The organism is Streptomyces sp. NPDC093591, assembly GCF_044764885.1.
Classification (GTDB): Bacteria; Actinomycetota; Actinomycetes; order Streptomycetales; family Streptomycetaceae; genus Streptomyces.
Genome location: NZ_JBIWIY010000001.1, coordinates 657404 through 712635, shown reverse-complemented (window position 1 = coordinate 712635; position 55232 = coordinate 657404). Strand labels below are relative to the sequence as shown.

Annotated in this window: 54 protein-coding genes and 2 pseudogenes (1 of these 56 cut by a window edge); 28 read left to right on the top strand and 28 right to left on the bottom strand. The window is 70.4% G+C overall.

Annotated elements, in window-relative coordinates:
* Positions 1 to 129: 129 nt before the first annotated feature.
* Positions 130 to 1134: a hypothetical protein gene (locus ACIREI_RS03080; protein ID WP_403326733.1), complete on the top strand. Its 1005-nt coding sequence runs from the start codon at positions 130 to 132 to the stop codon at positions 1132 to 1134.
* Between the two features lie 91 nt (positions 1135 to 1225).
* Positions 1226 to 2095 carry an alpha/beta fold hydrolase gene (locus ACIREI_RS03075; RefSeq protein WP_403326731.1) on the top strand — a complete coding sequence of 290 codons (870 nt, stop codon included), beginning with the start codon at positions 1226 to 1228 and terminating at the stop codon, positions 2093 to 2095.
* Between the two features lie 142 nt (positions 2096 to 2237).
* On the opposite strand, the gene ACIREI_RS03070 is transcribed toward ACIREI_RS03075, so the two are convergent.
* Positions 2238 to 3020, bottom strand: a complete 783-nt coding sequence (locus ACIREI_RS03070; RefSeq protein ID WP_403326729.1) for a phosphotransferase enzyme family protein — start codon at positions 3018 to 3020, stop codon at positions 2238 to 2240.
* A gap of 39 nt (positions 3021 to 3059) precedes the next feature.
* Positions 3060 to 3374, bottom strand: a pseudogene (locus ACIREI_RS03065) (hypothetical protein); the annotation flags it as partial.
* On the opposite strand from ACIREI_RS03065, the gene ACIREI_RS03060 reads away from it, so the two are divergent.
* Entirely contained in the window at positions 3289 to 3990 is a 702-nt protein-coding gene (locus tag ACIREI_RS03060; RefSeq protein ID WP_403326728.1) for a hypothetical protein, read from the top strand. The pseudogene ACIREI_RS03065 and the gene ACIREI_RS03060 overlap by 86 nt on opposite strands.
* 355 nt (positions 3991 to 4345) lie before the next feature.
* Here ACIREI_RS03060 and ACIREI_RS03055 read toward each other — a convergent pair whose 3' ends face one another.
* A complete protein-coding gene (locus ACIREI_RS03055; protein ID WP_403326726.1) occupies positions 4346 to 4945 on the bottom strand; it encodes an SMI1/KNR4 family protein in 600 nt (199 codons plus the stop codon).
* A 63-nt stretch (positions 4946 to 5008) separates the two neighbouring features.
* Positions 5009 to 5805, bottom strand: a protein-coding gene (locus ACIREI_RS03050) for an IS5 family transposase (RefSeq protein ID WP_403326891.1) whose coding sequence is annotated in 2 segments (ribosomal slippage) — positions 5009 to 5467 and positions 5470 to 5805 — 795 coding nt in all. Because the reading frame shifts where the segments join, the coding sequence is not laid out codon by codon here.
* Between the two features lie 240 nt (positions 5806 to 6045).
* Between ACIREI_RS03050 and ACIREI_RS03045 the strand changes: the two genes are divergently transcribed.
* Together ACIREI_RS03045 and ACIREI_RS03040 are read left to right on the top strand one after the other, a co-directional pair.
* Positions 6046 to 7791, top strand: coding sequence for a hypothetical protein (locus tag ACIREI_RS03045; RefSeq protein ID WP_403326724.1), 1746 nt, complete (start codon positions 6046 to 6048; stop codon positions 7789 to 7791).
* A 110-nt stretch (positions 7792 to 7901) separates the two neighbouring features.
* Positions 7902 to 8171: a substrate-binding domain-containing protein gene (locus tag ACIREI_RS03040; protein WP_403326889.1), complete on the top strand. Its 270-nt coding sequence runs from the start codon at positions 7902 to 7904 to the stop codon at positions 8169 to 8171.
* Between the two features lie 561 nt (positions 8172 to 8732).
* Here ACIREI_RS03040 and ACIREI_RS03035 read toward each other — a convergent pair.
* On the bottom strand, positions 8733 to 9437 hold the full coding sequence (locus tag ACIREI_RS03035; protein WP_403326723.1) for a DUF2637 domain-containing protein: 705 nt from the start codon (positions 9435 to 9437) through the stop codon (positions 8733 to 8735).
* A gap of 245 nt (positions 9438 to 9682) precedes the next feature.
* On the opposite strand from ACIREI_RS03035, the gene dhaK reads away from it, so the two are divergent.
* Genes dhaK through ACIREI_RS03020 form a run of 3 tightly spaced genes read left to right on the top strand, consistent with a single transcriptional unit; the run spans position 9683 to position 11793 of the window.
* A complete protein-coding gene (dhaK, locus tag ACIREI_RS03030; protein WP_403326721.1) occupies positions 9683 to 10675 on the top strand; it encodes a dihydroxyacetone kinase subunit DhaK in 993 nt (330 codons plus the stop codon).
* Between the two features lie 46 nt (positions 10676 to 10721).
* Positions 10722 to 11321 (top strand): dihydroxyacetone kinase subunit DhaL, encoded by a 600-nt coding sequence (gene dhaL, locus ACIREI_RS03025; protein ID WP_403326719.1) that lies wholly within the window; start codon positions 10722 to 10724, stop codon positions 11319 to 11321.
* Positions 11322 to 11373: 52 nt separating this feature from the next.
* Complete coding sequence (locus ACIREI_RS03020) at positions 11374 to 11793, top strand: PTS-dependent dihydroxyacetone kinase phosphotransferase subunit DhaM (protein ID WP_403326887.1); 420 nt, start codon at positions 11374 to 11376, stop codon at positions 11791 to 11793.
* Between the two features lie 117 nt (positions 11794 to 11910).
* Here ACIREI_RS03020 and ACIREI_RS03015 read toward each other — a convergent pair whose 3' ends face one another.
* Positions 11911 to 12561, bottom strand: coding sequence for a TetR/AcrR family transcriptional regulator (locus ACIREI_RS03015; RefSeq protein ID WP_403326717.1), 651 nt, complete (start codon positions 12559 to 12561; stop codon positions 11911 to 11913).
* 166 nt (positions 12562 to 12727) lie between these two features.
* On the opposite strand from ACIREI_RS03015, the gene ACIREI_RS03010 reads away from it, so the two are divergent.
* Entirely contained in the window at positions 12728 to 13489 is a 762-nt protein-coding gene (locus tag ACIREI_RS03010) for an SDR family NAD(P)-dependent oxidoreductase (protein WP_403326715.1), read from the top strand.
* Positions 13490 to 13549: 60 nt separating this feature from the next.
* On the opposite strand, the gene ACIREI_RS03005 is transcribed toward ACIREI_RS03010, so the two are convergent.
* Positions 13550 to 14263: a glycoside hydrolase family 75 protein gene (locus ACIREI_RS03005; RefSeq protein WP_403326713.1), complete on the bottom strand. Its 714-nt coding sequence runs from the start codon at positions 14261 to 14263 to the stop codon at positions 13550 to 13552.
* 407 nt (positions 14264 to 14670) lie between these two features.
* On the opposite strand from ACIREI_RS03005, the gene ACIREI_RS03000 reads away from it, so the two are divergent.
* Entirely contained in the window at positions 14671 to 15657 is a 987-nt protein-coding gene (locus ACIREI_RS03000) for a fibronectin type III domain-containing protein (RefSeq protein WP_403326711.1), read from the top strand.
* 167 nt (positions 15658 to 15824) lie between these two features.
* On the top strand, positions 15825 to 16355 hold the full coding sequence (locus ACIREI_RS02995) for a hypothetical protein (RefSeq protein WP_403326709.1): 531 nt from the start codon (positions 15825 to 15827) through the stop codon (positions 16353 to 16355).
* A 30-nt stretch (positions 16356 to 16385) separates the two neighbouring features.
* Here the strand turns inward: ACIREI_RS02995 and ACIREI_RS02990 are convergent, their stop codons facing one another.
* Both ACIREI_RS02990 and ACIREI_RS02985 read right to left on the bottom strand, forming a co-directional pair.
* Entirely contained in the window at positions 16386 to 16937 is a 552-nt protein-coding gene (locus ACIREI_RS02990) for a PadR family transcriptional regulator (RefSeq protein WP_403326707.1), read from the bottom strand.
* Positions 16938 to 16968: 31 nt separating this feature from the next.
* Positions 16969 to 18984, bottom strand: coding sequence for an FAD-dependent oxidoreductase (locus tag ACIREI_RS02985; RefSeq protein WP_403326706.1), 2016 nt, complete (start codon positions 18982 to 18984; stop codon positions 16969 to 16971).
* Positions 18985 to 19102: 118 nt separating this feature from the next.
* Between ACIREI_RS02985 and ACIREI_RS02980 the strand changes: the two genes are divergently transcribed.
* Both ACIREI_RS02980 and ACIREI_RS02975 read left to right on the top strand, forming a co-directional pair.
* Positions 19103 to 19597, top strand: coding sequence for a hypothetical protein (locus ACIREI_RS02980; RefSeq protein ID WP_403326704.1), 495 nt, complete (start codon positions 19103 to 19105; stop codon positions 19595 to 19597).
* The gene (locus tag ACIREI_RS02975; RefSeq protein WP_403326885.1) at positions 19489 to 20262 is read left to right on the top strand and encodes a M20/M25/M40 family metallo-hydrolase; all 774 of its coding nucleotides are present in this window, start codon (positions 19489 to 19491) and stop codon (positions 20260 to 20262) included. The genes ACIREI_RS02980 and ACIREI_RS02975 overlap by 109 nt, the downstream gene beginning before the upstream one ends.
* 24 nt (positions 20263 to 20286) lie before the next feature.
* Here the strand turns inward: ACIREI_RS02975 and ACIREI_RS02970 are convergent, their stop codons facing one another.
* Positions 20287 to 20661 (bottom strand): hypothetical protein, encoded by a 375-nt coding sequence (locus ACIREI_RS02970; protein WP_403326702.1) that lies wholly within the window; start codon positions 20659 to 20661, stop codon positions 20287 to 20289.
* A gap of 134 nt (positions 20662 to 20795) precedes the next feature.
* The gene (locus ACIREI_RS02965; RefSeq protein ID WP_403326700.1) at positions 20796 to 21668 is read right to left on the bottom strand and encodes a hypothetical protein; all 873 of its coding nucleotides are present in this window, start codon (positions 21666 to 21668) and stop codon (positions 20796 to 20798) included.
* A 270-nt stretch (positions 21669 to 21938) separates the two neighbouring features.
* Between ACIREI_RS02965 and ACIREI_RS02960 the strand changes: the two genes are divergently transcribed.
* Positions 21939 to 24017: a SpoIIE family protein phosphatase gene (locus ACIREI_RS02960; protein WP_403326698.1), complete on the top strand. Its 2079-nt coding sequence runs from the start codon at positions 21939 to 21941 to the stop codon at positions 24015 to 24017.
* Between the two features lie 164 nt (positions 24018 to 24181).
* On the opposite strand, the gene ACIREI_RS02955 is transcribed toward ACIREI_RS02960, so the two are convergent.
* The gene (locus ACIREI_RS02955) at positions 24182 to 24988 is read right to left on the bottom strand and encodes a putative protein N(5)-glutamine methyltransferase (RefSeq protein WP_403326696.1); all 807 of its coding nucleotides are present in this window, start codon (positions 24986 to 24988) and stop codon (positions 24182 to 24184) included.
* Between the two features lie 296 nt (positions 24989 to 25284).
* Here ACIREI_RS02955 and ACIREI_RS02950 point away from each other — a divergent pair, with 296 nt between their 5' ends.
* The 7 genes from ACIREI_RS02950 to ACIREI_RS02920 all read left to right on the top strand — a co-directional run bounded on the left by ACIREI_RS02950 (position 25285) and on the right by ACIREI_RS02920 (position 31251).
* Positions 25285 to 25890 carry a sulfite oxidase-like oxidoreductase gene (locus tag ACIREI_RS02950; protein ID WP_403326695.1) on the top strand — a complete coding sequence of 202 codons (606 nt, stop codon included), beginning with the start codon at positions 25285 to 25287 and terminating at the stop codon, positions 25888 to 25890.
* Positions 25891 to 25897: 7 nt separating this feature from the next.
* A complete protein-coding gene (locus ACIREI_RS02945; protein ID WP_403326883.1) occupies positions 25898 to 26653 on the top strand; it encodes a ferredoxin reductase in 756 nt (251 codons plus the stop codon).
* Between the two features lie 76 nt (positions 26654 to 26729).
* Positions 26730 to 27314, top strand: coding sequence for a hypothetical protein (locus ACIREI_RS02940; RefSeq protein ID WP_403326693.1), 585 nt, complete (start codon positions 26730 to 26732; stop codon positions 27312 to 27314).
* 405 nt (positions 27315 to 27719) lie between these two features.
* Entirely contained in the window at positions 27720 to 28688 is a 969-nt protein-coding gene (locus ACIREI_RS02935) for an acetylxylan esterase (RefSeq protein WP_403326691.1), read from the top strand.
* A gap of 10 nt (positions 28689 to 28698) precedes the next feature.
* Positions 28699 to 29103, top strand: coding sequence for a nuclear transport factor 2 family protein (locus ACIREI_RS02930; RefSeq protein ID WP_403326690.1), 405 nt, complete (start codon positions 28699 to 28701; stop codon positions 29101 to 29103).
* 107 nt (positions 29104 to 29210) lie between these two features.
* Positions 29211 to 30377, top strand: a complete 1167-nt coding sequence (locus ACIREI_RS02925) for a serine hydrolase domain-containing protein (protein ID WP_403326689.1) — start codon at positions 29211 to 29213, stop codon at positions 30375 to 30377.
* A gap of 130 nt (positions 30378 to 30507) precedes the next feature.
* The gene (locus ACIREI_RS02920; RefSeq protein WP_403326688.1) at positions 30508 to 31251 is read left to right on the top strand and encodes a GntR family transcriptional regulator; all 744 of its coding nucleotides are present in this window, start codon (positions 30508 to 30510) and stop codon (positions 31249 to 31251) included.
* Here ACIREI_RS02920 and ACIREI_RS02915 read toward each other — a convergent pair.
* Positions 31229 to 31972, bottom strand: a complete 744-nt coding sequence (locus ACIREI_RS02915; protein WP_403326687.1) for a methyltransferase domain-containing protein — start codon at positions 31970 to 31972, stop codon at positions 31229 to 31231. The two genes, ACIREI_RS02920 and ACIREI_RS02915, sit on opposite strands and share 23 nt — an antisense overlap.
* Before the next feature lie 5 nt (positions 31973 to 31977).
* The gene (locus ACIREI_RS02910) at positions 31978 to 32535 is read right to left on the bottom strand and encodes a PadR family transcriptional regulator (RefSeq protein WP_403326685.1); all 558 of its coding nucleotides are present in this window, start codon (positions 32533 to 32535) and stop codon (positions 31978 to 31980) included.
* 70 nt (positions 32536 to 32605) lie between these two features.
* On the opposite strand from ACIREI_RS02910, the gene ACIREI_RS02905 reads away from it, so the two are divergent.
* From ACIREI_RS02905 to ACIREI_RS02890, 4 genes and pseudogenes are all read left to right on the top strand, one after another.
* Positions 32606 to 33004 (top strand): nuclear transport factor 2 family protein, encoded by a 399-nt coding sequence (locus ACIREI_RS02905; protein ID WP_403326683.1) that lies wholly within the window; start codon positions 32606 to 32608, stop codon positions 33002 to 33004.
* Positions 33005 to 33145: 141 nt separating this feature from the next.
* Positions 33146 to 33973 carry a class I SAM-dependent methyltransferase gene (locus tag ACIREI_RS02900; protein ID WP_403326681.1) on the top strand — a complete coding sequence of 276 codons (828 nt, stop codon included), beginning with the start codon at positions 33146 to 33148 and terminating at the stop codon, positions 33971 to 33973.
* Positions 33974 to 34217: 244 nt separating this feature from the next.
* Positions 34218 to 35354 carry a transcription termination factor Rho gene (gene rho, locus ACIREI_RS02895; protein WP_403326679.1) on the top strand — a complete coding sequence of 379 codons (1137 nt, stop codon included), beginning with the start codon at positions 34218 to 34220 and terminating at the stop codon, positions 35352 to 35354.
* Between the two features lie 93 nt (positions 35355 to 35447).
* Positions 35448 to 36332 (top strand): annotated as a pseudogene (locus ACIREI_RS02890) (D-alanyl-D-alanine carboxypeptidase family protein); the annotation flags it as partial.
* Between the two features lie 32 nt (positions 36333 to 36364).
* Here the strand turns inward: ACIREI_RS02890 and ACIREI_RS02885 are convergent.
* From ACIREI_RS02885 to ACIREI_RS02830, 12 genes are all read right to left on the bottom strand, one after another.
* Positions 36365 to 37729, bottom strand: a complete 1365-nt coding sequence (locus tag ACIREI_RS02885; RefSeq protein ID WP_403326677.1) for a glycosyltransferase family 87 protein — start codon at positions 37727 to 37729, stop codon at positions 36365 to 36367.
* A complete protein-coding gene (gene mptB, locus ACIREI_RS02880) occupies positions 37726 to 39120 on the bottom strand; it encodes a polyprenol phosphomannose-dependent alpha 1,6 mannosyltransferase MptB (RefSeq protein WP_403326675.1) in 1395 nt (464 codons plus the stop codon). Before mptB ends, ACIREI_RS02885 begins: the two co-directional genes overlap by 4 nt.
* Positions 39121 to 39371: 251 nt before the next feature.
* Positions 39372 to 40313 carry a glutaminase gene (locus ACIREI_RS02875; protein WP_403326673.1) on the bottom strand — a complete coding sequence of 314 codons (942 nt, stop codon included), beginning with the start codon at positions 40311 to 40313 and terminating at the stop codon, positions 39372 to 39374.
* 46 nt (positions 40314 to 40359) lie between these two features.
* Positions 40360 to 41769 (bottom strand): aspartate ammonia-lyase, encoded by a 1410-nt coding sequence (gene aspA / locus ACIREI_RS02870; RefSeq protein ID WP_403326671.1) that lies wholly within the window; start codon positions 41767 to 41769, stop codon positions 40360 to 40362.
* A gap of 142 nt (positions 41770 to 41911) precedes the next feature.
* On the bottom strand, positions 41912 to 42928 hold the full coding sequence (locus ACIREI_RS02865) for an asparaginase (protein WP_403326881.1): 1017 nt from the start codon (positions 42926 to 42928) through the stop codon (positions 41912 to 41914).
* A gap of 50 nt (positions 42929 to 42978) precedes the next feature.
* Positions 42979 to 44418 (bottom strand): amino acid permease, encoded by a 1440-nt coding sequence (locus tag ACIREI_RS02860; protein WP_403326670.1) that lies wholly within the window; start codon positions 44416 to 44418, stop codon positions 42979 to 42981.
* Positions 44415 to 45092 (bottom strand): FadR/GntR family transcriptional regulator, encoded by a 678-nt coding sequence (locus ACIREI_RS02855; RefSeq protein WP_362379672.1) that lies wholly within the window; start codon positions 45090 to 45092, stop codon positions 44415 to 44417. The genes ACIREI_RS02860 and ACIREI_RS02855 overlap by 4 nt, the downstream gene beginning before the upstream one ends.
* A gap of 155 nt (positions 45093 to 45247) precedes the next feature.
* Positions 45248 to 46087 (bottom strand): undecaprenyl-diphosphate phosphatase, encoded by an 840-nt coding sequence (locus ACIREI_RS02850; RefSeq protein WP_403326668.1) that lies wholly within the window; start codon positions 46085 to 46087, stop codon positions 45248 to 45250.
* Between the two features lie 113 nt (positions 46088 to 46200).
* The gene (crcB, locus tag ACIREI_RS02845) at positions 46201 to 46575 is read right to left on the bottom strand and encodes a fluoride efflux transporter CrcB (protein ID WP_403326666.1); all 375 of its coding nucleotides are present in this window, start codon (positions 46573 to 46575) and stop codon (positions 46201 to 46203) included.
* A complete protein-coding gene (locus ACIREI_RS02840) occupies positions 46572 to 46952 on the bottom strand; it encodes a DUF190 domain-containing protein (protein WP_403326664.1) in 381 nt (126 codons plus the stop codon). The genes crcB (ACIREI_RS02845) and ACIREI_RS02840 overlap by 4 nt, the downstream gene beginning before the upstream one ends.
* A complete protein-coding gene (gene crcB / locus ACIREI_RS02835) occupies positions 46949 to 47410 on the bottom strand; it encodes a fluoride efflux transporter CrcB (RefSeq protein ID WP_403326662.1) in 462 nt (153 codons plus the stop codon). Before crcB (ACIREI_RS02835) ends, ACIREI_RS02840 begins: the two co-directional genes overlap by 4 nt.
* A 77-nt stretch (positions 47411 to 47487) precedes the next feature.
* Positions 47488 to 48450 (bottom strand): SMP-30/gluconolactonase/LRE family protein, encoded by a 963-nt coding sequence (locus tag ACIREI_RS02830; RefSeq protein WP_403326660.1) that lies wholly within the window; start codon positions 48448 to 48450, stop codon positions 47488 to 47490.
* Positions 48451 to 48821: 371 nt separating this feature from the next.
* Here ACIREI_RS02830 and ACIREI_RS02825 point away from each other — a divergent pair, with 371 nt between their 5' ends.
* Positions 48822 to 49598 (top strand): ribonuclease BN, encoded by a 777-nt coding sequence (locus ACIREI_RS02825; RefSeq protein WP_403326879.1) that lies wholly within the window; start codon positions 48822 to 48824, stop codon positions 49596 to 49598.
* 133 nt (positions 49599 to 49731) lie between these two features.
* Here ACIREI_RS02825 and ACIREI_RS02820 read toward each other — a convergent pair whose 3' ends face one another.
* Entirely contained in the window at positions 49732 to 51300 is a 1569-nt protein-coding gene (locus ACIREI_RS02820) for an arabinogalactan endo-beta-1,4-galactanase (RefSeq protein ID WP_403326658.1), read from the bottom strand.
* A 111-nt stretch (positions 51301 to 51411) separates the two neighbouring features.
* Complete coding sequence (locus ACIREI_RS02815; RefSeq protein WP_403326656.1) at positions 51412 to 53433, bottom strand: beta-galactosidase; 2022 nt, start codon at positions 53431 to 53433, stop codon at positions 51412 to 51414.
* A gap of 184 nt (positions 53434 to 53617) precedes the next feature.
* Between ACIREI_RS02815 and ACIREI_RS02810 the strand changes: the two genes are divergently transcribed.
* Positions 53618 to 54949, top strand: a complete 1332-nt coding sequence (locus ACIREI_RS02810; protein WP_403326654.1) for an ABC transporter substrate-binding protein — start codon at positions 53618 to 53620, stop codon at positions 54947 to 54949.
* A protein-coding gene (locus tag ACIREI_RS02805) for a carbohydrate ABC transporter permease (RefSeq protein WP_403326652.1) crosses the window boundary here: on the top strand, positions 54946 to 55232 show its 5' portion. The gene runs 637 nt beyond the window's last position; the window shows 287 of its 924 coding nt (coding positions 1-287); it begins with the start codon at positions 54946 to 54948; the stop codon falls past the right edge of the window. The genes ACIREI_RS02810 and ACIREI_RS02805 overlap by 4 nt, the downstream gene beginning before the upstream one ends.

Below are 55232 nucleotides of genomic sequence, written 5' to 3'. Positions count from 1 at the left end.
CGGAGAACCACCATCGCCATCCGCCAGATCGACCTCCTCGCGCAGGTCGACCACCTTCGCCACCTCGGGGCCGACTTCGGCACCCTGCGCACCAGCGTCACCGAGCTGAAGGCCGAGCCGGGCAGCGACATGCTTGCGCAGCTCGCCCCGAAGATCGTCCAGATTCACGAACTGATCGGCCGCACTCTGCAACAGCTGGCTACGCTCGACGGCAGCCAGTACACCCTCGTGCCCGGCAGCCGCTCATCCCTGGAAACGCTCAGCTCCGCCGTCGCCACGGCTTCTGTGGCAGCCACAGACCTGGCCAGTGCGGTGGCCGACAACCCGTTGGAAGGCGCCGTGTTCGCCGACGGGCCGCCTCTCGACGAGGATGCGGTGCGCAAGGCCCGGCACGCCGAGGCCGCGCCTCGGCTGGCTGAGGCCCTGGCCGACGCCGCCCACGATCTCGACCTGTGCGCGACGTGCTGCCTGTACACCGCCTCCGGCATCCTCCGCGACCTCAAGGAGCACCCGGAGCACCTGCCTCCGCTCCCACAGCTGACCTCCGCGCAGTACACGGCCCTGGAAATGGTCGCCCAGGGCGGCGCCAGCCTCATCCGTTCGCTACGCGGCGAACTCGTGAACAGCGGCCTGCCGATCCACATCGGCGCGGCTCTGCTCGGGCACCTGAATGTCCAAACCACTCGCGGCTACGTCGCGGTGTTCGACGAAGACGTCATCCGCCACTACCAGGAGCACCTGGAACACCGGCGCCAGATCCGTCCCACCGACGAATACCGGGACACCACCTCGAACGAGTGGGCCGAGTTCGAGGAGCACTTCGACCGCCGCAAGGTCGAGCTCGGCTCTTGCGGCCGGCCCTACGGCACCCCCTGCCAGCACGAACACGCCTGCATCCGCTGCCCAATGCTCCACGTCAATCCCAAGATGCTCGCCCGGCTCTCCGAGCTCGAAGCCGACCTCCTGCAACGCAGGACGCAGGCCGAGGCCGAAGGCTGGATCGGTGAGATCGAGGGCATCGACCTCCCCCTCACCTTCCTCCGCGCGAAGCGCGACGAGACCCAACGCCGAGCCCAGCGACCAGCTGTTCACCTCGGCATCCCCGCACGCCGCCGTCCGCAGGAGTCCGAATGACGCTTTCCAGAGCGATGCCTCGAAGCAACGAGCTGTCAGCTTGTTCTTTAACCTTTGGCGGAGCCTCAGTGACATCGGTAGGTTCTCGGCGATGACCTTGAGAGAGACGCAGGGACTCGCGTCAATGACGGACGGGGCGCAGTTACGTTGGATGGCGCTGGGGGACACGACTCGGCAGCCGCCCGTGGTCATGCTCCATGGCGGTCCGGGACTGCCGGATTACCTGGGCGATGTCGCCCCCATGATCGCGGACCTCGCACCCGTGTACCGGTACGACCAGCGTGGCACCGGCCAATCCCCGTGGTGGGGCCGCCATTCCCGCGCCCGGCATGTTGACGACCTCGCCCAGCTGCTCGACGCATGGGACGTGCCCAAGGCCGTACTGATTGGACACTCCTACGGCACCGACCTGGCGAGCCGGTTCTGCCTGGCGCACTCTGACCGGGTTGCCGCGATGCTGCTGATGTGCGGGCCGTTCGTCGGTGATTGGCGCACCGGGGACCGGGCGGAGCGCGAACGTCGCATGTCCGCAGCGCAGCAGGAGCGGCTCCGCGAATTGGAGGAGACACCGCGCCGCACCGAGGAGCAGGAAGTCGAGTTGCCCACGCTGGCCTGGTTCACTGACCATGCCGATCCCGAACGTGGGTGGCGCTGGGCCGCGCGGGGTGCCCGGCAGCGGCGCCCCGTCAACTGGGCTATGAACAGCGAACTCGGCAAGGAAGGACGCGCGGACCCGCTTGATGAGCACCTTGTCGACCTGCGCGCGCACCTACCCGCGCGAGCGGAACTCCTCGGTGGGGTCGACGATCCCCGCCCTCTGTCGGCCCTCGAATCACTCGCGTTCCGGCTCGATCTTCCGCTGACGCGGTTCGAGGACGCTGGGCATGAGCCATGGTTGGAGCAGCCCGACGCCGTGCGTGCGCACCTTCGGAGATTCGTGCAAGGCGCGGTGGGCACATAGGGCTTCGCCCGGTTCGCCGGTCGGCATCATCCCGGATGCCGGCAGCGCGGGAGGTCCGTGTCGAAATGTTCCTCGAACTAGGCCGAGTGATCCAGTTCGAGATGTCGTTCGATGCCAGGAGCCAGGCACGGGCACTGATGCATCAGCCAGCGAGCAGGGCCTGCATCCACTGGTCTTCGCGTTGCTCGATGTATTCGGCGTCGTTTCGCCAGGCGTCGCCGTGGCCTTCAGCCCACAGCCTTGCCCAGGGCTGGGCTCCTTGGGCTGCCTGGTCGCGCAGGAAGTCGTGCATGGAACGCGTACGGCGCCCCAGTAGAGGGACCAACCGACGGCGTTCGGACTCAGCCAGACCGTAGGCGTCGGCGAAGACTCGCAGTCGGTCCGCCGCGTCCGGGCTCTGCCAGTCCGGATGCGCGGACAGCGGGATGAACCCGTGAATGGCGTATGCGACATCCCACAGGCGCGAGCCGGGACCTGCACCGTCCCAGTCGATGAAGGCCCACCGCGCCTCGTCTGCCACCACGAGGTTCCAGGGGGCCAGGTCGTTATGGGCAATGATGTCACTGCCCTCAGCAGGGATCAGCGTCTGCCACCGCGCATCGGGGGGCGGCGTGAAGTCCTGCACGGCGTCGTGGAAGTCCCGGATCAGCCGTGCAACGCGAGCCAGTTGTCGAGCAGGTTCCATCAGCGAGAACCGGTCGGGCCAGACCACATCTCCCGGCATGAAGGTCAGGACCTCACGCCCCTGATCGTCAATGCCGAGCGGACGAGGCGCCGCGCCGAATCCCACCTCGTGCAGGTGGGCAAGCAGTGCATGCACAGCGGGAGTCCATGGTCCGGCCGGACGGCGAACGGTGTCCCCGACGCGAACGACACCATCACTGACGTTGCCACCGGACAAAGGCTGTTCATCATCGTGCCGCATCGAACCAGTGTGTCGGATCAGCTCGTCATGATCACCCCATTAAGGGGGAGCGTCAGAGTAGGGACGGAGGTTAAAGAACAAGAGTCGGTTTCGTTCGGTGATGCTCTCGGGTCGTTTCGCGGTCTTGCCCACGTCGTACCGGGTGGCGGGCCGCCGGTTATTCGAGCCAAGTGGTCTTCCAGGACCGGGAGTTGATGGTTTCGGTGCACGGGCCGGACAGTGCAGGCGCGGGCGGAGGTTCCGAAACCCCCGGCGGACCCGGGCCGGCGTGAGCCTGCCGGGCTCGGCGGGCTTCTCCCACGGCCGCCGCAAGTCGGCGGCGGCCTCGCGCAGGAGGCGGATCTGGGTGTGCGCGGGTCAGACCCAGAGTCAGCGGCTTCGCACCGAAGCAGAAGCGTCACGGCACGCCGCTGGCTGTCCGTATGAGCAGCCCAATCTTGTGCGGACCGTCCGCATGCAAGTGTTTGTTGAAGAAGGGGTTGATGTCTCCGACGCACAGCGGCGCCTGTGCTCAGATGTGGCCATGGAGCCGATATGGACGAGTGTTGTGGCAGTGGTGGGCACGCTGTTGGGTGCCGTTGCGACCTATCCCTTTCAGCGACTCGCGGCGAAGCAACAGACGTTGCGCGATGAGCGGATCGCCGCATACACCGCCTTCGCGGCCGCGGTCGAGGACTTCCGGTATGGCCAGGCCGAACGCTTTTTCCACAAAGAGCGGGATCCCGACGGCGAGGAGTACAAGAGGGCGTACCACGAGGGCCACCGTCTGCGGATGACCGCGCGCCAAGCGTTCTACCGCGTCAAGCTGGTCACCGACGACGACTCCCTGGTGACCCTCGCCCGGGCGGCTCTGGACCGTACGCGGGACACACACAATGCCCAGAATGCGGAAGCACGGGATGAACTGAACGGGAAAGCCAAGGAGGCCATCGAGGCCTTCGTCGACTACGCATCGAAGAGCGTCCAATGACCGTGGTCTGCGACGTTCCCTGCAGCAAGAGCGGTGCGGGTGCCGTTGAGGAAGACGACGAGGAGTTCAACGGCCTACGCGACCATATCTGAGAATGCCTCTATGGAGTCTGAGGTCGAAATGGACCTCGAACTTGCCCGCTCACCTGGGGGTTCGCCGGACGCTGGGGCGGCCTTCGTCTGATCATGTCCGACCAAGGTGCACCGATCGAGACGAAGGCCGTGAAGGTGAGTCTGCTCCCTGCCGCCGGTCCCGGGGAAGCGTTCGCGCAAGCGTCACGCTTCCGGGAGGACTTAGAGGTCGTCTCGTTTGGATCTCCAAGCAACGTGGTGTGTGACTGCCGTGGCAGGCAGGGCTACATGCCGCGGTCCGGCCCGCTCCACGGTTCTGGCCGTTCGCCGACGGTCATCGGGAGACGGCACAGCTGTACCGGGCCGGGATAGAAGGCTGAGGTGTTGGGGCCGGCCATGTCCTCGCCGATGAGGTAGCGGTAGAGCCATTCGGCGAAGCTCATGTCGTACCGTGCCCAGCCGCCCTCGCCGTCTTCGACCAGAATCCAAGGGGCTGTGTCGTCCGCAGCTACGAGGAACAGTGTCTCGCCGCGGTCGGTGCTGGCGATCGGCCACAGCCCGTTGCGCGTTCCGAAGCTCAACTCTGTGAGTCCGAACAGCAGGCGAGGGTCCTCGTCAGGGTCAAGGTCGTCCCAGGAGATTGCGGACCAGGCACGGGCCGTGTCGCGTATCTGGTCGCCCAGATTCCAGCGTTCGGTCGCGGGGTGACTGAGGTATAGGTGGCCGTTGAGCTGGATGGGAGCGTACGCGTCCACGAGGGTCTGGTAGTCGGTCGGCAGCCGGATGCCGAGTTCCGCGTGGAGGCGCTCCCAGGCGGAGGGGTCCGCGTAGCGGTTCTGGGCCCGGCCGAGCATCGCCATGACTGCGGGCAGGTAGTCGGTCATGACGCTCCTCGCTGCTGTGTCGTCTTCTGCAGCAGGATCATCCCAGCTCGGAGATCACACTGATCAGGCTGTCAGCCTGCGATAGCAGATCAGAGCCGCGGCGATGCCGGCGAATGCCAGGAAATGGTCGGCCTTGCGCTCGTAGCGACGGTGCAGGCGGCGGCACCCGGACAGCCATGCCATGGTGCGCTCCACGGTCCAGCGGTGCCGCCCAAGGCGCTGTGAGGACTCGATGTCCCGGCGCGCGATACGCGGTGTGATGTTGCGGGAGCGGAGCCATATGCGTACCCGGTCGAAGTCGTAGCCTTTGTCGCCGTGCAGCTTGGCCGGTCGACGGCGGCGCGGCCCACGACGGGATCGGATGGGCGGGATGCCCCGCACTAGGGACTCCAACCCTTGGCTGTCGTGGGTGTTCGCAGCTGAGATGCCGATGGAGAGGGGCAGACCGGTCCGCTCGGTGATCAAGTGGATCTTTGATCCCTTCTTCCCGCGATCTACGGGATTCGGACCCGTCAGGTCCCCCCTTTGAGGGCCCTCATGTTCACCGAATCGATCGCGCACCGCGACCAGTCCAGTCCGCCCCGTGCGCCGAGCTCGTCCAAGACCAAGCGGTGCAGCTTGCCCCACACGCGAGCTCGGCTCCACTCGGCGAAACGGCGGTGCGCGGTCGACCCGGACGGCCCAAAGCTCGGCGGCAGCTGCCGCCACGTGCACCCAGTCTTGGCCACGAACACGATGGCAGCCAACACCTGTCGGTCTCCGTAACGACGTCGCCCTCCACCTTGCGGTCGCACCGGTGCCGCCGGAACCACCCGCTGGAATAGCTCCCACAACGCGTCCGGCACCAGTCGCTCCACCATGGTCATCACAACATGTCAGTCTAGTTTTCAAGCCAGTTGAGACGACTTCTTATAGGCGCCTGATGCCAGCAACCGGGACCTGAACGGTTCAAACACGTGCGGCGTGCCGAGATGCCGGGTCACTGGCATGCCGAGTCGAGGCACGCGCAGAAGACAGGCGCGCGCGCTGCCGGCTCCGCGCCCCCAAAGACCGCGTCCAGCGTTCACACTTGGCCACCGAGGGCAGGCATCATCATCAAGGTGACCACACCACCCGCACATTGGAATCCGATCTCACAACGCCTGTGGCAAGCAGTCCGCACCGGCGATCTCCTCGATCTCACCGCTGCTCCACCCCAAGGCACAGGGCAAAACCCGAGTTCCATGGCCCAGGAAGTCCCGGCCGAGGTCATTGCCGCTCTCCTGCTGCAGCCCCCTGCGCCGGAGCCGGGAGCGGTGCCGCGGCTGCAGATGGTCGGTGCGCGCATCACCGGACGTCTTCAGCTGCAATACGCCGCGGTCGAGATCCCCTTATCCCTTGTCAATTGTCGTTTCGACCAGCCGGTCGAACTCGCCGATGCCTCGCTGCGTGCGGCGGACTTCACGGGGTGCCACATGCCTCGGCTGAGCGCCGACCGACTGCGCGTGGACGGCGATCTGATGCTCGCCCAGCTGGTCAGCGGTGGAGTGGACTTGTTCGGCGCGCAGATCAGAGGCGACCTGTGGCTCACTTCCGCCCGCGTCACAGGCGACGGATCCGGCTTTGCCGTGAACGGGCCGCAGCTCCGCATCGAGGGCGGCTTGTACGCGCACTCCGCTCACGTTACGGGCGGACTCAATCTGTGGGGTGCCCAGGCCTTCACCATTGAGGTCACCCAGGCCCGCCTGTCCGGGGCGGAGGAACGTCCGGCGTTCCGTGGCGACGGCCTCCAGCTCGTTCAAGACCTCCTCTGCACCGACCTGTTGGCCGACGGCGGAGGCATCCGTCTGTTCGGCGCGACGATCGGCGGCCAATGCTGGCTGGCCCGTGCCGACATACGCAGTACCACCGGGTGGGCCGTCACCGCACCCACACTCACCGTCGGGGGTGGTATCTACGCTTACGGCCTCACTGTCGAGGGGGGTGTCAATCTGTTCGCTGCCGTCGTCGGCGAATCGATAGAGCTCACCGCTAGCACACTCCTCCCCTACCACCAGTACGCGCTTCGAGCTCCCGGGGCACGAGTAGAAGCAGACATCAAGCTGGACAATGCCACGCGCGTCGCAGGCAACATCGATCTCACCCGTGCCGAGGTCAAGGGCACCTTTTCGCTCATCGAGACAGCGTTCTCTGAGGAAACGACCGTCGGGCTGCACCGCGCCGTCCTCGGAGCGCTCCATCTGGAGTCCCTCAGTGCACCACCCGCCACACTCGATCTGAGTGCTGCCACCATCGTTGCCATCACCGATGCCACGGACTCATGGCCCTCGCAGGTCGCGCTCACCGCACTCTCCTACCAAGCCCTCCACCCTACGATGCCCGCTACTGACCGACTGACATGGTTGCACCGCGGCGCTGACTACCACCCTCAGCCCTACGAGCAGTTGGCCGCCTACTACCGTCAACTCGGCCATGACGACGACGCGCGGACAGTGCTCTTAGCCCGACATCGACAACGACGGCGTAGCTTGCCAAGGCTTGCCCAACTGTGGGGCTACATCGAAGACGCCGCTACTGGATACGGCTACAGACCAGGGCGCGCGCTCTTGTGGCTGCTGGCACTTATCACTACCGCTGCCATCGCCTTCGCCGCGGCGCCGCCCCAGCCCGCCCAATCCAACGGGCCGCCCTTCCAGCCGGTGATCTTCGCACTCGACCTCATTCTCCCTGTCCTCGACCTTGGTCAGGAAAAGGCGTTCACCCCTGTCGACGGCACTACCTGGATTGCCTGGCTCAGCTCCCTTTCAGGCTGGCTGCTCGGCACCACCGTCATCACTAGCCTCACCCGTCGCCTCACTCGCTCCTAGACGCTCACCACACGATCTTGTGCCGACGCCGGGTTACAGATCGGGGCCGCTCCGGAGAACACCAAGTGGGACGCGGGCCGCATCTGAGCCAACGCCGTTCTTGATCAGCCATCGCTGACCGGGCTGCTCACCGAAGTGTCCTGAGCTTCCTCTCCAAGATCCGCCACCTCTCCCTCACCAGCGTCGACATCGGCGCCCACGAGGTCGGCCGCCGCGTCACCCGCGCCCTGCTCGACCGCATCGCCGATCCGAAACGGGAGGCCGTCGAGTACCAGGTGACGCCGACGCTGGAGGTCCGTGGCTCGACCGGACCCGCGCCAATGAAACGGCATCCAAGTCGGCAACGAACGAGCTTGTCGCCTGCGCAACAACCCGCCTGACACCCATCACGAGGGTCCTCAGCGTGAGAGCGAGCTGGACTGCCCCTAGCCCGGTGCGTTCGAACAGTCGCGTTGCTGCGGTCTACCAATCCCCTGACCTGCACTTATGCGCTATAGCGGCAAAAGCACAGCGAATTCGACCGGAGTCGACCCCCACGGCTCCGATACACGGCTAGAACCACGTCTGATCAGCGGTGATGCAACTTTTGCCGCTGTACCAACGAATTACAGAAACTGAATCACCACAAGTGCCCCGATAGGGATCAACTTCATAAGTCGACAGCACTGAAGTGGACACACAGCCCGCCGATGTAGGCACGGCGCCACGTGATGGCCCGAGCCCATCACGGCTCAGCCCCACGAAGGATTCCACGCTCTGAACAGGCCTTTCACCGATCCCCTTCCGCGAGACGGAAGAGGTATTGCGGCGCAGCAGCGCGCTTCCGGACGATGCCACCACAGCAGACAGACGGGAGCCGCAACGATGCCGCACATGACCGCCTTCGCCAGGAACCAGTGGTTCTTGGCAAAGGCAGTCGGCGAGGCTCGCCCAAGCGCAGATCATTTTGGATTCCGTTGATACCGTGAGCGGCGCGGACAGACGGCGCACCGTGAATGCGCGGCGCGTGCCCACCGCACTGCCACGGCGTCCATCAGGCTCCTTGGCCGCTGCCGCCCTCCCTCCCGACGAGAGCAGCAACTCCCGGGATCGCCTGGCACCGATATGCAGTTCCCTACGTAGGTTTCGGCTGAGACAGGCCGCTGATGATGCTCCCAGTGTCGGGCATCGAGCATCTTGGCTCGCTGCAACAAGGGATCGTCCGCTCCACGCTCTGACTCTCGCTCCTCCGTGCCGTTCCTCCTCGTCACCCACCCCGTGCCCTCCGCGACTCGATCGCCCGGACGGTGCACGAGACGTTCGACCAGGAGCAGCAGGGCGACGGGCGGCCACCCGGCGACGAGGACCGGTTTCCATTCCAGAGCTGGTGCCGCCGCGATCTGTGCTGCCAGAGAGACCGCGATTCCCAGCAAGAAGGCCGACCAAAGAGGCCACCGCGCTCGGCGGGTCCGAGGCTCTGCGTGCTCAAGGAGACCGGCCGTGGCCAGGAGTAGGAGACCGTCGACCGACAACGGCCACAGCGAGGCACTGACCGAGTCGACCCCGCCCTGCACGGCGAACTTCCACTGATGGACGTAGGAGGCGTACGCGGCGGCCCCTCGGTGCAACCCGCAGTCGCCCCGAGCACCAGGCACACCCCGCACCATCCGCCCGCGTGACCTTCGCTGCCGCAAGGTCGATACTGCCGACAGGAGCGTTCCCGCCAACCCACCTCCGACCGTCCCCCAAACCTGACTGCCCGTCATCAAAGTCAGCATTAAGTCAGCATCAGTACCGCCGGAACCCGCTTCCGCCCGCCACGGACCGCCAAGATCGACTACCGACCTTCCCCACCCTGACCTGCAAAAACGCGGGCCAGGAGCCCATCTGCTAGCCACACCAGGAGGTACCCATGAAGATGCTGATCAACGTCGCGGAGACCGTCGTCGCGGACGCGCTGCGCGGCATGGCGGCCGCCCATCCGGAGTTGGTCGTCGATGTGGAGAAACGGGTGATCGTACGGCGGGACGCACCCGTCGAGGGGAAGGTCGCCCTCGTCTCCGGTGGCGGGTCGGGGCACGAGCCGCTGCACGGTGGATTCGTGGGTCCGGGGATGTTGTCGGCGGCCTGTCCGGGTGAGGTGTTCACCTCTCCGGTGCCCGACCAGATGGTGCGGGCCGCGGCCGCCGTGGACAGCGGGGCGGGCGTGCTGTTCATCGTGAAGAACTACACGGGTGACGTCCTCAACTTCGACATGGCCGCGGAACTCGCCGAGGACGAGGGCATCCAGGTGGCGAAGGTCCTGGTCAACGACGACGTGGCGGTCACCGACAGCCTCTACACGGCCGGGCGGCGCGGCACCGGCGCGACGCTGTTCGTGGAGAAGATCGCGGGCGCCGCGGCGGACGAGGGCCAGCCGCTGGAGCGGGTAGAGGCGATCGGGCGGCAGGTCAACGAGAACTCCCGCAGTTTCGGCGTCGCCCTCAGCGCCTGCACCACCCCTGCCAAGGGCAGCCCCACCTTCGATCTGCCGCCCGGTGAGCTGGAGTTGGGCATCGGCATCCATGGCGAGCCGGGCCGGGAGCGGCGGGCGATGATGACGTCGGGTGAGATCGCCGACTTCGCCGTGGGCGCCGTCCTGGAGGACATGACCCCGCGCAACCCCGTCCTCGTCCTGGTCAACGGCATGGGCGGGACACCGCTGTTGGAGCTGTACGGCTTCAACGCCGAGGTGCAGCGGGTGCTCGCCGAGCGTGGTGTCACCGTCGCCCACACCCTCGTCGGGAACTATGTCACCTCGCTCGACATGGCCGGCGCCTCCGTCACGCTGTGCCAGGTCGACGAGGAGCTGCTGCGGCTGTGGAACGCGCCGGTGAAGACGCCGGGGCTGCGGTGGGGAATGTGATCCGGAGCCGGACGCTCGCAACACACCTGTCACGCAAGGAGATCCAGTGCTCGACGCCGATTTCTTCCGCCGTTGGATGACGGCGACCGCCGCCTCCGTCGACCGTGAGGCGGAACGGCTCACCGCTCTCGACTCGCCCATCGGGGACGCCGACCACGGCAGCAATCTGCAGCGCGGGTTCAACGCCGTCACGGCGGCGGTCGAGAAGGAGGCCCCGCAGACGCCGGGCGCGGTCCTGATGCTCGCCGGGCGGCAGCTCATCTCGACCGTGGGCGGGGCGTCGGGGCCGCTCTACGGGACGCTGCTGCGCCGGACCGGCAAGGCCCTCGGGGACGCCGACGAGGTCAGCGAGGATCAGTTCGCCGAGGCGCTGCGGGCCGGGGTGGACGCGGTGATGACGCTCGGTGGGGCGGCACCGGGCGACAAGACCATGATCGATGCGCTGGTGCCGGCCGTGGACGCGCTCGGCGACGGCTTCGCCGCGGCGCGGGCCGCCGCCGAGGAGGGCGCCCTGGCGACGACGCCGCTGCAGGCCCGCAAGGGGCGGGCGAGTTATCTCGGGGAGCGCAGCATCGGACACCAGGATCCCGGGGCCACGTCCTCGGCGCTGCTGATCGCGGGCCTGGCGGAGGCGAACGGTGAGTGACGAGACGGTGGGTGACGAGACCGTGAGTGACGAGACCGTGAGTGGCGAGGCGGTGAGTGGCGATGAGAGCGGGCGGCTCGTCGGCATCGTGCTGGTCTCGCACAGCGCGCAGGTGGCCGCGTCGGTCGCCGAGCTGGCGCAGGGGCTCGCGGGTGGCGGGACGCGGGTGCCGGTCGCCGCGGCGGGCGGCACCGAGGCCGGCGGCCTCGGCACCAGCGCCGAGCTGATCGCGGCGGCGGCCGCCTCCGTGGACCGCGGCGCCGGGGTCGCGGTACTCACCGACCTGGGCAGCGCGGTCCTCACCGTCAAGGCACTGCTCGCGGAGGGCGACGAACTCCCGGACCACACACGCCTGGTGGATGCCCCGTTCGTCGAGGGCACGGTGGCCGCGGTCGTCACGGCGGCCACGGGCGCCGACCTCGCGGCGGTGGAGGCGGCGGCCGCGGAGGCGTACTCCTACCGGAAGGTGTGAGGCGGCCTACGGCATCCGCCACGGCACGGACTTGAAGCGAGGCGGCCTGCGGCAGCCATGGCACCGCGGGCCCCCGGCCGCGTCCCGGTCGGGTTCCTCTCCGCCAGGAGTTCCCCCCTATACGACCCCCTCTGCCACGACCCCCAGCGCCACCCGCAAGGTCGCCGCCAGTTCCCTCTGAGCCGTCGCCCGGTCGGGGCGGGTGTCGGCGGTGTGCCAGGCGTAGTGCTCGACCGCGGCGCGCAGTGCCGCATTGAGCGTCGCCGCCTGGATCGCCGGGCGCAGATCGTCGGCGGGCAGGCCGGCGCGCTCGGCGAGGGCGCGGGCGAACGCCGGTTCGGCCTCGTCGTACGTCTGGAGCCAGATCGCGCGCAGGCCGGGTTCGGTACGGGTGAGCCGTACCAGTGCCCCTACCGTCGCGCGGTCGGGTCCGGCCAGCAGGCGGTCCTCGACCGCGAGTTCCTGGTCGAGGAGTTCCTCGAGGGGCTGCCCCGGACGCCACCACCGCAGGCAGTCGGCGATCAGGTCGATACCGGCCGAGAACAGCGGCCTTACGCAGCTCTCCTTGCTGGGGAAGTAGCGCCACACGGTGCGCGCGGAGACACCGACCGCGGCTCCGATCTGCTCGCCCGTGGTGGCCGCCACGCCCTGGGTGACGAACAGGTCCACCGCCGCCCGCGCGATCTCCAGCCGCATCTCGGCCTTGCGCTCCTCGGTCAGGGGCGGCCGTCCCGTAGGTCGCCTCGTGCCTTCACGGGCTGCGGTCATGTTCTCCTCCGGCCGGCGCTGATCGCTCTCCCGGAATTCTCGCCGAACCTCTCCCCCGGGCTCCTCCCCGAGGACTTTATGTCACTCAGAGACATAAAGTCGTAGGGTGGGGCCCTCGGGCGCGTCCGGCTGGGCCGCCCCTCGGACTCACGGATGGGAGCACCTCATGACCGGCGGACTGAACGGACGCAGTGTCATCGTCACCGGAGCGGGCTCGGGCATCGGGCACGCGGCTGCCCTGGCCTTCGCCGAGGCGGGTGCCCGGGTCGTGGTGGCGGACCTGAACGCCGAGGGCGCGGAGACGGTGGTCAAGGAGATCGAGCAGGCGGACGGCGGGGCGGTCGCCGTCGTCGGCGACCTGAGCGAGCAGGCCGTCGTCGACCGGGTCGTCGAGACCGCCGTCGAGCGCTTCGGCGGCGTGGACGTCCTGGTGAACAACGCCGGGATCATGGACCGCATGTCGGCGCCGGCGGACGTCACCGACGCCGAGTGGGAGCGGGTCATACGGGTCAACCTCACCGCGCCCTTCCTGCTCACCCGGGCGGTTCTGCCGCACATGCTCCGGGCGGGCAGAGGTGCCATCGTCAACACGGCGTCCGAGGCCGGTCTGCGCGGCAGCGCCGCGGGCGCCGCGTACACGGCGTCCAAGCACGGCGTGGTGGGGCTGACCAAGTCCCTTGCGGTGATGTACCGCAAGCAGGGAATCCGCGCCAACGCCATCGCCCCGGGCGGCACTCGGACCGGCATCGAAGTGGACGCCGCGCCGGACGCGCACGGGCCGGCGGCTCTCGGCCCGCACTTCGTCAACCTCGGCAGGGTGGCCCAGCCCGAGGAGCAGGCCGCCGCCATCGTGTTCCTCGCCTCGGACGCGGCGAGCAACATCAACGGCGTGGTCCTGCCGGTCGACGACGGCTGGTCGGCGGTCTGACGCCTCCTCCCTCACCGCGCACGAATCACCCACCGCTCACGAGCAGTTGTCGCATCCGGATCAGTTGCCGGGGACGAACGCCCTCCCGTGCACGAACTCCCTGGCCAGCCGCTTCCCGGCCGTCACGGCGGCCGCATGGTCCTCGATGGGCGTCACCCACGTGTCCGTGAAGACGATGTAGGTGACCCCGGAGGCCGTGCCGCCGCGGTGCGGGTCGGGCGAGATGCCGAGGGCCTCGGCGGCGGCGTACGACGCCTCGCCGATCATGTCGTTCGGGCCGACGTCGCCGACGACCGCGTACCGCACCCGGCCCTGGTACACGACCGCGGCGACCGAGCCGCCGCGGATGCCGTGGTCAAGTGGGTTCCAGATACGGCTCGGAGCGGGCACGACGATGTACGGGAGGCGTTCGGCGCTCAAGTGACGTCCGTCGGACTGCTGATAGGCGGTCGCGGCGGAGAAGTACGGATCGGTACGGCCGTTGCAGTGGCGCGTGCGCCGACCGTCGCAGTCGATATCCATATCAGCCTTCCAGAACACCGCGTCCCGTCCCTCGCAGACCCGGATCGTCGCGGGCGCACCACTGTCGCTGCGGTAGCGGCCACGGGAGACGGCGGCGCACTCACGCACCTTCGCCAGCAGGTCAGCGGCGCTGACCTCGGCCTCACGGTGCGCCGTTGCCCCTTCCTGAGTGGAGGGCGGGGTCGGCGGCGGCATCGTCGGGGCGAGCAGAGCGGCGCCCGCCGCGGCCAGCGTCAGCGAGTGGAGACGCACGATAGGGGACCCTCCCGTCGAGGAACACTGACGGACATTCAGCCCATCCGATGCTGTGTCGATCATGCTGCCACCAGCAGGGCCGTACGGCGCGCATCCCGACGACACGACGACACGACGATCGCCCCCGAACTTCCGCCAGGAGCCGGGGGCCTGAGTCCGCGATACGGACCCCAGGCCCTCCGGACACCCGCGTCCGGCGCGGGATCAGCGACGACAGCGGCCCGCGCCGGGGGCATGAACTCCCCACCCCTCGTGGCGAGTTCAGCCATGAGCGGCTTCAGCATACGTAACGTTCCCGGCGGTTCACCAACGACCGCCCTCTTGAGGTGATCGCGTCAGCGGCGACATAGTGGAGCCCCATTGGTCCGGACCATTACCGCCAGTTGGCCTCGGGAGGCAGAGTCGTGCGACGCGTTCCCGTCCTCGTGCCCGTGTTCTGCGCGGTGCTCGTCACGCTCTCGTCCTGTGCGTGGAACGGTGCGGAAGAGGAGGGTGGCCGGCTGCCCGCGGCACCCACCGGTGTCACGGCCGCCGCGGGCAGCGCGACCAGCGTGCATGTCATGTGGAACGCGCTCTCCGGACCATCGGCGGGCGGTGAGATCCGTGGCTACGAGGTGTATCGGGGACCCATGAAGGTCAAGGAAGTGCCGGGCTCTGCACACATGGTGGATGTCACCATGCTCAAGCCGTCCACGGCATACGCCTTCACCGTGCGGGCCCGTGACACCGACGGGCGGCTCGGGCCGCCGAGCAAGGAGGTCCGGGCGACGACTCCCGCGGCCGCGCACGCCGACCACTCCGCACCGGGACGTCCGGGGCGGGCCGAGGGCCGGGCGGTCGGCAGCCGTGCGGTTCAACTGTCATGGTCGAGGGCGACGGACGACCGGGACGTGGTGTCGTACGACATCTATCAGGGCGACACAAAGATCCACAGTGTGGGCGGAAACCAGACCGCGACCGTGGTCACCGGACTTCGCCCCGGCACCCGCTACTCGTTCACCGTCCGGGCCCGGGACGCGGCCGACAACCTCTCGCCCGCCACGGCAGCGGTCCGCCTCACCACGCCCGGCACCGACGACGGGCGCGGCACCGCGCCGACCTCCTTCCGGGCAACGACCCATCAGGCGGACGGGGCGTACCACCTCGACCTGAGCTGGGTGCCGCCGCGCACGGACGGCGTGGTCACGGAGTACCAGGTCGAGCTCGACGGCCGTACGGCCACATCGCTGGTGTACGGCGGCAGCGCGCCGCGCGAGCGGGCAACGTACAGCTTCTACCTGGGCCGGGAGGCCGGAGTCGGTCACCGGGTGCGGATCCGGGGCAGGCTACCGGACGGCACCTGGGGCGGCTTCTCGGCGGAGCGGACGGTGACGACCGGCGTGCGGGACTGACGTCCGGTCCGGCGTCCCCCGGATACAGCAGTCCGTCACCTGTCCGGCGGAGGTCCGCATGCGGGCCGGAGCCGGGGGGCGTTGGCTGCCCCTGAGGCAGCACGGGCGTTCCCGACCCTCGGCGGCGCAACGGACGTACCGCCAACCGTGCCGCCGGAGGGCATCACATGCGCAACTCATCGCTCTTCCTCCGCTCGGGCCTGACCGTGGCAGCCGCCTCCGCTCTTCCGTTCGCCCTGGCCGCCGGTCCGGCCGCCGCGGTCTCGGGGATCTCCGTGAGCACCACCGGCTCCACGGTCTCCGTCACGACCAGCGCGTGCACCAACGTCAACGGCAGCTGGGGCACCGCCTCGCTGCTCAACAGCAGCCAGGCGAATTTCGCCCAGGGACGGCAGGTCTCCCTCTCGGGGACGGCCTCACTGCAGTCGGCGGCCTGGGCCGGCGTGAGCCCGGGCACGTACACCGTGATCGTCGTGTGCTCCAACGGCTCGACGGCGGGCACCCAGTCGGTCATCGTCACGGCCCCCAGGGTCTCCGCGACGGCCTCGCCGTCGCGCGGCGTCATGGGTGGCATGGGCGGTGGCAGCAAGGACTACGGCACGATGACGCTGGTGGCGGGCGGCGCCCTGGTGGGCACGGGTGTCCTGGCCGCGGCGGCCTGGGCCATGCGCCGCCGCTCGAAGCCGTACCGGCTCTGAACGCCGTACCGGCCCCGAAGGGCCCTCGGCTCACGCCGTCTCGTGGCCCGGCAGTTCCGCGAACTCCTCCAGGGCGCGGGTGAGCCACTGCGTCCAGAAGGTCTCCAGATCGATGCCGGCACGCAGCACCAGGTGCCGCAGCCGGTCCTGCGAACTGTCCTTGCCGGGCGGGAAGTCGCGCTTCTCGATCTCCTCGTACTCGGCCAACTGCCGCTGGTGCAGATCGAGATGGCGCCGCAGGTCGGCCTCGATGCCCTCGGTCCCCACGACGGCCGCGGCACGCATGCGCAGCAGCAGCGTGTCGCGGTGGGGCCTCGGGTCCTGGGACGCGGCGGTCCAGCGGGCCAGTTCGGCGCGGCCCGCGGGCAGGACCTCGTAGCTCTTCTTCTGCCCGCGGGTCGGCTGCTCCGACGGAAGCGTCCGGATGAGGCCCTCGGTCTCCAGTTTTCCCAGCTCGCGATAGATCTGCTGATGCGTCGCCGACCAGAAGTACCCGATCGACTTGTCGAACCGGCGGGTCAGGTCCAGCCCCGATGACGGCTTTTCGACCAGGGCGGTGAGGATCGCGTGCGGGAGTGACATGGGCTCATCCTAGGGACGCGCTCAGGCGCCCCTACAGGCTCGCGGCCAGCTCGGTGCCCTGCTTGATGGCGCGCTTGGCGTCCAGTTCGGCGGCCACGTCGGCACCGCCGATGAGGTGCGCGCTGTGGCCCGCGGCGAGCAGTGCCTCGTACAGGTCGCGGCGCGGCTCCTGCCCGGTGCACAGGACGATGGTGTCGACCTCCAGCACCGTGCTCTCCTCGCCGACGGTGACGTGCAGTCCGGCGTCGTCGATACGGTCGTAGCGCACGCCCGGGACCATGGTGACGCCGCGGTGCTTGAGCTCGGTGCGGTGGATCCAGCCGGTGGTCTTGCCCAGGCCCGCGCCGACCTTGGTCGTCTTGCGCTGGAGCAGGTGGACGGTGCGCGGCGGGGCGGGGCGCTCGGGGGCGGCGAGGCCGCCGGGGCCCATGTAGTCCATGTCGACGCCCCACTGGCGGAAGTACGTCGCCGGGTCCTCGCTGGCCTTGTCGCCGCCGTCGGTGAGGAACTCGGCGACGTCGAAGCCGATGCCGCCCGCGCCGAGGACGGCGACGCGCTCGCCGACGGGGGCGCCGTCGCGCAGGACGTCGAGGTAGCCGACGACGCTGGGGTGGTCGACGCCGGGGATGTCCGGGGTGCGCGGGCTGACGCCGGTGGCGACCACGACCTCGTCGTAGGCGGCGAGGTCCTCGGCCGACACCCAGGTGTTCAGCCGTACGTCCACGCCCTGCCAGTCCAGCTGGTGGCGGAAGTAGCGCAGCGTCTCGTCGAACTCCTGCTTGCCCGGGACCTTGCGGGCGACGTTCAGCTGGCCGCCGATCTCGCTCGCCGCGTCGAACAGCGTGACCTCGTGGCCGCGTTCGGCCGCGCTCACGGCACAGGCGAGGCCGGCGGGTCCCGCGCCCACCACCGCGACCCGCTTGCGCAGCCGGGTCGGGGACAGGGTCAGCTCGGTCTCGTGGCAGGCGCGCGGGTTGACCAGGCAGGACGTGATCTTGCCGCTGAAGGTGTGGTCGAGGCAGGCCTGGTTGCAGCCGATGCAGGTGTTGATGGCCTCCGGCTTCCCGGCGGCGGCCTTGGCCACGAAGTCGGGGTCGGCGAGCATCGGGCGGGCCATCGACACCATGTCCGCGCAGCCGTCGGCCAGCAACTCCTCGGCCAGCTCGGGGGTGTTGATGCGGTTGGTGGTGACGAGCGGCACGGAGACCTCGCCCATCAGCCGCTTGGTGACCCAGGTGTAGGCCCCGCGCGGCACCGAGGTGGCGATGGTGGGGATGCGCGCCTCGTGCCAGCCGATGCCGGTGTTGATGATCGTCGCCCCGGCGGCCTCGACGGCCTTGGCGAGGGTGATGACCTCGTCGAGCGTGGAGCCGCCCGGCACGAGGTCCAGCATGGACAGCCGGTAGACGATGATGAAGTCGTCGCCGACGGCCTCGCGCACCCGCCGGACGATCTCCACCGGGAAGCGCATGCGGTTCTCGTACGAGCCGCCCCAGCGGTCGGTGCGGTGGTTGGTCTGCGCGGCGATGAACTCGTTGATCAGGTAGCCCTCGGAGCCCATGATCTCCACGCCGTCGTACCCCGCCTGCCGGGCGAGGCGGGCGGCACGCGCGTAGTCGTCGATGGTCCGCTCGACGTCGGCGTCGGTGAGCTCGCGCGGCGGGAAGGGGCTGATCGGCGCCTGGAGCGGGCTGGGGGCGACGAGGTCCTGGTGGTAGGCGTACCGGCCGAAGTGCAGGATCTGCATCGCGATCCGGCCGCCCTCGCGGTGCACGGCGTCGGTGATGGCCCGGTGCTGCTCGGCCTCCGCCTCGGTGGTGAGCTTCGCGCCGCCCTCGTACGGCCGGCCCTCGTCGTTGGGGGCGATACCTCCGGTGACGATGAGCCCCACTCCCCCGCGCGCCCGCTCGGCGTAGAAGGCGGCCATGCGCTCGAAGCCGCGCTCGGCCTCCTCCAGGCCCACGTGCATGGAGCCCATGAGGACGCGGTTCGGCAGCGTGGTGAAGCCCAGGTCGAGCGGGCTCAGCAGGTGGGGGTAACGGCTCATCGGGGCCTCCATGCGCGGTTTCGTGCCTCTGTAGTTGTAGAGGACCGCGAGATGTTTATGCAACTAGTTGCACAAACGGAGAGGGGTGACACGGACCACGCCGGGGCACAGTGGGCCCATGACCGCACACGCCGACGTGATCGACCTCGCCCAGCGTCTGATCCGCTGCCCCAGCCGCGCCGGGATCGACGACTACGGCCCGGTCCTCGGCGTCCTGGAGGACTGGCTCGCGGTGCGTGAGCTGCCGTATCGCCGCCTCTACGGCGACACGGGCGGCGTTGTCGGTCTGCTGATCGAGGTCACGGGCGGCCGGCCCGGCCGATGGTGGGCACTGGACGCCTGTGTCGACACCGCGCCCTACGGCGACGAGGGCGCCTGGTCGTTCGCGCCGGACTCCGGCGAGGTCGTCGACGGCCGACTGCGCGGCAGGGGCGCCGCCGACTCCAGCTCGCGGCGGCGATGTTCTGCGGCATCGCCGCCGAGCTGCACGGCCGGGCCGGCACCTTGCACGGCGGGCTCGCGGTGCTCCTCGACGCCGACGAGCACACGGGCGGCTTCGGCGGCGCCCGCGCCTACCTCGCCGATCCGGAGGCGGTGCGCCCGTCAGGGGTGATGATCGGCTACCCGGGGCTCGACGAGGTCGTGGTCGGCGGGCGGGGCCTGTGGCGGGCCATGATCGCCGTGCACGCGGCCTCGGGCCACTCGGGGTCCCGCCGCACGGCACCGGGGGCCGTCTCCCGCGCGGCACATCTCGTACGGCTCCTGGAAGACCTCCAACTCCCGGACGGCGGCGGCGAGTTCCCCCTGCCGCCGAAGCTGACGGTGACCTCCTGCCACGGCGGTCAGGGCTTCTCGGTCGTGCCCGACCTGTGCGAGCTGGGCGTCGACATCCGCACCACGCCGGCCTTCGACGCCGACGCCGCCGAGCAGCTGGTGCGTGCGGCGGTGGGCGAGCTGGACGTGCGGGTGCCCGCACCGCGGCCGACCGTGATCGCCCCGGTGGCCGCCTGGCCGCCGTATCGACTGGTGAAGGACCAGCAGCCCGCCGCGGCGCTGCTGGACGCCGCCGCCCGGGAGGGTCTGACCGTTCGGCCGAAGACCGCCGGTCCGTCCAACATCGGCAATCTGCTGGCAGGTGAGGGCATCCCGGCGACCGCCGGCTTCGGCGTGCGGTACGAGGGGCTGCACGGCGTGGACGAGCAGGCCTGTCTGGAGGACCTGCCCGCCGTCCACGCCGTCTACCGGCGTGCCGTGCTCAGCCTGCTGGGCTCGCCCTGACCCGGCGCCTCCTCGCCCGGCTCCTCATGCGGGACGGCTCTCCAGCACCACGTGCAGCTCCCGCTCCTGGTCGCCCGAGGCCGAGGACAGGTCGTGCACCGTGAACAGGGAGTCCAGCGTCGTACGGAGCCGTTCGATGGCCCAGTAGCCGCCCTGCGCGTCGGCCTCCACGGACGACGAGAGCCGGGCGGGAGGCGGGCACTCGTGCGTGTCCGTCACCTCGAACGTACCGAGCCACACCATGGGCCGCGTCTCGTGGAGCTGCTGCGGCACGTCCTCGGGGCCCCGGTCGGACTCGAAGCACGCGCACAGCGTGTCGAGGACGATCCGGGCGTCCTCCTTGCTGCATCCGCTGATCTCGACGGAGACGGGCTCCTCGTGCTGTCGTTCACGGTCCATCGTGATCGCTCCTTTCGTGGCCGCGCCGCGGTACCACGGGTTGCCCGCGGAAGCGGACCCCAACCCCAAGAAAAGCACCACGGGCCGCGGAGCACTACCGGCGCAGCCGCACCGTCCGCGGCCCGCGGGCGTCCTCAGCCGCGCGTGAACCGGTACGTCATGCTGTCCGTGAGCACGCAGAAGCCCGGCGAGAGGACGATCACGCGCAGGGTGCCGGTACGGCGGTCGTAGTCGATGCCCTCGGTCTCGAAGTCGCCCGAGCAGGAGCTGCGCAGCGGGAGCTGACGCAGGGCCGTGACATGACCGGTGACGTCGGAGGTGCCCGGCTCGGCGGAGAGGTCGACCCGCAGCAGCGGCTTGGTCATGCCGAAGAGGGTCCCGGCCGGGTCGTCGGAGGAGCACAGGAGGGTGGTGGCGTCGAGGAAGTCGCAGCCCTGGATGTCGCGTACGGCGTGGTCCAGCCGGATGCTGGACGTCCAGGGGAGGTTCGCCGACGGTGAGGTGGCGGGGTTGACGCCCGGGGTCGGGTGGACCAGCAGGCGGGTCATGGTGCCCCACTCGCCGGAGACCATCCACTGGCCGCCGGGCGAGACGGCGGCGAAGGAGTTGTTCAGCGCCTCCCCGGAGCCCAGCGTGTGCACGTACTCCGACCAGGTCCCGTCCGGCGCCTGCACCCGGAACATCTTCGCGCTGCCCGAGTCGGCCTGGTACGGCTCGATGTAGTAGCCGTTGTACGAGGCGTCCGGGTCACCCACATGGTTCCAGCCGCGGCTGCTGACCGAGGTGGGGATGGTGCCGATGCCCGTGTAGCGGTTGGGGCTGTTCGCCGGGACCTCCACGGAGGTCAGGCCCTGGCTCTCGGTCAGCGGGTCGACGCGGTCCGAGCCCACCTCCGTCCAGGTGTCGGCGGCCTGCGCGGGCGTGGCCGTGGACAGCGCGGCGGCGCAGGTGAGGGCGACGAGGCCGGTGAGGGCGGCGTGACAACGTTGCCGGGCACGCAGGGCCATGGGAGCGACTCCTTGGGGGGCGGGGGCGTGTCGGCGGACAGTTTCCCGGGGTCGCGTGGTCATGTACAGACCAAGCAAGCGAACGTGTGCTGTCTGATCGGCCACACCCCCGCGCCCTCGTGATGTCTTCGGCGGACGTTCGCCGCCGTGTTGAGGGATGGTGGAGGTGGACGACCAGAGGGGGCCCGGAGACGGTTGAACGCGGTAGAACAAGGGGAGTCGGCACGGGGGAACGGCGTGCCGCGTGAATGGGCGAAGGCGGTGCGTGGGATGTCTGCAGCCGAACGTCCCGTGACCGGGGGCGACGAGCCGGTGCGCGGGCCGGTGGGGCCCAGCGGGCTGCTCGACGTGCTGGGCGTGGCCTCGGTGGTGCTGGACACCGAAGGGCGCATCGTGCTGTGGAGCCCCCAGGCCGAGGAGCTGTTCGGCTATCCGGCGCAGGAGGCGCTGGGCGAGTTCGCCGCCCGGATCATGGTCCACGAGCAGCACCTGGATCTGGTCGTGAAGCTGTTCGCCGACGTCATGGAGACCGGCAAGGGCTGGGCCGGCGCCTTCCCGATCCGGCGCAAGGACGGCAGCACCCGTCTGGTGGAGTTCCGCAACATGCGACTCCTGGACGACAGGGGGGACGTCTACGCGCTGGGCCTGTGCGCCGACCAGTCGACGGTCCGCCAGGTGGAGCGGGACGTCGCGTTGTCGACGCGGACCATCGCGCAGGCTCCGGTCGGCCTGGCCGTCCTCGACACCGAACTGCGGTACGTCTCGGTCAACGCGGCGCTGGCGCTGCTCAACGGCATCCCCGCCGAGGACCACATCGGCCGTACGCCGCGCGAGCTGCTGCCGGACATCGACGCCGACGCCATCGAGGCCGCGCTGCGTGAGGTGCTGCGGACCGGTGAACCGCTCATCAACCAGCGCATCACGGGCCGGACCCCCGCCGACCCGGACCAGGAGCACTTCTGGTCCATCTCGCTCTACCGGCTGGAGGACACGGCGGGGACCGTGCTCGGCGTCGCCGGGATGGCCGTGGACATCACCGAGCAGCATCAGGCCGCCGTCGAGGCCGAGACGGCACGGCGGCGTCTGGCGCTCATCGCCGACGCCTCCGCGCGGATCGGCACCACGCTGGACCTGGACCGCACCGCGCGCGAGCTGGCCGATGTCGCCGTGCCGGAACTCGCCGACGTGGCGGCCGTGGATCTGCTGGAAGCCGTGGTGGAGGGCAGACGCAGCAGCCTCGGGCCCGCGGAATCGGCGGTCATCCGCGCCCTCGCCGTCAAGGCGGAGCACGCAACGGAGGCTCTCGACGCCGCCGACCAGCCCGGCCAGGTCGCCCGCTACGGACCGGACCGCCTCGTCACCGAGTGCGTGCGCACCGCCAGCCCGGTCATGGTGCCGCAGGTCGAGGAGAAGGACCTGCCGCGCATCGCCCGCTCCCCCGAGGCCGCCGTCCATCTGGGCCGCGCGGGCGTGCACTCCTATCTGGCGGTGCCGCTGATCGCGCGCGGCGAGGTGCTCGGCGCCCTGGACCTCAAACGCACCCGCAATCCCCTGCCGTTCAGCGAGGACGACCTGCTGCTCGCCCGTGAGCTGGCGGCCCGCGCGGCCGTGCAGATCGACAACGCCCGCTGGTACCAGAACGCCCGCGACACCGCCCTCACCCTGCAGCGCAGCCTGCTGCCCAGCCATCCGCCGGTGACCGGCGGCCTGGAGGTCGCCTCCCGCTACCAGCCCGCGGGCGCCAGCGCCGAGGTCGGCGGCGACTGGTTCGACGTGATCCCCCTGGAGGACGGCAAGACCGCGCTCGTCGTGGGTGACGTGATGGGCAGCGGCATCGACGCCGCCACGACCATGGGCCGGCTGCGCACCGCCACGCACACCCTGGCCTCCCTCGACCTGGAGCCGACCCTGCTCCTGGAACACCTCGACAAGATCACCGAGGGACTCGACCACTCCATCGCCACCTGCGTCTACGCCGTCCACGACCCGCTGCTGCGGCAGTGCCGGATCGCCAACGCCGGGCACCTGCCGCCCGCCCGCGTACGCCACGGCCATCCCCCGGAACTCCTCGAACTGCCCACCGGGGCCCCGCTGGGCGTCGGCGGCGTCGCCTTCTCGACGACGACCGTCGCCCTCGAACCCGGCGACCAGCTGGTGTTCTACACCGACGGCCTCGTCGAGACCCGGCAACACCCGCTCGACGAACGCCTCGACGCGCTCCTCGAGCTCCTCGACGACCCCGACCGCCCCCTCGAGGAGTGCTGCGACCTCCTCCTGCGCACCCTGCACCGACCCGACAACTCCGACGACGTGGCGCTGCTCATCGCGCGCGTGCTGCCGCCGAGTTGACGGCTGCGAAGCCGACGCCGGGGAGAGGGGGCCGCGGGTCGGGCGCCGGGGCGAGTGGCGCGGCAAGTTCCCCAAGCCCGCCATTGGGACCGGCACGGTTTCGGGCCCCTCGGAACCGTCCTTCGAGGAACGACGCGATGACCTGATCCGGCCCGTCGGCCCGGCTAGTTGAGGCCGACCACGACCGTCGCGTGCAGCTCCTCGGAGGCGACCAGACGCGCCGACAGTCCCCTACGGGTGAAGGTCTCCAGGGCCGTCGGCGCCTGGCGTTCACTCGTCTCGACCAGCACACAGCCGCCGGGTGCCAGCCAGCTGGGCGCCTCGGCCGCGACGCGGCGCAGGACGTCCAGCCCGTCCGGACCGCCGTCCAACGCGACCCGCGGCTCGTGCTCACGCGCCTCCGCGGGCAGCAGGCCGACCTCGCCGGTGGGTACGTACGGCACGTTCGCCGCGAGGATGCCGACACGGCCGCGCAAGCTGTCGGGCAGCGCCGCGAAGAGGTCGCCCGCGTGCACCTGACCGTCGAAGGCGGCCACGTTGCGGCGGGCGCAGCGCACCGCCGCCGGGTCGATGTCGGCGGCGTGCAGCTCGACCTCGCCGAGCGCGACGGCCAGCGCCGCGCCGACCGCGCCCGAGCCGCAGCACAGGTCCACCACGACGGAGGCGTCGGGGGCATGGGCGAGGGCTTGGCCGACCAGGAACTCGGTACGGCGGCGGGGTACGAAGACACCGGGCTCGACGGCGATGCGCAGGCCGCGGAACTCGGCCCAGCCGACGACGAGTTCGAGGGGCAGGCCGGTGACGCGACGGTCCACCATGGCGGCCAGCTCGTCCGAGGTGCGGGCGGCGGCCAGGATCAACCGGGCCTCGTCCTCGGCGAAGACACAGCCGGCGGCACGCAGCGCGGTCACCACGGCGGCACGCGAGAGCGGCGCGGGGGACGAGGGCGAGGAAGAGGAGAGAGGGGGCATGGAAGCCGAGAACCTTTCGGAAGCCGAAGGGTGCTCTCGCGGTCGCCTACTGGCAGTGACCCGCGCCGATCCGAGGGGGGAGCACCCGACCTGACACAGCGGTAATGGGTCTCACCTCCTGGGCTCCGCAGGGCCGGGACCGCCCCGACCGAACGGCAACCCTACCCCAACGATCACCGACGCCCCCGCGCATCGACGAAGGCCGACCAAGGCACGTACGGTTGAATGACAAACGTACTGATCACGCTCGACCCACGGGCCGTCGCCCCCGGCGGCGACCTGGAGGCACCACCCGTATGAACGTCACCAGAGGCTTCACCGGGCGCCCACGCGTCCCGAACGCCGCACTGCCGCCCGGCCAGTACGACGCCGGCGACGACTGGCCCGTCCTGTCCGCGGAGGTCACCCCCGAGCTGACGCCCGCCGACTGGTCCTTCCGCGTCGACGGCCTGGTCGAGGAACCGCGCAGCTGGAGCTGGGAGCAGGCACATGAACTGCCGGCGTCGGTGTACGAGGGCCACATCCACTGTGTGACGAGCTGGTCGAAGTTCGGGGTCCGCTTCGGTGGGGTCTCACTGGACGCCTTCCTCGATGTGGTCCGGCCCCATGTGTCCGCCACACATGCCGTTGCCTATGCGCACACCGGGTACATCACCAACCTGCCGCTCGCCGACCTGACCGGTGGGCGGGCGTGGATCGCCTGGGAGTTCGACGGGGAGCCACTCGCCCCGGAGCACGGTGGCCCGGCACGGCTGCTGGTGCCGCACCTGTACTTCTGGAAGAGCGCCAAGTGGATCGCGGGCCTGCGGATCCTCGACCACGACGAGCCGGGCTTCTGGGAGCAGAACGGCTACCACGCCCGCGGCAACCCCTGGGAGGAGCAGAGGTACTCCGGTGACTGAGGCGACTGTGACCGAGACGTTCACTCCCCCGACCCGTTTCGCCGTGCCCGGGCGGATCGCCGTCAGCAACCGGGCCGCCGCTGTGTGGCAGACCGCCACGATCACCGAGATCCGCCGCGAGACCCCGCACGCCGCCACCTTCCGCCTCGCGGTGCCCGCCTGGGCGGGCCATCTGCCCGGACAGCACCTGATGCTGCGGCTGACCGCCGAGGACGGCTATGTGGCCCAGCGCCACTACTCGATCGCGTCCGCGCCGGATGACGCCGGGCACATCGAGCTGACTCTGGACCATGTCGAGGGCGGTGAGGTGTCCGGCTGGTTCCACACGGTCGCGAAGCCCGGTGACTCGGTGGAGGTGCGCGGCCCGCTCAGCGGCTTCTTCGCCTGGCCCGGGGACCGGCCCGCGCTGCTGGTCGGCGCCGGCTCCGGCGTCGTACCGCTGATGTCGATGGTGCGGCACCACAAGGCGCGGGGCCTGGACGTGCCGCTGCGGCTGCTGGTGTCCGCGCGTAGCCCCGAGGAGCTGATCTACGCGCGGGAGTACGGCGCGGAGACGACGCCCGTGTTCACACGGAGCGCTCCGGAGGGTGTGCGCGTGGGACGTATGGCCGCCGCACATGTGGCGCCACTCCTGGCCGAGCAGCCGCCCGGTGGGTGGGAGGCCTATGTGTGCGGCTCCAACGGGTTCGCGGAGCATGCCTCCCGACTGCTCGTCGCGGCAGGTCAGCCCGTGCACCGCATCCGGATCGAGCGGTTCGGCTGATCGACGGTCCGGCCTCGGACGCGTGTCGGCCGGGATCGTCAGGAACGATGTCCGGTGTACGGGGTACCTGGACGCCATGCGATACCGGGTGCGTGGCCGGCGCCTGCGGCACAGTCCGCTGCGCCGCCGGTCGGATGTCGTCGAGGCGTGGACGTTTCTGGCCGTGGTGGTCCTGCTGCTCGTCGTCGCTCCCCTGGTCGGGACGCTCACGGCCTGGTGGGCCCATGACGAAGCCCGGGCCGCCGCCCGGGAGCAGCGTGCCGAGCGCCGTCACCTCCGGGCCGAGGTCGTCGGCAGGACCTCCGACGCCCTCCCCGTGGCACAGGACGGACGGCGGCCGTCCGAGAGGGCGACGGTCCGCTGGACGGAGCCGGACGGCGATCCGCGCACGGCCACGGCACGCGTCCCGGCGGGCACACGCAACGGCGACACGGTCGACGTATGGCTGGACTCCCGCGGCCGCGGTGTGGCCCCGCCCGCGGACAGCACGGCGGTCTGGCAGCACACCGTCATCATCGGCGTCTGCGCGACGGGCGGCGCGGTCGCCGTGATCCTCTCCGGCCATGCGGTCGTACGCCATGCCGCGATGCGTCGTCGCCTGGCCGAATGGGATCAGGAGTGGGCCCGGACGGAGCCGGAGTGGACGGGCCGCCGGGCCTGACCGGCGGCGTCCCCGTGACCCCTCTCCCGGGCGCGCTGCGCCCGGACGACGCTACTCACGCCGCCGCATGACGCCACCCACGCCTCTGCATACGGCGCGCGATCCGGTCGTGCGCCCGCAGGGCGTCCGCCGGCCCGGTCGAGCGGGGCTCGCCGCGGTCGACGTTCGACGCCGGTGACCCGACCACCGGTGACGGCCAGCCTGCCGCCCGGCATCTCCCGCTCCCCGTCCACGACCAGCAGTTCAGCGTCTCTGACCAGCAGGTCCGCAGTCCGGACCGGAGGATCGACAGCAGACGTCGTGGCGCCATCGTAGGGGCTGGGCACGGGAAAGATCTGGCGAGTCCTCCGATCATCCACGTACGGTGTGATCATCCGCACTCACTCTCGGCAAAGGCGGTCCGCCATGGCCCTGTTCGACCTTCCGCTCGACGAACTGCGCGAGTACCGCAGCGAGTCCGTCGCGCCCGAGGACTTCGACGCGTTCTGGTCCAAGACGCTCGACGAGGCCCGCCAGCACCCGCTGGACGCCCGCTTCGAGCCGGTCGACACGGGCCTTTCCACGGTGCAGGTCTACGACGTGACGTTCGCCGGGTTCGGCGGTCACCCGGTGAAGGGCTGGCTGCGGCTGCCCGCCGGGGCCACCGAGCCGCTGCCGCTGGTCGTGGAGTTCATCGGTTACGGCGGCGGGCGCGGTCTGCCGCACGAGAATCTGCTGTGGGCGTCCACGGGCCGGGCGCACTTCATGATGGACACGCGTGGCCAGGGCAGCGCGTGGGGCGCCGGCGGCGGGACGCCGGACCCGGTGGGCGCCGCGCCGGCCTACCCCGGTTTCATGACCCGTGGCATCGACGCGCCCGAGAACTACTACTACCGCCGGGTGTTCACCGACGCGGTGCGCGCCGTGGAGGCCGCCCGTTCCCATCCGCTGGCCGACGCCTCGCGCACGGTCGCGCTCGGTTCGAGTCAGGGCGGCGGCATCACGATCGCCGTGGGCGGCCTGGTGCCGGATCTGACGGCGATCGCGCCGGACGTGCCGTTCCTGTGCGACTACCCGCGCGCGGCGACCCTCACGGACCGCCACCCGTACCGCGAGATCGGCCTCTACCTCAAGACGCACCGGGGCCGCACCGAGGACGTCCTGCGCACCCTGTCCTACTTCGACGGCGTCCACTTCGCCGCCCGCGGCCGGTCGCCCGCCCTCTTCTCGGCGGCCCTGGAGGACCAGACCTGCCCGCCCTCCACCGTGTACGCGGCCTTCAACGCCTGGGCCCACGACGAGAAGGCCATCGAGGTGTACGACTTCAACGACCACGAGGGCGGCGGTCCGTTCCACGAGGCGGCCAAGCTGGACTGGCTGCGCTCGCACGCCTGAGAGGCCGCACATGCGGACGCGTGAGGCCGCGGAGCGGTTCGTCCGGGTCTGGCAGCGGGCCTGGACCGAACATGACGTGGAGGCGCTGCTGGAGCTGTACGCCGAGGACTGCGTCCACCGCTCGATGCCGTTCCGCGCGCCGCACCGGGGGCGCGCCGAACTGGCCGCCTATCTGCGCTGGTCGTTCGCCGGCGAGCAGGTGACCGATGTGCGCTTCTCCGCGCCGGTCGTCGGCGCGGGCGGTGTGGCCGTGGCCGAGTTCCGGGTCCTCGCGGAGGAGGACGGCGCGCCGGCCACGCTCGCCGGCTGCGTCTTCGTGCGTTTCGACGCCACGGGGCTGGCCGTCGAGACCCGCGACTACTGGCACACCGTCGAGGGGCATCAGGAGCCGGAGGGCGCGCTGTTCTTCGAGTGAGTTCGGCGTGTTCGGCACCTTCCACCCAGTCCGACCAGTCGGTACGTTCTGTGAGCCCGGGTCGCCTGCCGCGGCCCGGGTTTCCGGCGGACGACGAGGGGTGGGGCATGGCGGAGCACGAGGCACAGGTGCACGGGCACTGCGATCCGCGGTTCGCGGCGGTGCGGACGGCGTTCGAGGCGAATTTCCGGGAGCGCGGGGAGCTGGGCGCCGCGGTCGCCGTCACCGTGGCCGGCGAGACCGTCGTGGACCTGTGGGGTGGCTGGGCCGACGCGGCGCACAGCCGCCCCTGGGAGCGCGAGACGCTGGTCAACGTATGGTCCACGTCCAAGGGGCCGACGGCGTTGTGCGCGCACATCCTCGCCGACCGGGGACTGATCGACCTCGACGCGCCGGTGGCCACGTACTGGCCGGAGTTCGCCGCCGCGGGCAAGGAGCAGATCCTCGTACGGCATCTGCTGTCGCACCGAGCCGGACTGTCCGGGCTGCGGGAGCCGCACTCGCTTCAGCAGCTGTGCGACTGGGAGTTGACGACGCAGCGGCTCGCGGCGATGGAGCCGTGGTGGGCGCCGGGGACGCGGTCCGGATATCACGCGTTCACGTACGGCTTCCTGGTCGGGGAGGTCGTGCGGCGTGTGTCGGGACTGCTGCCCGGAGCCTTCCTGGAGCAGGAGGTGACCGGGCCGCTCGGGATCGACTTCGCGATCGGGTTGCCGGAGAAGGACTCCGAGAGGGTGGCCGAGCTGGTGCAGCCGCCGGTCGCGACGAGCAGTGAACAGGCCGCGATCTTCAGCCAGTTGACCCCCGCCGCACTGGCCGCGGTGACCAACCCCGCCGTGGGGGCGGCGCAGGCCAATTCGTCCGAGTGGCGGGCCGCCGAGATCCCCGCGGCGAACGGACACGGCACCGCACGGGCGGTCGCCGCCCTGTACGGCATCTTCGCGGGCCGTGGATCGTACGACGGCCACCGCGTCCTGTCCCCGGAGGCGGCCGAGCGGGTGCGCGAGGGGCAGGGCCGCTGTCGCGATCTGGTGCTCGGTGCCGGGCTCGGCAGGGAGACGGAGGTCGGACTCGGCCTCTGGCTGAGCGGGCCGAACGGCTCGTACGGGCCCAACCCGCGGGCTTTCGGACACGACGGCTTCGGTGGCTCCTGCGGTCTGGCCGATCCGGAGGCCGGGGTGTCGCTGGGCTATGTGATGAACCGGATGGGGCCTCATATCGCCGACGACCCGCGGAAGATGGCCCTGCTCGACGCCCTCTACGGCGTCCTGTGACGACCGGAACGCACGGGCCGTTTCGGCCGAAGTGACGGACCGCTCTTCCCTGATGGTTTAGACCAATGCTTGGATCTGGTGGCGCAACGAACCCGCACGGCTACGACACGTCACCAACAGGAGGCGCGGCATGGCCCGCACCACCCCGCACGACCGCCCGCTCACCGAAGCGCAGCCGCTGTACCGGAGGATCGCCGGCCAGCTGGTCGGCGAGCTGCGCGACGGAACCATCCCGCCCGGCGAACGACTGCCGGGGGAACGGCAGTTGGCGGAGCACTTCGAGGTCAGCAGGGAGACCGTACGGCAGGCCCTGGAGGTGCTGCGCCGCAGCGGCCTGGTCGCCACCGACCGGCGGGGCAGCCATGCCACCCTGCCCGGTCCGCCGGTCGAGACCCCGGCATCCCTCACCTTCCCGGTCGGCGCACGCACCGCGATCCCGGGGGCGGTGGACCGGGCCACGGTCGCCTGGGAAACTCCCCCGCCGGAGCACGCCGAGGCGCTGGGGCTCGCCCCGCACCGGCCGACCCTGGTGCACCGCTACGAGTCCGCGGGCGCCGACGGACGCGGCCGGCGTACGGCTGTGACGTCCTTCTCCGCGGTGGCGCTCGCCGAGGTGGCCGAACTCGCCCGCTATCGCGACCGCGCCGACGGCACCGGATCGGCCCAACTGCGCCGCGCCTACGACTGGATGCGCAAAGCGGGGCTGACCCTGCACCACCGGGACGCCATCACCCGGCTCCCGGGGGCCCCTTCGGTGCGGGTCACCCGGCGCGTGCACGACCAGTACTCCCGCCCGCTGGAGATCACGGACCTCCTCGTGGACGCCCAACAGGACGCCTTGGTCTACGAGTTCACGCTGCCGTCGGCGGGCTGAGCGGGCGTCGGGCCACGACCATCCGCACGCGTGGGCTGCCGTCCCGCCGCCGCCCGAACTCGGGCAGCGCCCGCAGCTCCACCTGGAAGCCGGCGCGGGCGAGCTCACTACGCACCTCCCCGAGCCGGAAGGCCCGGTAGTACATGACGAAGGGCGGGCGCCACACGGCGTTGCGCACCCGCATCACCGCGTCGAAGCCCAGCAGCATCCAGTAGGCCGGGGAGGTGGGGCGGGCCGGGGCCACGACCGGGAACGCGAAGCTCCCCCCGGGCCGCAGCACGGAGTGCACCTGAGCGAACAGCCCTGGCAGCTCACGGGGCAGGAAGTGACCGAACGCCCCGAAGCTCACCACGAGGTCGAAGGCGGGGCCGAACGGCAGGGCACGGGCGTCCGCCTGGACCCAGGCGACGCGCGTGTCCTCCGCCTTCACCTGGCGCCGGGCGACGTCGAGCATGCCGGCACTGAAGTCGACGCCGGTGACACTGCGCCGGCACACCTCGGCCAGCACCTCGACGCCCGCGCCCGTCCCGCAGCACAGGTCGAGGCCGTCGTCGTACGGGCCGGTCCGCGCGAGGGCCGCCGTGACTGCGTCGAGCACCGAGTCCGGTGTCCGGAACGGTGTGTGGTCGAACTTCGGGGCGAGCAGGTCGTATCCGCGCTGGACGGACGACAGCGCCTGGACGGCGAGTTCGCGCAGGGAGGGGCCTTCGGGGCTGAACATCCGTGTCACCTCGTCACGACGCGCTGCTTCAGGACGGCCAGAACGCGCTCGCACCAGCGCAGGTTCTCCTCCTCGAAGGAGATTCCACGCAGCAGCGTCAGGTACGGCCCGATGTGGTCGCAGTCGTGCAAGTACTCCTCCTCGGTCCGCCCGTCGAGGAGGCGGCCACGAACGCGTTCGTAGCGGTCGAGTTTCCCGCGCGCCCATGTCCTGCGCTCTTCGATCAGGGCGCGGGCGGCCTCGGGGTCCTCCATGGCCTGGAGCTTGATCAGGAGTTCGTCGCGGATGGCGGTGGGCCGTCGGGGCGGCTCGGCGGCGAAGGCGCGCAGGTCGTCCCGGCCGGCCGCGGTGAGCGTGAACATCCGCTTGTTCGGCCGCCGTTCCTGCCGCACGAACCGGGCCTCGACCAGGCCGTCCCGCTCCAGGCGTTCCAGCTCCCGGTAGAGCTGTTGCGGGGTCGCCGGCCAGAAGTTGGCGAACGACACGTCGAAGACCTTGGACAGCTCGTAGCCCGAGGCCTCGCCGTCGAGGAGGGCGGCGAGGACGGCGTACTTGAGGGACATGTGGACACGTTAACAGCAGGTGATTATTGTCATCGGCACCTACTCAACTAATTGACTATGAGGTGATCCGATGCGCGCGTTCCGTGAGGCGGTCGAGGCAGGCGACTTCGATGCCGTGGAGGCCCTGCTGGCGGAGGACGTCGTCTTCACCAGCCCGGTCGTGTTCAAGCCGTACCCGGGCAAAGCGATCACCGCGGCGATCCTGCGCGGTGTGGTGCGGGTCTTCGAGGACTTCCGCTATGTGCGGGAGATCAACGACCCGGGCGGCCGTGATCACGCGCTGGTCTTCACCGCGCGGGTGGGCGACCGGGAGATCACCGGCTGCGACTTCCTCCGGGTGAACGAGGACGGTCTGATCGACGAGTTCATGGTCATGGTCCGTCCGCTGTCGGGCGCGCAGGCTCTGGCCGAGGCGATGGGGGCGCAGTTCGAGCGGATCGCGAAGGAGGCGGAGGCGCGGTCGGCGTGACGGCCGCGGGGGCGGCCCGGTGGCCTTCGGGGCCCTGCCGTCGCCCCCCACGGCGAGCAGCAGTGGCCGAATCGGCACTCGGGTGCACCGTGTCCCGCATTCCTGCCGCCGGGCGTGGCCCGTTCGCGGTTGGATGTCCCCATGACCACCGACGAGCACGCGCGGATGATGTCGGCGAACCAGGCGAACTGGGACGCCCGCACCCCCGTCCACCTCGCCAGCCGGTTCTACGGCCTCGACCAGGATCTCGATCCCGCCCGCTGGTTCGCGTCCTTCGAATGGGACGACCTCGGTGAGCTGGCCGGCCGCGATGTGCTCCATCTGCAGTGCCACCTCGGCACCGAGACGATCGCCTTCGCGCAGCGCGGGGCGCGGGCCGTCGGCCTGGACTTCTCCGAGGCGTCCGTGGCCGCAGCGCAGGGCATCGCCGAGAAGGCGGGGCTCGACGTCACGTACGTACAGGCGAATGTGTACGACGCCGTGGAGGCGCTGGGGCGGCGGCAGTTCGACGTGGTGTACACGGGCAAGGGCGCCCTGTGCTATCTGCCCGACCTCGGCCGCTGGGCGGCTGTCCTGGCCCGACTCCTGCGCCCTGGTGGGCGGTTGTACATCGTCGAGTTCCACCCGCTGCTCAACTCCCTCGGCCCGAAACCCGGTCCGGGCGAAGGACCCGAGCTGCTGCTGCGCCACGACTACCTGGGCGGTGACGGTGCCGTGCACCGCGACGCGACGCGCACCTACACGGACGGCCCGGCCGTGGAGGGCGCCACCGACAGCTATGAGTGGATGCACGGAATAGGAGAGGTCGTCGGCGCGTTGACGGGAGCGGGACTGACCGTCCGGCGGCTGCGCGAGAGCGAGGAACTGCCCTGGCAGCGCTGGCCGCAGATGGTCCGCACACCCTCCGGCTGGTGGCGGCTTCCCGAGCCGCGCATTCCCCTGCTCTACGGTTTGCTCGCCACGCGCTGAGCCTCCGTGGTACCGTCCCACTAGTACCTGTGTACGTCCCGTCGTGGACGCTGGTACTGGTTCTTCCTCAGTTCGCCGGTCGTCGTACCGGCTTCACCTCACCACCTCGTGACCAGTGGCTCCGCCGTATCCGAGGTGCTGTCTCCCGCCGCCCGAAGGCTCTCTGTCCGCCTTCCCGATGTCTGCGGCTCATTCCTTCCCTCCGCATGTCTCATGCCTTCCGTCCGTGAAAGGACCGCCCCTCATGACCACCACACTCGAACACCCCCCAGTCCAGCAGCAGTCCCCGGCCCGGGCCGTCACCGGCGTCCTCGACATCGACGCGAACGGGAAGGGCCACCTGCGTGCCGAGAACCTGCTGCCCGCGCCCTCCGACCTTCAGGTCTCCCCCGCTGTGATCCGCCGGTACGGCCTGCGCAAGGGCGACCTCGTCGACGGCGTGCACGGCGACCGGCGTGTACTCACCGAAGTCGCCCGCGTCAACGGGCGGACGCCCGCCGGGAACCGCCGCAGCTTCGGCGAGCTGACGCCGCTCCACCCACGTGAACGGATCCGTCTCGAACACCCGGCATCCGGGCTGACCGGGCGGGTCGCCGATCTGATCGCGCCCGTCGGCAAGGGCCAGCGAGGGCTGATCGTGGCCCCGCCCAAGACCGGCAAGACCGTGCTGCTCCAGCAGATCGCGGCGGCCGTCGCCGGCAACCACCCGGAGTGCCGGCTCATGGTGGTGCTCCTCGACGAGCGCCCCGAGGAAGTCACCGACATGCGGCGCTCGGTGCGGGGCGAGGTGTACGCCTCGACCTTCGACCGGGCGCCCAAGCAGCACATCGCGCTGGCCGAGCTCGTCATCGAACGGGCCAAGCGGCTCGTCGAGGCCGGCGAGGACGTCGTCATCCTGTTGGACTCCCTGACCCGGCTGTGCCGGGCGCACAACAACGCGGCCGCGTCCGGTGGCCGCACCCTGAGCGGCGGCGTCGACGCGGCCGCGCTGCACGGGCCGAAGCGGTTCTTCGGGGCCGCGCGCCTGGCCGAGGAGGGCGGTTCGCTGACCATCCTCGCCACCGCCCTGGTGGAGACCGGCTCCCGGGCCGACGACTTCTACTTCGAGGAGCTCAAGAGCACCGGCAACATGGAGCTGCGCCTCAGCCGGGACCTCGCCTCCCGCCGTGTCTTCCCCGCCGTCGACCTCACCCCGTCCGGCACCCGCCGTGAGGAACTCCTCCTGCCCCCGGCCGAGTTGACGACCGTGCGCGGCCTGCGCCGGGCGCTGCAGACCCGGGACGGCCAGGCTAACCTGGAGACCCTCCTGGAGCGCATGCGTGAGACGCCCGACAACGCCACGTTCCTGCGCCGGATCCAGCCGACGCTGCCGGGCGAGTGACGCGTCGCGCGGGCATCGCCCGTCCGGGTGCCGGCGCGCCCCTCCCGGCCCGGGCAGCGCGGTGTACGACGACTGCCTTCCTACGTTGACGCCATGACGATCGGACTTCCCACCCGGGTGCTCATGTCCACCTGCGCACTGTGCGCGGCCGGTCTGCTGGCGCTCGCGCCCGCCGCCGCGGTCGCCCGTACCGGGCACGACCCCGATCCGCCCGGTGGGCCGAGTGCGGCGAAGCCCCGCCCCGCGCTGCTGTACCGGTCCGGCACCCATGTGCGGCCGGATTCCGCGGTGCCCGGCATCCCGCGCGTCTCCGCGCTGTCGTGGCTGGTCGCCGACGCCGACACCGGCGAGGTGCTCGCCGCGCACAACGCCCACCGCAAGCTGCCGCCCGCCAGCACCTTGAAGGCGCTGTTCGCCCTCACCGTGCTGCCGACCCTGCCGGCCGGCGTCCCGCACACCGTGAGCGAGGAGGAGCTGGCGGGGATCGGGCCCGGCAGCAGTCTGGTGGGGCTCGCCGAGGGACGTACGTACCGCGTCGCCGATCTGTGGCGCGGGGTGTTCCTCAGCTCCGGCAACGACGCCGTGCGGGTGCTGGCCGGGCTGAACGGCGGCTGGCGCGCGACGGCCGCCCAGATGCAGGCCAAGGCGATCGCCCTGGGCGCCCTCGACACGCGTGTGCTGTCGCCGGACGGCTACGACACACCCGGCCAGGTGTCCTCGGCGTACGACCTGGCGGTGTTCGGCCGGGCCGGGCTGCGCAACGCGGAGTTCGCGCGGTACTGCGGCACGGCCGAGGCGCGGTTCCCCGGCGGGGGCGGCTGGTCGTACGAGATCCGCAACACCAATCGGCTGTTGACCGGGGCGGACGGGGTGGAACCGTATCCGGGGCTGATCGGCGTCAAGAACGGCTACACCAGCAAGGCGGGCAACACGCTCATCGCCGCCGCCCGTCGGGGGGACCGCACCCTCGTCGTCACGGTGATGAACCCCCGGGCGGGCGGCTTCGCCGTCTACGAGGAGGCCGGGGAGCTGCTCGACTGGGGGTTCGACGCGTCCGGGCGGGTCGAACCGGTCGGGTCGCTGGACGCCTTGCGGGCCAAGCCGAGGCCGGGGCCCGCGACGCTGCCCGTGGTGGCGGACGTGGCACCGGAGGGCGGACTCGCCGGGGCGGGCTGGGCGGAGGCGTGGGCGATCGCGGGCGCCGCCGGGATGGGGGCCGGCGTCATGTCGCTGGTGCTCCGCGGCAAGGGCGTCGAGCCCTCGGCGCCGGAGTGACCGAGCGGCAGCCACAGCAGCAGGCCGAGGGTGATCCACGTGTAGGTGTTGCTGCCGAGGAAGCCGTCGACGCCGGAAGCGTCGTCGAACCACAGCCACACCACGCTGGTGCACAGCAGCGCGTACAGGGCGCCCGCGATCCGCAGGTGCCCGGCGCGGATGAGGACGGCGAAGGAGGGCAGCAGCCACACCAGGTGGTGGACCCAGGTGATCGGGCTGACCAGGCAGGCGGTCAGCCCGGTGAGCGCGAACGCCGCCGTCCAGTCCCCCACCGCGACCGCACGGCGGGTACGCGCCACCCAGACGCCCAGCACCAGCAGGACGACCACCGCCCAGACGGCCCGGTCCGACACACCCATGCGGGCCAGGATCCCTTGCAGCGACTGGTTGGAAACGTAGTCGAGGCGGCCCACCCGGGTGGTGTCCCACATCGCGTGGGTCCAGTAGAAGCGGGAGGCACCGGGAGCCACCCAGGCCGCGAACGCCGTCGCCGCCGCGGCAACGGCCGTGGCCACGGCGGCGGTTCGGGGGCGTCGGGCCACCAGCAGCATGCCGATGAACGCGGCGGGCGTCAGCTTGATCGCGGCCGCGAGGCCGATCCCCACACCCGCCCAGCGGCCCCGCCCCGTGGCCAGCAGCCGGCAGTCGAGCAGCACCAGCGCCAGCAGCAGGACGTTCACCTGGCCGAAGCTGAAGGTGTCCCGGAGGGGCTCGAACAGGGCCAGCGCGCAGGCGGCCAGCGCACAGCCGTACCAGCCGTGCCGCCGCCAGGCCCGACCGGCCAGGACGCGCAGGACGAAGGCGAGTGCCGTCATGTTGAGCAGCAGTGCCACCGCGATCGCCGCGTGCAGGTCGAGCAGCGCCATGGGCAGCATGGCCACGGCGGCGAAGGGCGGGTACGTGAAGCCGTATGTCGTGCCGGGCACCCGGTAGTCGTAGATACGGCCGCCGTGGTGGATCCAGCTGTCCACGGTGCCGTAGTAGACGCGCAGGTCGAACCAGTCGCGCAGCAACGGCACGGTCGCGGTGAAGACGGTCACGGCGGCGGCGAGCAGGAGCACCAGGACGACCCGGCCGCGGTCGGTGCGCGGAAGCCTCATGCGGTGCGCTCCAGCGCCGGGACCTGCGCCGCGAGATGCGCCTGCCACAGGACGACCAGGGCGAGCGCGCCCCCGGAGACGGCCAGCACCAACTGGCCGACGTCCGCGGCGCCGCCGCTCGGCAGGACCGCGAGCGCGAGCACTCCCGTCAGTGCCGCCACCCGGTGCCGTACCGAAGTGCTGGGCGCCGCGGCGGCGATGAGGAACAGGCCCCACAACGCGTACCAGGGGCGGATCGCCGGCCCGAAGGCGGCCACGGCCGCGAGGCTCAGCCCGAGCGCGTACACGGGGCGCGGACGCCAGCGCCACCATATGAGGGCCACGAGGACCGCCGTGAACACCAGCCCGAGGACGTGCCACACCGGTACGGCCAGCGGCGCCAGGTCACTGCCGGCCCTTTCCAGCAGCGAGGCGGTGGCACGCCCGAGCAGGCTGGTGAGGGCCCAGTTCTGCGGGGAGACCGGGGTGTCCAGGGCGCCTATCCAGCCGTACCCCGTGCCCGCGACGGCCGTGGCGGCGACCGTGGTGGCGGCGGACGCGACCGCCGTGGTGCAGACGGCCTTCGCCGGACGGTGCCCGGCCCGCATCTGCAGCAGCACGACCGCGGCGAGACCGAGTGCGGCCGGTGCCTTGACCAGAGCGGCGAGCGTGACGAGTACGGCGCCCACGACCGGCCACCGGCCGAGGGCCGCGACCAGACCCGCGCCGAGCAGGCCGAGCATGATGGCGTCGTTGTGCGCGCCCGCGACCAGGTGCAGCAGCACCAGCGGGTTCAGGGCGCCCAGCCACAGGGCGGCGGCCGGATCGGCTCCGCTGTGCCGGGCCAGGCGCGGCAGCGCGGCCGCCATCAGCGCGACGCCGAGCAGCGCTATGAGCCGCATGCCGAGGAGCCCGGCGGGGAGCTCGCCTCGGGTCAGGCCGGACAGGGCGGAGGCGACACCCATGAACACCGGGCCGTAAGGGGCCGCCGTGTGCCGCCACAGCGGGGCGACCTCGTCGGCGAGCGGGCCACCGAGGTGGGCGGGGCCGTACGCGTACACGTCGATGTGTGCGTCGACCATGGCGCCCTGGGCCAGGTAGCTGTACACGTCGCGGCTGAACAGCGGCGGCGCGATCAGCAGCGGGGTCGCCCACACGGCCAGGACCAGCAGCAGGGCGCGCGGGGTCGGCGGGTCGGCGCTGCGGACGAGCCGGCCGAGCAGCAGCCACGCCGCTATCAGCAGGACGACGCCGAAGTAGACGCCGACCAGGCCGAGGGCCGCGTGCGCGGAGCTCGGGGCCAGGAGTTCCCGGACCGGCAGCGCGCCGGCCGTCTCACCGCCCAGGGCGAGGACGGCGGTGCCGGCCAGACCGAGTATCTGGCAGCGGCGGAGATCGACGGGGAAAGCCATGGCCAACACTCGGTCAGGGTGTCGATGTGGGGTGGCTTTCAGGTGACTCCGGGGTCTCCAGGGGGAAGCCGGAGTGTGACTGGCCGGTGATCTTATGCGAGGGGGTTACGGGCTGCTACTCGTCTGCCTGGTGCGGTTGTTCATTGGCTGCGGGCCGGTGGGGGTTGATCGCGCCCACGCGGCGGAGCCGCAAATCGACACAGTCCCGCGCCCCTTAGGGGCATGTCCGCATCCGGCGTCGAGAGGTTCACTTAGAACACCGAGAGGCCTGTCAGCGTCGTGAATCTGTCCAGGGCCGCCACTCCTGCCACCGAATTACCCCGCTCGTCCAGGCCCGGGCTCCACACGCACAGCGTGCAACGCCCCGGCACCACCGCGATGATTCCGCCGCCCACTCCGCTCTTGCCGGGGAGGCCGACGCGGTACGCGAAGTCGCCTGCCGCGTCGTACGTCCCGCAGGTCAGCATGACCGCGTTGACCTGTTTGGCCTGGCTGCGGGTGAGGAGGCGGGTGCCGTCGGCGCGGACGCCGTGGCGGGCCAGGAAGGTGGTGGCGAGGGCGAGGTCGGCGCAGGACGCCTTGATGGAGCACTGGCGGAAGTACTGGTCGAGCAGGGCCGGGACGGGGTTGTCGATGTTGCCGTACGACGCCATGAAATGGGCGAGGGCCGCGTTGCGGTCGCCGTGTGTGGACTCGGAGGCGGCGACGTCCTTGTCGAAGTCCAGGGTCGGGTTGCCGCTCTCGGCGCGGAGGAAGGCGAGGAGTTCGCCGGCCGCGTCTCCGGTACGGGTCTGGAGGCGGTCGGTGACGACGAGGGCGCCCGCGTTGATGAACGGGTTGCGCGGGATGCCGTTCTCGTACTCCAGTTGGACCAGGGAGTTGAAGGGGTTGCCGGAAGGTTCGCGGCCCACGTGCTCCCAGAGTTCGTCGCCCTCGCGGGCGAGGTCGAGCGCGAGGGTGAAGACCTTGGTGATGGACTGCGTGGAGAACGGCTCGCGCCAGTCCCCCACGCCGTACACCGAACCGTCGAGTTCCGCGACGGCCATGCCGAAGCGGCGCGGGTCGCAGGCCGCGAGTGCCGGGATGTAGTCGGCGGGCCGGCCGCGGCCGGGGGTCCGCTCGATCTCCTCCGCGATGCGCTCCAGGATCGGCTGGAAGGTCAGTGACGACGTCGACGCTGCCATGATCACCATTGTGCCTCCCTGCCGGTCCCGGTGCGCATCCGCGGCTTCCGGTCTGTCAGGCCCGGGCCTGGCCACTGCCCGCGACGACCTCCGGCCGCAGCAGGTCGGCGAGGGTCTCGGCGGGCAACAGGCCCTTCTCCAGGACGAGTTCGGCCACACCGCGACCGGAGACCAGTGCCTCCTTGGCGATGTCGGTGGCCGCCGTGTACCCGATGTGCGGGTTCAGGGCGGTGACCAGGCCGATGGAGTTCTCCACGGTCCGGCGCAGCGCCTCGGTGTTGGCGGTGATGCCGTCCACGCAGCGTTCGGCGAGCGTCACGCAGGCGCTCTGCAGGTGGGTGATGCTCTCCGACAGGGAGTGCAGGATGATCGGCTCGAAGGCGTTGAGCTGGAGTTGTCCGGCCTCGGCGGCCATGGTGATGGCCACGTCGTTGCCGATCACCTCGAAGGCGACCTGGTTGACGACCTCGGGGATCACCGGGTTGACCTTGCCGGGCATGATCGACGAACCGGCCTGCACCGGCGGCAGGTTGATCTCACCCAGACCCGCGCGCGGCCCGGAGGACAGCAGGCGCAGGTCGTTGCAGCTCTTGCTCAGCTTGACGGCGATCCGCTTGAGCACGCCGGACATCTGGACGAACGCCCCGCAGTCCTGGGTCGCCTCGACCAGGTTGGCGGCGGTGACCAGCGGCAGCCCGGTGATGTCGGAGAGGTGGCGGCGGGCCGACTCGGCGTATCCGGCGGGGGCGTTGAGGCCGGTCCCGATGGCCGTGGCGCCCAGGTTGATCTCATGGATCAACTCGACGGCCTCGGCAAGACGGGACCGGTCCTCGTCGATCATCACGGCGTACGCCGAGAACTCCTGCCCGAGCGTCATCGGCACCGCGTCCTGCAACTGCGTACGGCCCATCTTGAGCACGTCGCGGAACTCGACGGCCTTTCGCGCGAAGGAGTCCTGGAGGACAGCCATCGCCTTGAGCAGGCCGCGCACCGCGAACACCGTCGCGATCTTGACCGCGGTCGGGTAGACGTCGTTCGTCGACTGGCCGAGGTTGACGTCCTCGTTCGGGTGCAGGAACTGGTACTGGCCCTTTTCGTGCCCCAGCAGCTCCAACGCCCGGTTCGCCACGACCTCGTTGGCGTTCATGTTCGTCGAGGTGCCCGCGCCGCCCTGGATGACGTCGACGACGAACTGCTCGTGCAGCTTGCCGGACCGGATCTCCCGGCACGCGGCGACGATCGCGGCCGCCTTCCTCGCCTCCAGCAGCCCCAGCTCCTCGTTCGCGAGGGCGGCGGCCTCCTTCACGGCGGCGAGAGCGTCGATGAGGTGCGGGTAGGCGGAGATGGGGGTGCCGGTGATGGGGAAGTTCTCCGTGGCACGCAGGGTGTGAACACCCCAGTACGCCTCGGCGGGAACATCGCGGTCGCCGAGCAGATCGTGCTCGCTACGGGTGACGGCGTTCATGAGGGAACGGTTCTTCTTTCTGGAGAGGGTGAGGTTGGCGCCCCTTCAGGGGCGCGGGACTGTGTCAATTTGCGGCTCCGCCGCGTGGGCGCGACCAGCCACATACGACCCGCAGCCGCCGAACGAGAAGTCCGGCACATCCTTAGGCGCAAGCCGAAACAACAACCGGTTCCAGCGAACGAACGGGCCGCACACACCCGACCGCCTGGCCGCCCCCAAGAAGCGCCTCACCCTGAAACTCGGTGAGCAACTCCGGATCAACCCCCGCCCACGCCAGCGCGGCGGCAGCCACCGGCACCCGCGCCCGATTCGCCCCATCGGCGATCTTCACGGCAACGGCCCGACCGTCCGGCAGGGCGGCAACCTGAACACCCTCGAACCCGTCCTTTGCCAACAGCCCCGGCACGGCCCGCATCAACGCCGCCACATCCCGCCCGGCGCCGGACGCCATCTCGGCGTGCTCACGCATGGCGTCGGCAACCCGGGCCTCGGGCGTTCCCGGCGCTGTGGTAGTGATGCGAGCGGCGGCCCGGGCGAGGCCGTGCAGGGACACCGAGAAGAGAGGAGCCCCGCACCCGTCGATGGTCACCCGCGCGATCCGCTGCCCCGTGAGGTCCTCGACGATCTCGGCGATCGCCTGCTGCAACGGGTGCCCGGGGTCGAGGTAGTCGTCCAGGGACCAGCCGTTGAGCACGCAGGTGTACAACATCGCCGCGTGCTTGCCGGAGCAGTTCTGGGCGAGCCGGGAGGGCGCGCGGCCCTCCCGCACCCAGGTGTCCCGGACGACCGGGTCGAACGGCATGTCCACAACGTTGCGCAGGTGGTCCTCGGTGAGCCCGGCGATGTCGAGGATGCGCCGGGTCCCGGCGAGGTGGCGTTCCTCGCCGGAGTGGCTCGCCGCGGTCAGCGAGAGCAGTTCGCCGTCGAGCGGGAGCCCGGCCCGCACCATGGCGACGGCCTGGACGGGCTTGAGCGCCGAGCGCGGGTAGAAGGCGGCCTCGATGTCACCGAGCTGGAACTGGACCTCGCCGTCGGCGCCGAGGACGACGACGGAGCCGTAGTGGATGCCTTCGGTCATTCCGCCGCGTATGAGGTGGGCGACGGGGGCGTGGAGGGGTTCGCGGACAAGGGGTGCGTCCGCTATGGAACTGCTGTACATCACTGCCTGGTTGTCGTGGGTCGATGAGGGGTCGTCGACCGACACGGTGGTCACGCGTCGGCCTTGGTGGCGGTGCGCGCGGCCCGGCTTCGGATGCCGTACCAGCCCGCGACCAGCGCTGCGACGATCAGCGGCAGGCACAGCACGGTGGTGCGGCCGGCGCCTCCGTCGGCGTACATGAGGACCAGGACGGAGGCGAGGAAGGCCAGCGTCACGAGTTCGGTCCAGGGGGAGCCCGGCAGTCGGTAGCCGGGGCGGGTGAGCTCGCCCTTCTGGGTCTTCTGCCAGAAGAGCAGGTGACAGATCATGATCATGCCCCAGGTGGCGAGGATGCCGATCGCCGCGAAGTTCAGCACGATCTCGAACGCCTCGGCGGGGACGACGAAGTTGAGGCCGACGCCGAGGACGCAGAAGCCGCTGGTGAGCAGGATGCCGCCGTAGGGGACCTTGCTGCGGCTCATCACGGAGGTGAACTTCGGGGCGGAGCCGGACATCGCCATGGAGCGCAGGATGCGGCCGGTGGAGTACAGGCCGGAGTTGAGCGAGGACATGGCCGCGGTCAGCACGACCAGGTTCATGATGCCGCCGGCCGCCGGGATGCCGATGTTGGACAGCACGGTGACGAAGGGGCTCTCGCCCGCCTTGTACGAGGACCAGGGCAGCAGCATCGAGAGCAGGAGCACCGAGCCGACGTAGAACAGTCCGACGCGCCACATGATCGAGTTGATCGCCTTCGGCATGATCTTCTCGGGGTTCTCGGTCTCACCGGCGGCGACGCCGACCAGCTCGACGGAGGCGTAGGCGAAGACGACGCCCTGGACGATGAGCAGCATGGGCAGCAGGCCGTTGGGGAAGATGCCGCCGTGGTCGGTGATCAGGGACGGGCCGGGGGTGGAGCCGTCGACCGGGTGCTGGGTGACCAGCAGGAAGATGCCAATCAGCATGAAGACGACGAGCGCGCCGACCTTGATGATGGCGAACCAGAACTCCAGTTCGCCGAAGATCTTCACCGAGATCAGGTTCACGGTGAGGACGACGGCCAGGGCTATCAGCGCGAGCACCCACTGCGGGATGTCGGAGAACATGCCCCAGTAGTGGGTATACGTGGCCACCGCGGTGATGTCGGCGATGCCGGTGGTCGCCCAGTTCAGGAAGTACATCCAGCCCGCGGTGTACGCGCCCTTCTCCCCCATGAACTCCCGGGCGTACGACACGAAGGCGCCGGAGGACGGGCGGTACAGGACGAGTTCGCCGAGGGCGCGCACGACGAGGAAGGCGAAGATTCCGCAGACCGCGTAGGCGATGAACAGGGACGGGCCGGCGTCGGCGAGCCGGCCGCCTGCGCCGAGGAACAGGCCGGTGCCGATGGCTCCGCCGATGGCGATCATGTTGACGTGCCGGGACTTGAGGGACTTGCTGTAGCCCTCGTCTCCGGCGTCGACGTGACCGGACGATGGGCGCGTCTCTTCTTTGAGGTGCTGCTCGCTCACGCCTCGGGTCCGCCTTCCGTGGTGCTGTCCGTGCGCGCGGGGCGCACGATGTCGGTGAGGGTCGTCTCGACGCGGTCCAGGTGGTGGGCCATGGCGTCGGTCGCGTCGAGTTCGGAACCGTCGATCAGCGCCTCGACGATCGCCCGGTGCTCGCGGTTGGACTGCTCGCGGCGGCCGCCCAGCTCGTTGAGGAAGGCCGACTGACGCGCCAGTGCGTCGCGGATCTCCTCGATGACCCGGCGGAAGACCGGGTTCTGGGCGGCCTCGGCCACGGCCAGGTGGAAGAGGGTGTCCATCGCGACCCACGCGGTGGTGTCCGTCTCCCGTTCCATACGGTCGAGCAGGTGGGCGAGGTGGTCGAGGTTCTCCGGGGTGCGGCGCAGGGCCGCGTACCCGGCGACCGGGATCTCGACGTGCCGGCGCACTTCCAGCAGGTCGCTGGCCGCGTAGTCGCCGAAGGTGGGGTCCTCGACGGCGTTGGCGACGACGAAGGTGCCCTTGCCGGTCTTGGAGACGGTCAGGCCCATGGTCTGCAGGGCCCGCAGGGCCTCGCGCAGGACGGGGCGGCTGACCTCCAGGGTGCGGCAGAGCTCCGCCTCGGAGGGGAGCTTGTCGCCGATGGCGTACTCGCCGCGCTCGATGGCGCTACGGAGGTGCGCCAGTACCGCTTCCATGGCGCTGACGCGCCGCGGAGGCTGTCCGGCTGTCCGGCTGTCTGACAGGTTCACGGGAGAGATACTCCGGGTGGGCCGAGGGTGGTGTCAAGGGAGCCGAAAGAAAGATTCACCGGGTGTGAGGCCTGAAAGCCGGCTTCACACCCGGATCCGTGTCAGCTGTTGAGCACACCCGCGCCCAACAGCCCGAACAGCAGCACTCCGACGACGATCCGGTAGATCACGAAGGCGTTGAACGAGTGCCTGGCGACGAACTTGAGCAGCCAGGCGATGGAGGCATAGGCCACGACGAAGGAGACGGCGGTACCGACGGCCAGCGGCAGCGCGCCCGTGCCGGTCGCGCCGAGGGCGTCCTTCAGCTCGTAGATGCCGGCGCCGGTCAGGGCCGGAATGCCGAGGAAGAAGGAGAGGCGGGTGGCGGCGACCCGGTCCAGGTCGAGCATCAGCGCCGTGGACATGGTGGCGCCGGAGCGCGAGAAGCCCGGGAAGAGCAGGGCGAGGATCTGGGAGCTGCCGACGAGCATCGCGTCCTTGAAGGAGGTGTCGTCCTCCCCGCGCTTGTGCCGCCCCATCTGGTCGGCCGCCCACATCACGCCGCTGCCGACGATCAGCGACCCCGCGACGACCCACAGCGAGGCGAGCGGCCCCTTGATGAGCGGCTTGGCGGCCAGGCCCACGGCGATGATCGGGATCGTCGCGTAGATCACCCACCAGGCGAACTTGTAGTCGTGGTGGTACCGCTCCTCCTTGTCCCGCAGCCCGCGCAGCCACGCGGAGACGATCCGCACGATGTCCTTGAAGAAGTACACGAGCACGGCGGCGATCGCGCCGACCTGGATGACGGCCGAGAACCCGACGACCGCGTCGTCGTCGACGGGGATGCCCATGAGCCCCTCGGCGATCTTCAGATGGCCGGTCGAGGAGACGGGCAGGAACTCGGTCACCCCCTCGACGGCTCCGAGGACGACGGCCTGACCGACGCTGATGGCGCTCATGGGATCCAGTTCCGGGGGTTCGGCGGGACAGTGGCGCGCACTGTCCTACCAGGTGCGGGTGTGGATCCGTGGCATACGACGGCCTGGGCCGGTCGTCGGTACGGGCGGGTCGTCTACGACCACACCGCCTCGGCGATCGAGATCCCCAGGAAGGCCGCGCCGAGGCCGGCGGTCACGCTGCCCACGATGTTGGCGAGGGCGTAGAGCCCCGCCCCGGTCTCGGTCAGCCGAAGCGTCTCGTACGAGAAGGTCGAGTACGTGGTCAGGGCACCGCACAGACCGGTGCCCAGCAGCAGCTGGAGGTGGGAACTCGCGGCGCCGGCGGCCACCGCGCCGGTCAGCAGGCCGAGGATCAGGCAGCCGGTGACGTTGACCGCGAAGGTGCCCCAGGGGAACACCGAGTCGTGCCGGGACTGGACCGCGCGGTCGGTGAGGTAGCGCAGGGGGGCACCGACCATGGCACCCGCGATCACCAGGAGCCAGTTCACGACGACTTCTTACCCTTCGTGTCCGATGTGCGCAGAGTGTCGTCCCGTCCGACGTACCGGATGACCTCGCAGTCGTCGAGGGTCACGAGCCCTTCGGTGACGAGTTCATCGAGCTGCGGCAGGAAGCCGCGTACGTGCTCCACGGTGTCGACGATCACGATGGCGACCGGCAGGTCCTCGCTCAGGGACAGCAGCCGGGAGGTGTGGACCAGTGAGGACGCGCCGAAGCCCTCGATGCCGCGGAAGACGCTGGCGCCCGCGAGTCCGGCCGCGTGGGCGCGGTGCACGATCTCCGCGTAGAGGGGCTTGTGGTGCCAGGTGTCGTTCTCGCCGATGAAGACGGTCAGGCGCAGGGCGCGCCCGGTCAGCCTCGTCATGGCTGCCTCCACTTCAGGACGCGGCGGGTCGTCACCGCCGCGAGCCACACCGCCGTCAGCGCCGCGCCGAGGGTCGCGGCGAGATAGGCCAGGCCGATACGCGGATGGCCGCTGTCCGCCAGCTTCTGGATGTCGACGGCGTACGTCGAGAACGTGGTGAAGCCGCCTAGGACGCCGGTCCCGAAGAAGGGGCGGACGAGGCGGTGTGCGACCCACACGTCGGTGATGATCACCATGAACACGCCGATCACCGCGCAGCCGACGACGTTGGTCCAGAAGGTCGCCCAGGGGAAGCCGCCGGGCTGGGCGGGCCACCACAGGGACCATGCGTAGCGGGCCGTGGCACCGACGGCTCCGCCGAGGGCGACCACCGCGACGATCGGCGCCTGGGTCCGCCAGGCGTGCCGCCGTGGTGGGGGCGCGGGAGCGCGGAGGGTCTCGGTCTCCGGGGCTGTCATGGTCGTACGTCTCCTGCCCGGCCCGCGTCACCGCACCTCGGGTGGTGATCGTGGCCGGTCAACAGGGTACGCCGGGCTCATTTGGGGACGGGCGCCTCGCAGACCGCGATGCCCCGCTCCCACATGCTGCCCAGGATCAGCCGGCCGCCGGTCTCGCACACGCTGGTGACCATGCGGAACCGGGAGTGGCGGCGGGCCAGGTGGTGGACGACCCGGCCGGTGTCGTCGACCGCGAGAACGCCGGTCGTGCCCGTGGGGCGGAAGGGGGCGTGGACGGCGAGGCGGGCGGCGGTACGGCGTACGGCCGGAGCGGTGCGGTGGAGGAGGTCCAGCGGAGGTACGCGCGGGCCGGCCAGCGCCACCCAGGTCGGGCCGTCCGGTGTGCCGCGCCAGAGGTTGTCGGGCATGCCCGGCAGGTTCTCGGCGAAGGGTTCGCCGTGGCCGGCGCGGGGTCCGCTGAGCCAGTAGCGGGTGAGCCGGCGGGCCCCGGTCTCGGCGACGACCAGAAAGGATTCGTCGGCGCTCGCAGCGAGCCCGTTGGCGAACTGCAGCCCTTCCAGCAGCACCTCGGGGGTCTGGCTGCCGGGGGCGAGGCGCAGCAGGCGGCCCGTTCCGGTGTGCTCGACCAGGTCGCCGATCCACTGGTCAATCGGGTGGCGGCGGCTGGAGACGGTGAAGCAGACGCTTCCGTCGGACAGGGCGACCGCGTTGCTGCAGAACCGCAGCCGCTCCCCCGCCACCGAGTCCGCCAGGACGCGCACGACGCCGTCGTCGAGGCCGACCCGCAGCAGCCCGAGCACGGCGTCGCACACCAGCAGATCCCCGTCCGGGAGGAGTTCGAGGCCGAGCGGCCGGCCGCCGGTCTCGGCGAGCACCTCGACGCGGGCCGCCGACGGCTCCGTGAGGCCGTCGACGCGCAGGATGCGGCCGTCCTCGACGCCGGTCAGCACCCGGCCCCGGGCATCGGCGACCACGTCCTCGGGGCCACGGCCGCCGAGCGCGACGTACCGGCGCGGGACGAGCTCGGTGGGACGGTCCATGGAAGCGTTCCCTTCGGTGCCGGACGGCCATCCTGGCAGGCACGCGCCCTGGTGCGGGCCTCACCACGACGGGCGCCCGGGTACCCGGGCCGCGCCGTGTCATCCGCCCCGGCCTGCGTCCTGTATGCCACGGTTTACGTGGTACGTCCGCTGGCCACTCGGTCAGGCGCGCACAACAGGCGAGAGAGGGTGGGTGGTCGTATGTCACGTCCGCCCCGGTGGCGCGCGAAACCCCGCCCCGGTAGAGGGGCCCGTGGCCCACGGCGGTCGCGTTGAACGTCCGGCACTCCTGGCTGCGCACGGCATGGCACCGGCTGGGGCTCGCGGAGCTCTACCGGCGTGGCAAGGAGCTGGAGTTGTTGCACCGCGCCATGGGTTTCGCCGCGCTTGCCCTGGTCACGCTGGCTCCGCTGCTGATCGTGGTGGCGGCCGTGGATCCCCTGGCGCACGGCGGGTTCGCCCTGTGGCTGGTGGACGGCATGGACCTGTCGGGCCGGTCGGCCCGCGCCCTCTCGCAGGTCTTCACTCCGCCGCGCAAGGTGGTCAGTACGACCAGCGTGCTGAGCGTGGCGCTGCTCGCCGTGTTCGGTGTGTCCTTCGCCGCCAGCGTCCAGAACGGCTACGAGCGGATCTGGCGGCTGCCGGCGGGGCCCTGGCACCGGGTGTGGCGGCAGACAGTCTGGCTGATCATGCTCATGGCGTACGTGTACGCGCAGGTGCAGACCCGCACCGTGCTGGAGGGCACGCCCCGCATCCTGCTGAGCATGGCGGTCGGCGTGCTGTTCTTCTGGTGGGGGCCGCACTTCCTGCTCAGCGGTGAGGCGCGCTGGCGAGACCTGCTGCCGGGTGCGCTCGCCACCATGGCGGGGCTGGTGGGGTTGCGCTTGTTCTCGTACCTGGTGTTCACCCCGCTGCTCGTCACCAACGCGATCAGCTACGGCCCGGTCGGAACCGTCCTGGTGGTGGAGTCCTGGCTGGTCGGTGTGGGGTTCGTGGTCTACGGCGGTGCGCTGGTGGGCCGGTTGCTGTGCGAGCGGTTCGAGGACTTCGACCAGCCGGCCCGCACGGCCCCGAAGCGGCGGCGCCGGCGGCGAGGGTCGGCGGCCGACCGTGCCGCGGGCCATACGCAGCCTGGTGTGCCCGAGTAGACGTACGGCCGCCGCCGTGTCCCGGGCTCCTGGACCGTTGTCCGGTACCGAAGGGCAGGGCAACAGGGCGGTTCGGCTCCAAACGCGCCGGGGCCCGGCCGCATGGGTGCGGCCGGGCCCTTGGGCACGGAACTCAGCGGTGGCTGAACCACGCCATCGACGACAGTGCCTTGTCGTCGTAGCCGAACAGGGCCTGGTTCTCCCAGCCGTTGCCGGAGGAGGCGTCGGTCGGGTCCCAGCCGTTGCCGGAGACGGCGGTCCAGGTCGCCTCCCAGTAGAAGACGCCGAGGCCACGGCCGTTCGGGACGGCCTCCACGATGCTGGCGATGTCGTTCATCCAGCGGCGCTGCCCGGCCGTGTTCGCCGGGTAGCCGGAGACCAGTTCGCCGGTGGTGTTGATGATCTCTTCGTGCGCGTCCTCGCTGTCCAGGCGGAACGGGTACGCCGTCTCGGCGACGAAGACCGGCTTGCCGTAGCGGGAGGCCGCGTCGTCCAGGGTGGTCTGGAAGTCGTAGAGCGAGCCGTGCCAGTAGCCGTAGTAGGACAGGCCGATCGCGTCGAACTTCGCGCCGTTGGAGACCGCGCTGTCGAACCACCAACGGGTGCCGGACAGGTCACCGCCCTTGGCGAGGTGCAGGGCGACCGTGGTGGAGGAGTTGACCGCCTTGACCGCGTCGTAGCCCGAGTTGAGCAGGCCGGCCAGCTGCGACCAGTTGCTCGTGGAGCCCTCGTTCCACAGCATGCCACCGTTGATCTCGTTGCCCACCTGGACCATGTCGGCGGTGGTGCCCTGCGCCTTCAACGCGTTCAGCACGTCGTACGTGTGGTTGTACACGTCGGTCTTGAGCTGGCTGTACGAGTGTCCCGCCCAGGCGGCCGGCTTGCTCTGGGCGCCGGGGTCGGCCCAGGTGTCCGAGTAGTGGAAGTCGACCAGCAGCTTCATGCCGGACGCCTTGATGCGCTTGGCCATGGCGAGGACGCGCGTCTTGTTGTTGTAGCCGTCGGCCGGGTTGACCCAGACCTTCAGGCGCGCGTAGTTCATCCCGGCGTTCTTCAGGATGGTGATCCCGTCGCCCGTGGTGCCGGAGGCGGTCTTGTAGACACCGCCCTTGGCCTCGCTCTTGGCGAGCGAGGAGATGTCGGCACCATGGATCGACGTGCCGCCGGTACCGGACGCGAAGGTCAGGTCGTCGACATTGATCCAGTTGCCCGCGTTCGCGTCACTGTTGATGCTGATGGTGCACTGGTTGTTGGTCACACTGACCGGCACGACGATACGGATCCACCCGCTCGCCGAGACCGGCAGGTCGGTGCGCTGTTCCGTGCCGCCGCAGTTCTTCAGCGCTATGTAGGCCGAGTTCTGGCCGCCGCCGGAGCGGACCCAGGCGGTGAGCTTGTAGTTCCCGTTGGTCAGCCCGGACAGGTACTGGTACGTCTCCACCTTGTAGGCGGAGGACGCGTAGTGGCTCAGGCGGTAACTCCCGCCGTGGCCGCCGGCCTCGGTGAAGGAGGCGGAGTTCTGGCCGGCCGCCGAGTACGTGGACCAGCCGGCCGGGGTGGCCGTGCCGGTGCCGTCGGACTCGAAGCCGCCGTTGGTGAGCGTGCTGGCCGCTGAGGCGGTCTGCGCGGGCAGGGCGGTGAGGGCGAGGCCGGCTGCGAGCGGCAGCAGCAGGACTCGGAGGGTGCGTCTGGGATGGAACATCTTCGTCCGTCGTCCCTTCGACGTAAGTGGGGTTGGGGTGTCCCTCACCGGGACGGTGAGGAGCCCCTCCACCCGCGGCTCGTGGCACGCGCGGGCGGAGGGGAGTTCGGCTCAGCCGTCGAGTCGTACGACCCGCACGGCTCCCGCGGGGACCTCCAGGCGGCCCGCGGCGCGTTCACCGGTCAGCAGCTCGGTACCGGGTGCCTCCAGCGGCACCTTGGCGTCCGACGCGGTGTGGTTGACGGCGAACAGGTAGCTGCCCGACTCGCCGGAGCGGCGCACGACCTCGACGTCGCGGGGCAGGTCGACACGCGGCGCGACCTGCGCGTCCTCGATCGCCCAGCCGAGCAGCGCGTCAAGGCCCTCGGCGCCCAGGCGGGTGGAGACGTACCAGGCGGTGCCCTCGCCGAGGCGGTGCCGGGTGACGGCCGGGTGGCCGGCGGTCAGGCCGTCGGCGTACGTCCAGACGGTCTCGGCACCGCGCGGGACGACGAACTCGGTCCACACATCGCCGCTGAGCTCGGAGCCGTCCGGGCCGGTGATGCGCACCAGCTGGTCCTGGAGCAGCGGCGAGAACTCCTCGACCGTCAGGCCGAGGACGTCCCGCAGCGGGCCGGGGTAGGCGCCCTCGTGCACGGCGTCGTGCTCGTCGACGATGCCCGAGAAGTACGACACGACGAGGGTGCCGCCGTTCTCGACGTAGCGGCGCAGGTTGCGGCCGGCCGCCTCCGTCATCAGGTACAGCGCGGGTACGACGACAAGGGGATAGGCCGACAAGTCGGCTTCCGGGTGGGCGAAGTCGACCGTGAGGTGGCGGTCGTAGAGGACCTCGTAGAAGGCGTCGGCGCGCTCGCGCGCGTCGTGGTCCTCGCTGGGGCGCCAGTCGAGGTTCTGCGCCCACCACGAGTGCCAGTCCCACAGCATCGCGACGTCGGCCTGGGTGCGGGTCCCGCGCACCGTGCTCAACGAGTCCAGGGCGGCGCCGAGTTCGACGACCTCGCGCCACACGCGTGTGTCCGTGCCGCCGTGCGGGAGCATCGACGAATGGAACTTCTCGGCGCCGCGCCGGGACTGGCGCCACTGGAAGAACATCGCGCCCTCGGAGCCGCGCGCGACGTGACCGAGGGAGTTGCGGGCCATCTCGCCGGGGGCCTTGGCGGGGTTGCGGGGCTGCCAGTTGACGCCCGAGGTGGAGTGTTCCAGGAGGATCCAGGGCGCTCCCCCGGCGACCGAGCGGGTGATGTCGGCGGCCATCGCGAGGTTGACGTGGGTGCGGCGGCCGTCGGTGATCAGGTAGTGGTCGTTGGTGACGATGTCGACCTCACGGCCCCAGGCCCAGTAGTCGAGGGAGTCGCACTGACTGAGGGCCGTCATGAAGTTGGTCGTGACCGGCAGGCCCGGCGCGAGACGGTGCAGGATGTCCCGCTCCATACGGAAGTTCTCGCGCAGAGTGGCGTCGGCGAACCGCTTGTAGTCCAGCGCCTGGGCCGGGTTGACGGCCGTGGGCGTCGCGCGCGGCGGGTTGATCTGCCCGAAGTCGGTGTAGCGCTGGCCCCAGAAGGCAGTGCCCCAGGCCTCGTTGACCGCGTCGACCGTCTCGTACGTCGCCGCCAGCCAGCGCCGGAAGTGTGCGGCGCAGGAGTCGCAGTAGCAGGCCGAGACGGGGACGCCGTACTCGTTGTGCACATGCCACATGGCGAGCGCCGGGTGGTCGCCGTAGCGTTCGGCGAGCCGGGTGGTGATGTTCGCGGCCGCCGCGCGGTAGTCGGCGTTGCTGTGACAGATGGCGGCGCGCGAGCCGAACTCGTAGCGCACGCCCTCCTCCGTCACCGGCAGGGCGTCGGGGTGGGCGCGGTAGAACCACACCGGCGGGCAGACGGTGGGGGTGCCCAGGTCGACGCGGATGCCGTTCTCGTGCAGCAGGTCGAGCAGGCGGTCCATCCAGCCGAAGTCGTACACCCCGGGTGAGGGCTCCAGCAGCGCCCAGGAGAAGATGCCGACACTCACCATCGTGACGCCGGCCTCCCGCATCAGCCGGACGTCCTCGCGCCAGACGTTTTCCGGCCACTGCTCGGGGTTGTAGTCCCCACCGAAGGCGAGCCCGGTGAGGCCCCTGGGGGTGGTCTCCGGCATGGATGTCTCCCGTTTTGTTCGATCATTTGGGAACGTGCACACACTGGATCAGCGCTGCGAGCCCAACATAACCGCACAGCAACAACCATTGACAAGTGTCCGGGATGTTTCTCTACTGTGAACGCTCACAGACGCATGGCGGGCCTTCGCAGCAGGCGGCGGCCCCAGGTCAGGGGAGAGATCCATGCCCATCACGAAGCGCAGGCGGCTCTTTTTCAGAAGTGCAGCCACCACCGTCGCCGTCGCCCTCGGCGCCACCGCACTCGCCGCTTGCGGCTCGTCGGACTCCGACAGCGAGGCCGAATCCGGCCCCGTCTCGCTGACGTACTGGACCTGGACGCCCGGCATGGACAAGGTCGTCGACCTGTGGAACAAGGGCCAGGGCAAGAAGGACCAGATCACGGTCACGGTGAAGAAGCAGGCGTCCGGCGACACGCTGGTCACCAAGATCCTCACCGCGCACAAGGCGGGCAAGGCCCCGGACCTGGTCCAGGCCGAGTACCAGGCGCTGCCGACGCTGGTCAGCAATGACGCGGTCGCGGACATAGCGAGCGAGGTCGGCGACGCCAAGAGCAAGTTCGCCGAGGGTGTGTGGCAGCAGACCACGCTGGGCACGGACGCGGTCTACGCGGTGCCGCAGGACATCGGTCCGATGATGTTCTACTACCGCCAGGATCTCTTCAAGAAGTACGGCCTGACGGTCCCGACCACCTGGGAGCAGTTCGCCGAGACCGCCCGCGCGCTGAAGAAGAAGTCCCCCGACACGGACCTCACCACCTTCTCCGCCAACGACTCCGGCCTCTTCGCGGGCCTCGCCCAGCAGGCCGGCGCCAAGTGGTGGACGACCTCCGGTGACAAGTGGAAGGTCGGCATCGATGACGCCGCCTCCCAGAAGGTCGCCAAGTTCTGGGGCGACCTCGTCAAGGAGGGCGCCATCGACGACCAGCCGATGTACACGCCGGCCTGGAACAAGGCGCTCAACACCGGCAAGCAGATCGCCTGGGTCAGCGCCGTGTGGGCCCCGGGCACCCTGACCACGGCCGCGCCCGACACCAAGGGCAAGTGGGCCATGGCCCCGCTCCCCCAGTGGTCGCAGTCGGAGAACGTCACCGGCAGCTGGGGCGGCTCCTCCACCGCCGTCACCACCGACTCCAAGCACAAGGCGGCCGCCGCGAAGTTCGCCGCCTGGCTGAACACCGACAGCGACGCGCTCAACGCACTGGCCAAGGAGAGCGGCATCTACCCCGCCTCCACCTCAGCCCAGCTCAGCGGCGCCTTCACCACCCCGCCGGACTACTTCTCCAACCAGGCCGACTTCTACACGAAGGCCGCGGAGATCGCCGAGACGACGGCGCCGTCGGCCTGGGGCCCGAACGTGAACGTCGCGTACACGACCTTCAAGGACGCCTTCGGCAAGGCCGCCAAGAACAAGTCGGACTTCACCGCCGCCCTGAAGACCATGCAGGACGACACGGTCGCCGACCTCGAGAAGCAGGGCTTCGAGGTCTCCGAGTGACCAGCACGAACCGGAGGGCGTACGGGGTGAAGGGGGCCCCGTACGCCTTCCTCCTCCCCGCGACGATCCTCTTCCTGCTCTTCTTCGCGCTGCCCATCGGCTACGCGGTCTGGCTCAGCTTCCACAAGGTGAAGGTCTCCGGGCTCGGCCTCGGTTCCGGCGCCCGCAAGGAGGTCTGGGCCGGCCTGGAGAACTACACGGACGCCCTCTCCGACAGCGAGCTGGTCGACGGCGCGCTGCGCGTGCTCGGCTACGGCTGCATCGTGGTGCCGGTGATGCTGGG

What these genes read in the sequence shown, in the direction of transcription:
- ACIREI_RS03080 (WP_403326733.1), top strand. Translation starts at nt 130, where the DNA reads ATGCTTGCGCAGCTCGCCCCGAAGATCGTCCAGATTCACGAACTGATC.
- ACIREI_RS03075 (WP_403326731.1), top strand. Translation starts at nt 1,226, where the DNA reads ATGACCTTGAGAGAGACGCAGGGACTCGCGTCAATGACGGACGGGGCG.
- ACIREI_RS03070 (WP_403326729.1), bottom strand. Translation starts at nt 3,020, where the DNA reads ATGCGGCACGATGATGAACAGCCTTTGTCCGGTGGCAACGTCAGTGAT.
- ACIREI_RS03055 (WP_403326726.1), bottom strand. Translation starts at nt 4,945, where the DNA reads ATGACCGACTACCTGCCCGCAGTCATGGCGATGCTCGGCCGGGCCCAG.
- ACIREI_RS03035 (WP_403326723.1), bottom strand. Translation starts at nt 9,437, where the DNA reads ATGGTGCGGGGTGTGCCTGGTGCTCGGGGCGACTGCGGGTTGCACCGA.
- dhaK (WP_403326721.1), top strand. Translation starts at nt 9,683, where the DNA reads ATGAAGATGCTGATCAACGTCGCGGAGACCGTCGTCGCGGACGCGCTG.
- ACIREI_RS03015 (WP_403326717.1), bottom strand. Translation starts at nt 12,561, where the DNA reads ATGACCGCAGCCCGTGAAGGCACGAGGCGACCTACGGGACGGCCGCCC.
- ACIREI_RS03010 (WP_403326715.1), top strand. Translation starts at nt 12,728, where the DNA reads ATGACCGGCGGACTGAACGGACGCAGTGTCATCGTCACCGGAGCGGGC.
- ACIREI_RS02995 (WP_403326709.1), top strand. Translation starts at nt 15,825, where the DNA reads ATGCGCAACTCATCGCTCTTCCTCCGCTCGGGCCTGACCGTGGCAGCC.
- ACIREI_RS02990 (WP_403326707.1), bottom strand. Translation starts at nt 16,937, where the DNA reads ATGTCACTCCCGCACGCGATCCTCACCGCCCTGGTCGAAAAGCCGTCA.
- ACIREI_RS02985 (WP_403326706.1), bottom strand. Translation starts at nt 18,984, where the DNA reads ATGAGCCGTTACCCCCACCTGCTGAGCCCGCTCGACCTGGGCTTCACC.
- ACIREI_RS02980 (WP_403326704.1), top strand. Translation starts at nt 19,103, where the DNA reads ATGACCGCACACGCCGACGTGATCGACCTCGCCCAGCGTCTGATCCGC.
- ACIREI_RS02970 (WP_403326702.1), bottom strand. Translation starts at nt 20,661, where the DNA reads ATGGACCGTGAACGACAGCACGAGGAGCCCGTCTCCGTCGAGATCAGC.
- ACIREI_RS02965 (WP_403326700.1), bottom strand. Translation starts at nt 21,668, where the DNA reads ATGGCCCTGCGTGCCCGGCAACGTTGTCACGCCGCCCTCACCGGCCTC.
- ACIREI_RS02960 (WP_403326698.1), top strand. Translation starts at nt 21,939, where the DNA reads ATGTCTGCAGCCGAACGTCCCGTGACCGGGGGCGACGAGCCGGTGCGC.
- ACIREI_RS02955 (WP_403326696.1), bottom strand. Translation starts at nt 24,988, where the DNA reads ATGCCCCCTCTCTCCTCTTCCTCGCCCTCGTCCCCCGCGCCGCTCTCG.
- ACIREI_RS02950 (WP_403326695.1), top strand. Translation starts at nt 25,285, where the DNA reads ATGAACGTCACCAGAGGCTTCACCGGGCGCCCACGCGTCCCGAACGCC.
- ACIREI_RS02940 (WP_403326693.1), top strand. Translation starts at nt 26,730, where the DNA reads ATGCGATACCGGGTGCGTGGCCGGCGCCTGCGGCACAGTCCGCTGCGC.
- ACIREI_RS02935 (WP_403326691.1), top strand. Translation starts at nt 27,720, where the DNA reads ATGGCCCTGTTCGACCTTCCGCTCGACGAACTGCGCGAGTACCGCAGC.
- ACIREI_RS02930 (WP_403326690.1), top strand. Translation starts at nt 28,699, where the DNA reads ATGCGGACGCGTGAGGCCGCGGAGCGGTTCGTCCGGGTCTGGCAGCGG.
- ACIREI_RS02925 (WP_403326689.1), top strand. Translation starts at nt 29,211, where the DNA reads ATGGCGGAGCACGAGGCACAGGTGCACGGGCACTGCGATCCGCGGTTC.
- ACIREI_RS02920 (WP_403326688.1), top strand. Translation starts at nt 30,508, where the DNA reads ATGGCCCGCACCACCCCGCACGACCGCCCGCTCACCGAAGCGCAGCCG.
- ACIREI_RS02915 (WP_403326687.1), bottom strand. Translation starts at nt 31,972, where the DNA reads ATGTTCAGCCCCGAAGGCCCCTCCCTGCGCGAACTCGCCGTCCAGGCG.
- ACIREI_RS02910 (WP_403326685.1), bottom strand. Translation starts at nt 32,535, where the DNA reads ATGTCCCTCAAGTACGCCGTCCTCGCCGCCCTCCTCGACGGCGAGGCC.
- ACIREI_RS02905 (WP_403326683.1), top strand. Translation starts at nt 32,606, where the DNA reads ATGCGCGCGTTCCGTGAGGCGGTCGAGGCAGGCGACTTCGATGCCGTG.
- ACIREI_RS02900 (WP_403326681.1), top strand. Translation starts at nt 33,146, where the DNA reads ATGACCACCGACGAGCACGCGCGGATGATGTCGGCGAACCAGGCGAAC.
- rho (WP_403326679.1), top strand. Translation starts at nt 34,218, where the DNA reads ATGACCACCACACTCGAACACCCCCCAGTCCAGCAGCAGTCCCCGGCC.
- ACIREI_RS02885 (WP_403326677.1), bottom strand. Translation starts at nt 37,729, where the DNA reads ATGAGGCTTCCGCGCACCGACCGCGGCCGGGTCGTCCTGGTGCTCCTG.
- mptB (WP_403326675.1), bottom strand. Translation starts at nt 39,120, where the DNA reads ATGGCTTTCCCCGTCGATCTCCGCCGCTGCCAGATACTCGGTCTGGCC.
- ACIREI_RS02875 (WP_403326673.1), bottom strand. Translation starts at nt 40,313, where the DNA reads ATGGTGATCATGGCAGCGTCGACGTCGTCACTGACCTTCCAGCCGATC.
- aspA (WP_403326671.1), bottom strand. Translation starts at nt 41,769, where the DNA reads ATGAACGCCGTCACCCGTAGCGAGCACGATCTGCTCGGCGACCGCGAT.
- ACIREI_RS02865 (WP_403326881.1), bottom strand. Translation starts at nt 42,928, where the DNA reads ATGTACAGCAGTTCCATAGCGGACGCACCCCTTGTCCGCGAACCCCTC.
- ACIREI_RS02855 (WP_362379672.1), bottom strand. Translation starts at nt 45,092, where the DNA reads ATGGAAGCGGTACTGGCGCACCTCCGTAGCGCCATCGAGCGCGGCGAG.
- ACIREI_RS02850 (WP_403326668.1), bottom strand. Translation starts at nt 46,087, where the DNA reads ATGAGCGCCATCAGCGTCGGTCAGGCCGTCGTCCTCGGAGCCGTCGAG.
- ACIREI_RS02840 (WP_403326664.1), bottom strand. Translation starts at nt 46,952, where the DNA reads ATGACGAGGCTGACCGGGCGCGCCCTGCGCCTGACCGTCTTCATCGGC.
- crcB (WP_403326662.1), bottom strand. Translation starts at nt 47,410, where the DNA reads ATGACAGCCCCGGAGACCGAGACCCTCCGCGCTCCCGCGCCCCCACCA.
- ACIREI_RS02830 (WP_403326660.1), bottom strand. Translation starts at nt 48,450, where the DNA reads ATGGACCGTCCCACCGAGCTCGTCCCGCGCCGGTACGTCGCGCTCGGC.
- ACIREI_RS02825 (WP_403326879.1), top strand. Translation starts at nt 48,822, where the DNA reads ATGGGTTTCGCCGCGCTTGCCCTGGTCACGCTGGCTCCGCTGCTGATC.
- ACIREI_RS02820 (WP_403326658.1), bottom strand. Translation starts at nt 51,300, where the DNA reads ATGTTCCATCCCAGACGCACCCTCCGAGTCCTGCTGCTGCCGCTCGCA.
- ACIREI_RS02815 (WP_403326656.1), bottom strand. Translation starts at nt 53,433, where the DNA reads ATGCCGGAGACCACCCCCAGGGGCCTCACCGGGCTCGCCTTCGGTGGG.
- ACIREI_RS02810 (WP_403326654.1), top strand. Translation starts at nt 53,618, where the DNA reads ATGCCCATCACGAAGCGCAGGCGGCTCTTTTTCAGAAGTGCAGCCACC.